The 57,671-nt window shown below is 59.6% G+C and carries 45 protein-coding genes (2 of these 45 only partly in view); 34 read left to right on the forward strand and 11 right to left on the reverse strand.

The genetic code is table 11. The features are described 5' to 3' along the window. Positions 1-337, reverse strand: the beginning of a protein-coding gene (gene purL, locus GYH29_RS12615) for a phosphoribosylformylglycinamidine synthase (RefSeq protein ID WP_161523848.1). The gene continues 3,623 nt to the left of window position 1, outside the view; 337 of the gene's 3,960 nt are visible here — the first part of the coding sequence; it begins with the start codon at positions 335-337; its stop codon lies beyond the left edge, outside the window. A gap of 148 nt (positions 338-485) precedes the next feature. On the opposite strand from purL, the gene GYH29_RS12620 reads away from it, so the two are divergent. Further along, positions 486-824 carry a P-II family nitrogen regulator gene (locus tag GYH29_RS12620; RefSeq protein WP_019100167.1) on the forward strand — a complete coding sequence of 113 codons (339 nt, stop codon included), beginning with the start codon at positions 486-488 and terminating at the stop codon, positions 822-824. 63 nt (positions 825-887) lie between these two features. On the opposite strand, the gene GYH29_RS12625 is transcribed toward GYH29_RS12620, so the two are convergent. The 3 genes from GYH29_RS12625 to GYH29_RS12635 form a co-directional block, all read right to left on the reverse strand. Continuing rightward, positions 888-1,388 (reverse strand): hypothetical protein, encoded by a 501-nt coding sequence (locus GYH29_RS12625; RefSeq protein WP_157221982.1) that lies wholly within the window; start codon positions 1,386-1,388, stop codon positions 888-890. Between the two features lie 478 nt (positions 1,389-1,866). Continuing rightward, positions 1,867-3,393 (reverse strand): hypothetical protein, encoded by a 1,527-nt coding sequence (locus tag GYH29_RS12630; protein WP_161523849.1) that lies wholly within the window; start codon positions 3,391-3,393, stop codon positions 1,867-1,869. Positions 3,394-3,535: 142 nt separating this feature from the next. Next, positions 3,536-4,327, reverse strand: a complete 792-nt coding sequence (locus tag GYH29_RS12635) for an outer membrane protein assembly factor BamD (RefSeq protein WP_039753413.1) — start codon at positions 4,325-4,327, stop codon at positions 3,536-3,538. On the opposite strand from GYH29_RS12635, the gene rluD reads away from it, so the two are divergent. Together rluD and pgeF are read left to right on the forward strand one after the other, a co-directional pair. Further along, positions 4,326-5,429, forward strand: coding sequence for a 23S rRNA pseudouridine(1911/1915/1917) synthase RluD (rluD, locus tag GYH29_RS12640; protein ID WP_019100171.1), 1,104 nt, complete (start codon positions 4,326-4,328; stop codon positions 5,427-5,429). The two genes, GYH29_RS12635 and rluD, sit on opposite strands and share 2 nt — an antisense overlap. Next, entirely contained in the window at positions 5,419-6,174 is a 756-nt protein-coding gene (gene pgeF / locus GYH29_RS12645) for a peptidoglycan editing factor PgeF (protein ID WP_161523850.1), read from the forward strand. The genes rluD and pgeF overlap by 11 nt, the downstream gene beginning before the upstream one ends. A gap of 156 nt (positions 6,175-6,330) precedes the next feature. On the opposite strand, the gene GYH29_RS12650 is transcribed toward pgeF, so the two are convergent. Then, positions 6,331-7,122, reverse strand: coding sequence for an IS5 family transposase (locus tag GYH29_RS12650; RefSeq protein WP_161523851.1), 792 nt, complete (start codon positions 7,120-7,122; stop codon positions 6,331-6,333). Between the two features lie 541 nt (positions 7,123-7,663). Between GYH29_RS12650 and GYH29_RS12655 the strand changes: the two genes are divergently transcribed. The 5 genes from GYH29_RS12655 (at position 7,664) to GYH29_RS12675 (ending at position 13,172) form a co-directional block, all read left to right on the forward strand. Next, positions 7,664-10,519 carry a ribonucleoside-diphosphate reductase subunit alpha gene (locus GYH29_RS12655; protein ID WP_161523852.1) on the forward strand — a complete coding sequence of 952 codons (2,856 nt, stop codon included), beginning with the start codon at positions 7,664-7,666 and terminating at the stop codon, positions 10,517-10,519. 248 nt (positions 10,520-10,767) lie between these two features. Further along, on the forward strand, positions 10,768-11,148 hold the full coding sequence (locus tag GYH29_RS12660) for a hypothetical protein (protein ID WP_161523853.1): 381 nt from the start codon (positions 10,768-10,770) through the stop codon (positions 11,146-11,148). Positions 11,149-11,448: 300 nt separating this feature from the next. Next, positions 11,449-11,835, forward strand: a complete 387-nt coding sequence (locus GYH29_RS12665; RefSeq protein ID WP_161523854.1) for a hypothetical protein — start codon at positions 11,449-11,451, stop codon at positions 11,833-11,835. A gap of 13 nt (positions 11,836-11,848) precedes the next feature. Further along, positions 11,849-12,073 (forward strand): hypothetical protein, encoded by a 225-nt coding sequence (locus GYH29_RS12670; protein WP_043590482.1) that lies wholly within the window; start codon positions 11,849-11,851, stop codon positions 12,071-12,073. 19 nt (positions 12,074-12,092) lie between these two features. Continuing rightward, entirely contained in the window at positions 12,093-13,172 is a 1,080-nt protein-coding gene (locus GYH29_RS12675) for a ribonucleotide-diphosphate reductase subunit beta (protein WP_161523855.1), read from the forward strand. 235 nt (positions 13,173-13,407) lie between these two features. Here the strand turns inward: GYH29_RS12675 and GYH29_RS12680 are convergent, their stop codons facing one another. Beyond that, the gene (locus tag GYH29_RS12680; RefSeq protein ID WP_161523856.1) at positions 13,408-16,236 is read right to left on the reverse strand and encodes a TIR domain-containing protein; all 2,829 of its coding nucleotides are present in this window, start codon (positions 16,234-16,236) and stop codon (positions 13,408-13,410) included. A 561-nt stretch (positions 16,237-16,797) separates the two neighbouring features. Between GYH29_RS12680 and GYH29_RS12685 the strand changes: the two genes are divergently transcribed. After that, positions 16,798-17,457, forward strand: a complete 660-nt coding sequence (locus GYH29_RS12685) for a BRO-N domain-containing protein (RefSeq protein ID WP_161523857.1) — start codon at positions 16,798-16,800, stop codon at positions 17,455-17,457. 186 nt (positions 17,458-17,643) lie between these two features. On the opposite strand, the gene GYH29_RS12690 is transcribed toward GYH29_RS12685, so the two are convergent. After that, on the reverse strand, positions 17,644-18,885 hold the full coding sequence (locus GYH29_RS12690; RefSeq protein WP_161523858.1) for a peroxidase, FMP-type: 1,242 nt from the start codon (positions 18,883-18,885) through the stop codon (positions 17,644-17,646). Positions 18,886-19,630: 745 nt separating this feature from the next. Here GYH29_RS12690 and GYH29_RS12695 point away from each other — a divergent pair. The 3 genes from GYH29_RS12695 to GYH29_RS12705 all read left to right on the forward strand — a co-directional run bounded on the left by GYH29_RS12695 (position 19,631) and on the right by GYH29_RS12705 (position 23,741). Then, positions 19,631-20,020 (forward strand): nucleotide pyrophosphohydrolase, encoded by a 390-nt coding sequence (locus GYH29_RS12695; protein WP_161523859.1) that lies wholly within the window; start codon positions 19,631-19,633, stop codon positions 20,018-20,020. After that, positions 20,021-21,901, forward strand: a complete 1,881-nt coding sequence (locus tag GYH29_RS12700; protein WP_161523860.1) for a DUF2075 domain-containing protein — start codon at positions 20,021-20,023, stop codon at positions 21,899-21,901. 64 nt (positions 21,902-21,965) lie between these two features. Further along, on the forward strand, positions 21,966-23,741 hold the full coding sequence (locus GYH29_RS12705) for a DNA/RNA helicase domain-containing protein (protein WP_161523861.1): 1,776 nt from the start codon (positions 21,966-21,968) through the stop codon (positions 23,739-23,741). A 126-nt stretch (positions 23,742-23,867) separates the two neighbouring features. On the opposite strand, the gene GYH29_RS12710 is transcribed toward GYH29_RS12705, so the two are convergent. Next, complete coding sequence (locus tag GYH29_RS12710; protein WP_161523862.1) at positions 23,868-24,197, reverse strand: helix-turn-helix domain-containing protein; 330 nt, start codon at positions 24,195-24,197, stop codon at positions 23,868-23,870. A 599-nt stretch (positions 24,198-24,796) separates the two neighbouring features. Between GYH29_RS12710 and licT the strand changes: the two genes are divergently transcribed. From licT to GYH29_RS12735, 6 genes are all read left to right on the forward strand, one after another. Then, positions 24,797-25,696: a BglG family transcription antiterminator LicT gene (gene licT, locus GYH29_RS12715; protein ID WP_198001575.1), complete on the forward strand. Its 900-nt coding sequence runs from the start codon at positions 24,797-24,799 to the stop codon at positions 25,694-25,696. A gap of 299 nt (positions 25,697-25,995) precedes the next feature. Beyond that, a complete protein-coding gene (gene bglF / locus GYH29_RS12720; RefSeq protein WP_161523863.1) occupies positions 25,996-27,864 on the forward strand; it encodes a PTS beta-glucoside transporter subunit IIABC in 1,869 nt (622 codons plus the stop codon). Between the two features lie 23 nt (positions 27,865-27,887). Then, positions 27,888-29,285 (forward strand): glycoside hydrolase family 1 protein, encoded by a 1,398-nt coding sequence (locus tag GYH29_RS12725; protein ID WP_161523864.1) that lies wholly within the window; start codon positions 27,888-27,890, stop codon positions 29,283-29,285. 122 nt (positions 29,286-29,407) lie between these two features. After that, a complete protein-coding gene (locus GYH29_RS24680) occupies positions 29,408-29,605 on the forward strand; it encodes a hypothetical protein (RefSeq protein WP_198001576.1) in 198 nt (65 codons plus the stop codon). A 24-nt stretch (positions 29,606-29,629) separates the two neighbouring features. Beyond that, a complete protein-coding gene (locus tag GYH29_RS12730) occupies positions 29,630-30,805 on the forward strand; it encodes a carbohydrate porin (RefSeq protein ID WP_198001577.1) in 1,176 nt (391 codons plus the stop codon). Between the two features lie 31 nt (positions 30,806-30,836). Next, a complete protein-coding gene (locus tag GYH29_RS12735; RefSeq protein WP_118267858.1) occupies positions 30,837-31,145 on the forward strand; it encodes a DUF1484 family protein in 309 nt (102 codons plus the stop codon). A gap of 76 nt (positions 31,146-31,221) precedes the next feature. On the opposite strand, the gene GYH29_RS12740 is transcribed toward GYH29_RS12735, so the two are convergent. Both GYH29_RS12740 and GYH29_RS12745 read right to left on the reverse strand, forming a co-directional pair. Then, complete coding sequence (locus GYH29_RS12740) at positions 31,222-31,368, reverse strand: hypothetical protein (protein ID WP_161523865.1); 147 nt, start codon at positions 31,366-31,368, stop codon at positions 31,222-31,224. Positions 31,369-31,430: 62 nt separating this feature from the next. Then, positions 31,431-32,066 (reverse strand): TetR/AcrR family transcriptional regulator, encoded by a 636-nt coding sequence (locus tag GYH29_RS12745; RefSeq protein WP_161523866.1) that lies wholly within the window; start codon positions 32,064-32,066, stop codon positions 31,431-31,433. Between the two features lie 120 nt (positions 32,067-32,186). Between GYH29_RS12745 and GYH29_RS12750 the strand changes: the two genes are divergently transcribed. From GYH29_RS12750 to groL, 13 genes are all read left to right on the forward strand, one after another. Then, entirely contained in the window at positions 32,187-33,464 is a 1,278-nt protein-coding gene (locus tag GYH29_RS12750; RefSeq protein ID WP_081555161.1) for an NAD(P)/FAD-dependent oxidoreductase, read from the forward strand. 2 nt (positions 33,465-33,466) lie between these two features. Further along, complete coding sequence (locus tag GYH29_RS12755) at positions 33,467-34,243, forward strand: DUF1365 domain-containing protein (RefSeq protein ID WP_081555162.1); 777 nt, start codon at positions 33,467-33,469, stop codon at positions 34,241-34,243. Continuing rightward, the gene (locus GYH29_RS12760; RefSeq protein ID WP_161523867.1) at positions 34,240-35,442 is read left to right on the forward strand and encodes an SAM-dependent methyltransferase; all 1,203 of its coding nucleotides are present in this window, start codon (positions 34,240-34,242) and stop codon (positions 35,440-35,442) included. Before GYH29_RS12755 ends, GYH29_RS12760 begins: the two co-directional genes overlap by 4 nt. A 2-nt stretch (positions 35,443-35,444) precedes the next feature. Then, positions 35,445-35,978: a DUF3833 domain-containing protein gene (locus GYH29_RS12765; protein ID WP_161523868.1), complete on the forward strand. Its 534-nt coding sequence runs from the start codon at positions 35,445-35,447 to the stop codon at positions 35,976-35,978. Next, positions 35,975-36,754 carry an SDR family NAD(P)-dependent oxidoreductase gene (locus GYH29_RS12770; RefSeq protein WP_161523869.1) on the forward strand — a complete coding sequence of 260 codons (780 nt, stop codon included), beginning with the start codon at positions 35,975-35,977 and terminating at the stop codon, positions 36,752-36,754. The genes GYH29_RS12765 and GYH29_RS12770 overlap by 4 nt, the downstream gene beginning before the upstream one ends. Next, positions 36,751-37,185: a nuclear transport factor 2 family protein gene (locus tag GYH29_RS12775; RefSeq protein ID WP_161523870.1), complete on the forward strand. Its 435-nt coding sequence runs from the start codon at positions 36,751-36,753 to the stop codon at positions 37,183-37,185. The genes GYH29_RS12770 and GYH29_RS12775 overlap by 4 nt, the downstream gene beginning before the upstream one ends. Before the next feature lie 68 nt (positions 37,186-37,253). Beyond that, positions 37,254-37,343, forward strand: a complete 90-nt coding sequence (locus GYH29_RS24860) for a DUF2256 domain-containing protein (protein WP_231138347.1) — start codon at positions 37,254-37,256, stop codon at positions 37,341-37,343. Beyond that, a complete protein-coding gene (locus GYH29_RS12785; protein WP_161523871.1) occupies positions 37,340-38,869 on the forward strand; it encodes a cryptochrome/photolyase family protein in 1,530 nt (509 codons plus the stop codon). The genes GYH29_RS24860 and GYH29_RS12785 overlap by 4 nt, the downstream gene beginning before the upstream one ends. 7 nt (positions 38,870-38,876) lie before the next feature. Next, on the forward strand, positions 38,877-39,413 hold the full coding sequence (locus GYH29_RS12790) for a lipocalin family protein (protein WP_161523872.1): 537 nt from the start codon (positions 38,877-38,879) through the stop codon (positions 39,411-39,413). Then, entirely contained in the window at positions 39,400-39,627 is a 228-nt protein-coding gene (locus tag GYH29_RS12795) for a TIGR02450 family Trp-rich protein (protein WP_039756788.1), read from the forward strand. Before GYH29_RS12790 ends, GYH29_RS12795 begins: the two co-directional genes overlap by 14 nt. Before the next feature lie 97 nt (positions 39,628-39,724). Then, the gene (locus GYH29_RS12800; RefSeq protein ID WP_019104383.1) at positions 39,725-40,351 is read left to right on the forward strand and encodes a hypothetical protein; all 627 of its coding nucleotides are present in this window, start codon (positions 39,725-39,727) and stop codon (positions 40,349-40,351) included. A 166-nt stretch (positions 40,352-40,517) separates the two neighbouring features. Then, positions 40,518-40,835, forward strand: coding sequence for a co-chaperone GroES (locus tag GYH29_RS12805; protein ID WP_019104382.1), 318 nt, complete (start codon positions 40,518-40,520; stop codon positions 40,833-40,835). A 29-nt stretch (positions 40,836-40,864) separates the two neighbouring features. Further along, positions 40,865-42,481, forward strand: coding sequence for a chaperonin GroEL (groL, locus tag GYH29_RS12810; RefSeq protein WP_161523873.1), 1,617 nt, complete (start codon positions 40,865-40,867; stop codon positions 42,479-42,481). 324 nt (positions 42,482-42,805) lie between these two features. On the opposite strand, the gene GYH29_RS12815 is transcribed toward groL, so the two are convergent. After that, complete coding sequence (locus GYH29_RS12815) at positions 42,806-46,171, reverse strand: EAL domain-containing protein (protein ID WP_161523874.1); 3,366 nt, start codon at positions 46,169-46,171, stop codon at positions 42,806-42,808. Positions 46,172-46,480: 309 nt separating this feature from the next. Here GYH29_RS12815 and GYH29_RS12820 point away from each other — a divergent pair, with 309 nt between their 5' ends. The 3 genes from GYH29_RS12820 to GYH29_RS12830 form a co-directional block, all read left to right on the forward strand. Further along, positions 46,481-49,198: an MHYT domain-containing protein gene (locus GYH29_RS12820; protein WP_161523875.1), complete on the forward strand. Its 2,718-nt coding sequence runs from the start codon at positions 46,481-46,483 to the stop codon at positions 49,196-49,198. 293 nt (positions 49,199-49,491) lie between these two features. Beyond that, on the forward strand, positions 49,492-49,716 hold the full coding sequence (locus tag GYH29_RS12825; protein ID WP_019104006.1) for an MbtH family protein: 225 nt from the start codon (positions 49,492-49,494) through the stop codon (positions 49,714-49,716). A 205-nt stretch (positions 49,717-49,921) separates the two neighbouring features. Then, positions 49,922-57,671, forward strand: the 5' portion of a protein-coding gene (locus GYH29_RS12830) for a non-ribosomal peptide synthetase (RefSeq protein WP_161523876.1). Its footprint extends 1,808 nt past the window's final position; only the first 7,750 of its 9,558 coding nucleotides appear in the window; its start codon is at positions 49,922-49,924; its stop codon lies beyond the right edge, outside the window.

Consider the following 57,671-nt stretch of genomic DNA (forward strand, 5'->3'; position numbering starts at 1 on the left):
CGGTGCCGCGTTCGATGCGGAGAATCCCTCCCAGCCCGCAGTGCTGGGCGATATCGGTGGCCTTGGAAGCCCAGGGCGACAAAGTGCCCAATCGCGGCGTCACCAGAAACAGTTCGCCATCCGGCTGGCCGGCCAACGGCGCTTCGCCGTAGCTCAGCAACTTGCCCAAGGTGGCCTGCTCTTCCAACGTCAGTTCGGTTTCGCTTTCGGCGAAATGCCAGAATTCGGCACTGATGCTGAGATCCGACAGCCCGGCTTCGGCGGCTGCGGCAAGCAGTTTTTCAAGACGGAACGGCGACAGCGCAACGCCGCCACGGAGCTTGGTAAGGTAAGACATTAGACACCCGCGACAAGTATCAGGAAAGCGCGTCATAATACAGCAATTCACTGTTTGTTTTAAGCGGCTAATTGCCCGGATGCCCGCCGCTTAATAAAATAATCCGCATTTAGACAGCATTTCATCTCATCAGCAAGGAGCTTCCAGCATGAAAAAGGTTGAAGCCGTGATCAAGCCGTTCAAACTGGACGAGGTGCGCGAGGCCCTGTCCGAGCTGGGCATCAACGGCCTGACCGTCACCGAGGTCAAGGGCTTTGGCCGCCAGAAGGGCCATACCGAGCTCTACCGCGGCGCCGAATACGTGGTGGACTTTTTACCCAAGGTGAAAGTGGAAGTGATTCTGCCGGACGACCTGGTGGAACGCGCCATCGAAACCATCGTCGCCACCGCCCGCACCGGCAAGATCGGCGACGGCAAGATCTTCGTCACCCCGGTGGAGCAAGTGGTGCGCATCCGCACCGGCGAAACCAACGAACAGGCGATCTGAGTCCAAACGACAAGCGCCTCGCAAACGCCCCGCTTTCGCGGGGCGTTGTCATTCCAGCCGGTGTCAGCGTTTGCGCTTGCGCTCCAACCACGCCAACACGCCCAGGCTACGGTGCAACTGATGCACCGCCTCCACGTGGCGGTACAGGTTCAACCGCCGCCCGGCCAGGCCCAGCAGCACTTCCAGATAATTGAAAAAGCCCAGTTGCAAGCCGCGGCGATGGCTGCGGTCGCTGTAATCGATGTCGCGCGCAATGCGGTGTAATAAACCGCGCCCGATGTGCAACTGGTTGTTTTTCAGCAGTTGAGCCAGATGCGCGGCGTACTGGCGGCCCAGGAAGCAGGCTTCCTCGTAATCCTGGGTCTCCTCCGGTTGCCAGTAATGCGGATGATTGCGCCCCGGAATGTAGCGGACAAAGGGCAGGCGGATTTCCTTGGTGACCAGCGCGATGAAGCGATAACGCGAGCGCGGCAAAGCCGGCTGTTGCGGGGAATCGATGGTCTGGCGCACGCCGGATGCCTTGGGTGCGAGGGGTTTGGCTTTATTGCGAGCAGACTTCGTCATTACAGCCTCCTGAGCAAGTAACGCCAAGCCGCGAAAGCGGCAAGGCGGGGACATGCAACGGTGCATGTCCACTGAATCCCTATTTCAGGAGGCCAGACCCGAGCGCCGCGATTGCTGCGGCGCGGGGCTATTGTGACATGAAGAATCCGGGAGTCAAGGCGGCGCGGACCCGGCAGCACACGCCCTGGCCAGTACCGCCAAGCAGCAAAAAACGGCAAGGCGGGCACATGACAAGGTTGGCCTACCGGGGAAGAAGCCCAAACACCGGCGCACCCGTGAAGGTGCCCTTGCCATCGCCCGCCCGGATCTGACGTAATAACGGCAATCGGACATGCGGCGAAGCACGTCCCTAACTCTTCTTATCGAGACGCCAATCCCGAGCGTCGCGATTGCTGCGACGCGAGGCGATTGTGGCATGACATATTCGGGAGTCAAGGCGGCGTGGGCCGCCGAAGCGTAGCAGCTCTTGAACAGGGTCTTAATCCAAAGGCCCGAACAGACAAGTATGCACCTTGCCGTGCTTCTCCTGGCCCGCCGCCACCACCTTGCCGTCGCCGGACATGACGATATGGCTGCTGCTCCTCGCCTCGCCCGGGCAGAACAGACGCTGCGTCTTCGGCGCGCCAAAACGCCAGCGCAAAGTGGCGTAGCCGCCCTGCTCCGGCTGGGTGGAGGTGCCCGCCAACACGCGGCCGTCCTGACTAAAAGCGGTCAACGTCAGATCGCCCATCACCGGCGAGAACGGCGCCAGCTTGCCGTTTTCCAAGCGCAGCGGGAACGTCCCGTCTGCCGTGAACGAGTTCAGCCATAAGTAGCGGCCATCCTCGGAGACCGAGCGCAAGAACATCTCCAGGCTCTCCTTGCGGGTTTCCGCACGCACCACCGCCTCCAGATCCACCTCGCCCTCCGGCGAGATTTGCACGAAGGCGCGGCTATGGTCGCTTTCCCGGTTAAAGGACACAAAAACCGTGCGCCCATCCGCGGACAAGCCTTCCAACACGGACTTGGCGCGGATCACGCTGACGCCCTCGCCCGCACGCCAACGCACGGCGTCGCTTTCCATGAAGATATTGCCATCCTCGTCGCTCATGCCGGCCCAGGCCAGCACTTGCGCGTCGCGTTGCGCGCCAGTCGCCTTGCCTTCCGTCTCGGTCAGCCACGGCAAGGGCTCGCGCCGGCTTGGCTTGCCCTCGTCCGGATTCCAGACAAAGCCGTACCAAACGCCGGTGTCGGCATGCTTGAAGGAGCCAGCCACATCCCCGCTCCCCGGATGGACGCCGGAAACTCGCAACTTGGTCACCTCGCCCTCGCTCATTAGCGGGCTTTCATTCATGAAATCTTGCATCCGCCGCATCCGACTCAGCATGTCCAGATTGCCGCGCAAGGCAAGACCGGCCGTTACCGCCCCATCCGCGCTCAGCGCCAGCGGCAGGCTCATGGGTTCCGGCAACAAGCTGAACCCCTTGCCCTCCACCCATTGGAAGCCGCGCAGCATGGCCTTTTCGTCGCTCAGCAGCCAGCCAATCACCGTGCGGCCGTCGGCGCTGATGCCGGTGACGCCGGACAACCAGGCTTGGCCCTCAGGCACCAGCGTCTCCAGCGCGCCGCCGCGCCGCCAGCGCACAGCCTCCAGTTTGCCGTCCCGGCCGGTTCCAAAAGCCAAGGTCAGGCCGTCTCGCGACATCGCCACATAGCTGGTGGTGAAATAACTGCCCTTGGGCAAAGGCAAGGCCGCCTCTGTTCGCCCCTGACGCAAGGTCAAGCCGTTGGCCGAACGCAACGCCCACAGCTCATGCCAAGGGAAACGCAGCTTGAGCGCATCAATCAAGCCCATGACGGAATCGTTCAGTTCGCCGTCGCCAGCGCTCAGTAGTTGCGCCGAGCCGTCGTAGGACAGCTTTTCCGGGTAACGCTCTTTCAGTAGGACGACGCCTGGCTTTGTGGCGGCGGCAACCGGCGCGCACAAGGCGGCCAACATCAACAGGGAAGCGAAGGTTTTGGACATGACTAATTATGATTATCAGCTTAAAGGATGAGATCTTACCATCCCAAAAGCATCACCCTCAAACCATGACCCCGCGCAACTTGCCCGGCATCAAACAAAAAGCCCCCGGATTCCGGGGGCTTTCAAATCATTCAAGGCCAGCTTACTTCCACAGCTTCCACCACGGCATGTCCTCAATGGACCAGCCTTCTTTCAGGTATTCGCTATTGGGGTAGTTCAGCGCCAGCACGCGCTTGGCGTCGTCGCGCAGTTGCGGCATGGACAGCTTGTCGTAAGCCGCCACCATGATGCCAAGCGCCTCTTCCGGATACTTGGTGTTGGCATAGCTCTTCACCACGCCCTGAGCGCGGTTGGCCGCGGCCAGGTAAGCGCCGCGCTTCATGTAATAGCGGGCCACGTGCATCTCGTTGCCGCCCAGCGCATCCAGCAGCCGCTCCATCTTCTTGGAGGCGTCTTCCTTGTAAATGCTGTTGGGGAAGCGCGTCACCAGCTCGCGGAAGGCGGTGAAGGCCTCGCGCGCGGCGCGCGGATCGCGCTCGCTCATGTCCTGGCCGGCCCATTTGGCCAGCAAGCCGGAATCATCGTTGTAAAACACCAAGCCTTTCAGATAATAGAGGTAGTCCAGGTTTGGATGGGTGGGATGAAGCTTGATGAAACGGTCCGCGGCGGCGATGGCCTGCTCCGGCTCGTTATCCTTGTAATGGGTATAAGCCAGGTCCATCTGCGCCTGCTGGGCGTAACGCCCGTAAGGGAAACGCGCTTCCAGCGTTTCGTAGAGCTTGACAGCGCGGGTATAATTGCCGCTGTTCAACTCATCATGCGCTTCCGAATACAGCTTTTCCACGGTCCAGCCGCGAGTCTCATCGTAGGTTTCCGTGGTTGCACAACCGGCAAGCCCCATCACCAACATTGCAGCGACAACGTATCTTTTCATGACTGATCCTTACTTTGACCCGGACGATTATAGCGACATCTCGGAAAACGAGATATCCGCTACACAACAACTTGATGTTCCGCTGTCGCTGGGCGGCGAACGGCTGGACGCCGCGCTGGCGAAATTGATGCCGGAATACTCGCGCAGCCGTCTTACGCAATGGATCAAAGATGGCCACGTGCTGCTGGACGGAAAAACCGCCGCGCCCAAGACCAAGGTGCTGGGGGGCGAGAAGCTGGACGTCACCCTGATGCGCAGCAACGAGGAGATGGCCTTCCAGCCGGAAGCCATGGACTTGCCCATCATTTTTGAAGACGACCACATCCTGGTGATCAACAAGCCGGCCGGCCTGGTAGTGCACCCCGCCTCCGGCAACTGGAGCGGCACCCTGCTCAACGGCCTGCTGCACCACTGCCCGGCGCTGGCCCAAGTGCCGCGCGCCGGCATTGTGCACCGGCTGGACAAGGACACGAGCGGCCTGATGGTGGTGGCCAAGACGCTGCCGGCCCAGACCGAACTGGTGCGCCAGTTGCAGGCGCGCACCGTCAAGCGCATCTACCGCGCCATCGCCGACGGCAACGTGCCGTTTGACGGCACCATCGAAACCCAGATGGGCCGCGACCCGCACAACCGCCTGAAAATGGCGGTGCTGAAATTTGGCGGCAAACAGGCCATCACCCATGTGCGGGTGCTGGAGCGCTTCGCCAGCCACTCCTATATCGAGTGCAAGCTGGAAACCGGCCGCACCCACCAGATCCGCGTGCATATGCGCGAAGCCAACCACCCGCTGGCCGGCGACCCCATCTACGGCAACCTGCGCCACAAGATGGACGAAGACATCGCCGCCGTGGTCAAGTCGCTGGGCCGCCAGGCGCTGCACGCTTACTCCCTGACCCTGGTGCACCCGGCCAGCGGCGAGGAGCGCAACTGGAAAGCGCCGCTGCCGGAAGACCTGCGCCACCTGCTGGACGTGCTGCGCGGCGACGGCGACGCCGCCGACGACGCGCCGCTGCCGCAGTTGCTGGACGAGGCGGAAGACGAGGACTGGGACGAAGAAGACGACGAAGACGACGGCGACGTGGAGGTGATCTATGTCCGCTGAGCTGTCCGCCGAGCAAGCGCCGGACTGGCTGGAGGCCGACTGGCCCGCGCCGCCCAATGTGCGCACCCTGATCACCACCCGCAACGGCGGCGTCAGCGCCGCGCCCTTTCACAGCCTGAACTTGGGCCTGCACGTGGGCGACGACCCGGCCGCCGTGGCCGCCAACCGCGCGCTGCTGCGCCAACAACTGCCGGCGGAACCGGCTTGGCTGAATCAGGTGCACGGCGTGACGGTGCTGAACGCGGCCGAGGTGGGCGCCCAGCCCCCGGACGCCGACGCCAGCTTCAGCCGCCAGCCCGGCACGGTGTGCGCAATCATGACCGCGGACTGCCTGCCGCTCTTGCTGTGCAATAGCGAAGGCACCGTAGTGGCCGCCGCCCACGCCGGCTGGCGCGGGCTGTGCGACGGCGTAATAGAAGCCGCCGTGGCCGCCTGCAACGAGCGCCCGGCGCGGCTGATGGCCTGGCTGGGCCCCGCCATCGGCCCAGACGCCTTTGAAGTGGGCGCGGAAGTGCGCGCCGCCTTCATGGAACGCAACCCGGCAGCCGCGGCCGCCTTCAGCGACATTGGCGACGACAAATACCTGGCCGACATCTACGCGCTGGCGCGCCAGCGCCTGAACGCCGCCGGCGTGGAACAGATCTACGGCGGCGAAGAATGCACGGTGATAGACCGCGCGCGCTTCTTCTCCTACCGCCGCGACGGCCAGACCGGCCGCATGGCCAGCCTGATCTGGCTGGAGTAAGAATCTGTTTACGATCTGCTGCGCGTCGGTAGAGCGATTGTGCGATGAGTGCCGGCTTCGAAATACTCATGTACCACACGTACATTCCGCTTTCTCAGCCGCAACGCCTTGTCTCGTCTTAGCTCGCGAGATTTTGAACAGGCTCTAAGAACCTGTTCAAAGTCTTTTGAGTAAGAGCCCCAAGAAGGCCAGATGGATGAACTGCAAGCTGGTATTGAGTTTCCGCTCGCAGTTCTTCCACAGCCTTCTGCTCTTTTCCAACCAAGCGAAGCTGCGCTCAACAACCCAGCGTTTGGGCATCACCTTGAAGGTGTGCAGCTCGCTCCGTTTGGCAATCTGCACCGTCACGTCCGCCCCCAGAATCTCGCTCACGCCTTGAGCAAAGGGTTTGCCAACATAGCCACTATCCGCCAGCAGGCTCTGAGCCCCAATCAATCTGGATTTACATTGCCGTAGCGCCTGTAGCGCCCCTTTGCGGTCTGTAACCTCCGCAGTGGTGACCGCCACCGCATGTGGCAGGCCCTGCGTGTCCACCACAATATGGCGCTTGATACCCGAGACCTTCTTACCTGCGTCGTAGCCTTTTAATCCTGCGGTATCAGTGTTCTTCACGCTCTGCGCGTCCACGATCAAGAACCTGCTGCAAGCGCTCCGCCCCAGTTTCTCTCGGGCCGCGCCAACCTGATTTTTTAGCGCCTGCTCCAGCAGGCTGCCCCCTTCACGCGGCTCACTCCACATGGTGAAGTACGAATGGACGGTACGCCATTTGGGAAACGCTTCAGGAAGCATTCGCCATTGGCAGCCGCTTCGGAGCAGGTACAGCACGGCACAAAATACTTCATACAAGTCCACTCGACGGGGGCTTGTTCTTTTACGCGCACTTTCCAGAAGTGGTCTGATCACTTCAAATTGTTCGCGACTGATATCACTTGGGTAGCTTTTTCTCACCTCTGGATTTTCTCACACTACGCTACTACTCAGAGACTTTGAACAGGTTCTAAGACATCCGCCCCAAGGCCCCGCCGCGCGCGGGGCTTTTGATTGACCGCGCGGTCGGACAGGCCAAAAACCCAACACACCAATCACGCACCACTTTCCCCCAACTCAGCACTGCCCGCGCCCTGATGCAAATCCACAACATCTAGTGGCCCGCACCGCCCACCCCGCTGCGGCTTGTTTCAGCAAGGTTTCCTGCCTACAGAATGAAATGTGTTGGCCGGCCAAAAAAAATCTCAGGCCCCGCAAAGCCAGCAACCACGGGCTTTCGCCCACAATCCCCTCCAAAACAGCCATTAAATCTTCCGCTGTCAAGACTTGTACTGCCCCATACTCAACACTAGAATTTGGGTGTTCCGCGAGCTACAAACAATACATATTGTGTTTACCCACAGCTCGCGCACAGCTTTTCAACAGATTTGTCCACAGCCGGCCTGCCCCTCGGGAAACGCAGTAACGGAAGGACGCAACCACCCACCTTATCGAGGGCTACATGCAATTGACCACCTTTGAAGGGCAGACCGCCGCAGAACTCGGCCGCGCAGCCGCGCCCAAGGCCGATTTCAGCCAGTACAAAACCATCCGTCGCAACGGTGCGGTGGTGCCGTTCGAACCCGTCAAGATCTCCATCGCCATGACCAAAGCCTTCCTGGCCGTCATGGGCCACCAGGGCGCCACCTCCGCCAGCCTGCGCGAAAAAGTCGCCCAACTGAGCGAACAAGTGGCCAGCGCCCTGATGCGCCGCAAGCCGGAAGGTGGAGCCATCCACATCGAAGACATCCAGGACCAGGTGGAACTGTCTCTGATGCGCTTTGGCGAGCATGATGTAGCCCGCGCCTACGTGCTGTACCGCGAACAGCGCTCCCAAGAGCGCGCCGCCCGCGGCGAAGCCCTGACCCAGGTGCAGATCAACGTGGTGCGCAAGGACGGCCGCAAGCTGCCGCTGGACGTGGCCCGCCTGCGCGCCACCATCGAATCCGCCAGCCAAAACCTGGCCGGCATCGACATCGACGCCATCCTCAGCGAAACCCTGAAGAATATTTACGACGGCGTCAGCGAAGACGAAGTCAACAAATCCGCCATCCTGGCCGCCCGCTCCATGATTGAGCAGGACCCGGCTTACGATTACGTGACCGCCCGCCTGCTGCTGAACAACATCCGCCTGGAAATCCTGGGCGAAGCCGTCAGCCAGGAAGAAATGGCCAAGCAGTACGCGCTGTACTTCCCCACCTTCATCAAGAAAGGCATCGACGCCGAACTGCTGGATGAAAAACTGGGCGAATACGACCTGAAAAAAATGGGCGCCGCGCTGGACGCCAACCGCGACCTGAAGTTTGGCTACCTGGGCCTGCAAACCCTGTTTGACCGCTACTTCCTGCACGTGGACGGCACCCGCATCGAAATGCCGCAGGCCTTCTACATGCGCGTGGCCATGGGCCTGGCGCTGAACGAAGTGAACCGCGAAGAGCGCGCCATCGAGTTCTACAACGTGCTCTCCAGCTTCGACTTCATGTCGTCCACCCCCACCCTGTTCAACTCCGGCACCCGTCGCAGCCAGCTGTCCAGCTGCTACCTCACCACCATTGCCGACGACCTGGACGGCATCTACGAAGGCATCAAGGAAAACGCCCTGCTGTCCAAGTTTGCCGGCGGCCTGGGCAATGACTGGACCTCCGTGCGCGCCATGGGCTCCCACATCAAGGGCACCAACGGCAAATCCCAGGGCGTGGTGCCGTTCCTGAAAGTGGTCAACGACACCGCCGTGGCGGTGAACCAGGGCGGCAAACGCAAAGGCGCCGTCTGCGCCTACCTGGAAACCTGGCACGCGGACATTGAAGAATTCCTGGAGCTGCGCAAGAACACCGGCGACGACCGCCGCCGCACCCACGACATGAACACCGCCAACTGGATTCCGGACTTGTTCATGAAGCGCGTGATGGAAGGCGCGGACTGGACCCTGCTGTCCCCGTCCGAAGCCCCGGACCTGCACGACCTGTACGGCGCGGCCTTCGAGAAGCGCTACAAGGAATACGAAGCCATGGGCGAGCGCGGCGAGCTCAAGGTGTACAAGCGCATCCCGGCGCTGTCCCTGTGGCGCAAAATGCTGACCATGCTGTTTGAAACCGGCCACCCTTGGATGACCTTCAAGGACCCGTGCAACATCCGCAGCCCGCAGCAGCACATGGGCGTGGTGCACAGCTCCAACCTTTGCACCGAGATCACCCTCAACACCAATGAGGACGAAATCGCGGTCTGCAACCTGGGTTCCGTCAACCTGTCCGCCCACCTGAAGGCAGACGGCAGCCTGGACTCCGAAAAACTGCAGCGCACCATCCGCATCGCCCTGCGCATGCTGGACAACGTGATCGACATCAACTTCTACCCGGTGAAGAAGGCGCGCAACTCCAACCTGAAACACCGTCCGGTGGGCATGGGCATCATGGGCTTCCAGGACTGCCTGCACCAGAAGCGCGTGCCCTACGGCTCCGACGCCGCGGTGGAATTTGCCGACGAATCCATGGAAATGGTGGCCTACTACGCTTACTGGGCCTCCACCGAACTGGCGGAAGAACGCGGCCGCTACCCGTCCTACAAGGGCAGCCTGTGGGACCGCGGCATCCTGCCGCACGACAGCATCAACCTGCTGGCGGCCGAACGAGGCGGCTTCCTGGAAGTGGACCGCAGCGAACGCATGGACTGGAACGCGCTGCGTGAACGCGTAAAAACCCACGGCATGCGCAACAGCAACTGCCTGGCCATCGCACCCACCGCCACCATCGCCAACATCATCGGCGTGTCGGCAAGCATCGAACCGACCTACCAGAACCTGTTCGTCAAATCCAACCTGTCCGGCGAATTCACCGTCACCAACGAATACCTGGTGCGCGACCTGAAAGCCGCCGGCCTGTGGGACGAAGTGATGGTGGCCGACCTCAAATACTTTGACGGCAGCCTGGGCCAGATCGACCGCGTGCCGGCCGAACTGAAAGCCATCTACGCCACCGCCTTCGAACTGGACCCGCGCTGGTTGGTGGAAGCGGCCTCCCGCCGTCAAAAGTGGATCGACCAGGCTCAGTCCCTGAACCTGTACATGGCGGGCGCTTCCGGCAAGAAACTGGACGAGCTGTACAAGCACGCCTGGTTGCGCGGCCTGAAAACCACCTACTACCTGCGCACCCTGGCCGCCACCAGCGCCGAGAAATCCACCGGCCGCGGCGGCGAACTGAACGCGGTGTCCAACAGCCACAGCCAACCGGCCGCGGCTCCGGAAGCCGTGGTGGACAACACCCCGGCCACCGACGCCAAGTTCTGCAGCATCGACAACCCGGATTGCGAGAGCTGCCAGTAAGGCGGAAGCAGCCATCCTGGCTTGAACGGCCGGCCCCTCGGGGCTGGTCTAGCCTGGCTCCGGCCAGGCTCCATCTCACAGCCCACTGCCCGCAGCAGGCTGTGACATGGCCCCACAATCCGGCCGCCCCACCCATTGGCCAGCCGCCTGCCCACCCAGACGGCTGGCCAATGGGGAACGCAGCAACAAACCGCGCCAGACCGTAACGGCAGCGGACGCAGCACACATGCAAAACCAGGGGAAACCGGATGAATATAGAAGAATTTTTCAACAGCTACGCAGTGGGCTACAGCCAGCTGGACGTGCCCCAAGTGACCGCGCACTTCACCGTGCCCTTCACCGCCATCCATCAGGGAGACCTGAGCAGCTGGGACGACATGACATCGCTGCGCGACACCACCACCGCCTTGCTGGAGTGGTACCGCAGCCAGGGCTTCATCAGCGCCAGTCACCAACTGGACAGCGTGCTGAATTTTGGCGAAGACGCCGCCAGCGCCCGCGTGCGCTGGATTGTGCAGCGCCAGGACCAGCCAGCCTGGGAATACTGCACCGGCTACCACCTGAAACGGGTGAACGGCCAGTGGAAGATTTACGGCCTGGTTCAGTACCAGGACGCGCCGCAGCAGTAAGAGCAGCTAACAAAAATCAGTTTCACGGCTGAGGCAAGGCGCGCCGACGCAGGCAGTACTTGAGTACGGCAAGTCGGCGCAACGCAGCATCAGGAATTTTGTTAGCCGCTCTAAATAGTGCCCAGCCTCAAGCCGCTTGCCCCCAGGCGGCTTCGGGATGGAAACGCCGGACGGCCCGCGATGCGGACGGACGGAAACAGCTCAAGACCAAGCAAGCAAGCGCGGCGGGTGTTGAGCGGGTTCCAGGAAGACGAGGCCCACGGCCCCGCCGCCACCAGCAAGGCTTCAGCAGGAGGTCAGATGCAAGCGTTTGAAAATATCCGGATCAGCGGGTTTTGCGAACAAAGAACCCACAACCCCGACAAGCAGTTTGTGCTGTTCAATATGTACCTGACGCTGAACCAGGCCCCGCCCTGCGAATGGAAGGACCTGTTCAACGAAGCCCGCCGCCTGCCGCGCCAGAAAGTGTGGCGCAAAGCCTGGGTGGAAGCGGACGCGCTGGTGGTGTACTGCCAGCCGGAAGAACTGCAGCAGCAAATAGAGCTGCTCAAGCAAGACATAGAACAAGCCAACCGGCAATACCGCCAGCTGCTGAAGCTGCGGCAGCCGCGCGGCAGCCAGGTGGAGCAGGAGGAAAGCAGCGAACGCCAGCTAATCCACCGCCTCAGCCAACAGCTGCGCTTCTGAAAGGACGCCGCTCATGAGCGCCACCGCATTCTGTATCGCCCGCCATGGCGAACATGGCAAAGACGCAGGCTACCGAAAACTAGGCAGCCTGCACGTGGACCTGGACCCGGTGCCGGCACTTGCCGCCGCGCCGCGCCAGATACAAATACTGCGCAAAAGCAGCCTGCCGCTCAGCCCCAGCCTGGCTGGCGACAAGCAGCCGCTGCCGCCCCAAATCACCGCGCCGGACGCGGAATAAATCCAAACAGGAGCCCTTAATGCTGAACTTTGACGACACCATCGAAACCAAACCGGCCGCCCCCTCCGCGGGCGCCAACGCCGCCGGCCGCGTCAACGTGGTGGACAAAAAAGTGATCAACGGCACCACCGACGTCAACCAGCTCGTGCCCTTCAAACACAAATGGGCGTGGGAAAAATACCTGGCCCAATGCGCCAACCACTGGATGCCGCAAGAAGTGAACATGCAGCGCGACATCGAACAGTGGAAAACCGGCCAGCTGACCGAAGACGAAATGCGCATCGTCAAGCGCAACCTCGGCTTCTTCGTGACCGCGGACTCCCTGGCCGCCAACAACATCGTGCTGGGCACCTACCGCCAGATCACCAGCCCGGAATGCCGCCAGTTCCTGCTGCGCCAGGCCTTTGACGAAGCCATCCACACCCACGCTTACCAATACATCGTGGAAAGCCTGGGCCTGGACGAAGGCGAAGTCTTCAACGCCTACAACGAAATCAAATCCATCCGCGACAAAGATGAATTCCTGATCCCCTTCATCGACGTACTGTGCGACCCGGCCTTCAAAACCGGCACGCTGGAAAACGACCAGAAGCTGCTCAAATCCCTGATCGTGTTTGCCTGCATCATGGAAGGCCTGTTCTTCTACGTGGGCTTTGTGCAAATCCTGGCGCTGGGCCGCCAGAACAAGATGACCGGCGCCGCGGAACAGTACCAGTACATCCTGCGCGACGAGTCCATGCACTGCAATTTCGGCATCGACCTGATCAACACCATCAAGCTGGAACAGCCGGAAATCTGGACCGAAAGCTTCAAGGCCGAAATCACCGAACTGTTCAAGCACGCGGTGGAACTGGAATACGCTTACGCCGAAGACACCATGCCGCGCGGCGTGCTGGGCCTGAACGCCAGCATGTTCAAGGAATACCTGCGCTTCATCGCCAACCGCCGCATGCAGCAGATTGGCCTGGACCAGCTCTTCCCCGGCGTGAACAACCCCTTCCCGTGGATGAGCGAGATGATCGACTTGAAGAAAGAGAAGAACTTCTTTGAGACTCGCGTCACCGAGTATCAGACTGGCGGGGCGTTGAGCTGGGATTGATTGTTTTCAGAAATCGGAAAGGTTGAAATTTTGTAGCCAAAGCATGAAACCTTGCCTTGTTCGAAAAAAAGGCCCTGCAATTGCAGGGCCTTTTTTCATATATATGAAAAAGTAGCTATCCATAAAACAGTTATGCGCAAGAAAGAGCTTAGCCTTTTTCGTGCAGGTGCTCTGTAGCCATTTATGAGGAAATTACATGCGCAGCATAGAAAATACTCACAGAGGCTCAGTCCAACTATTTTGAGACGAACTGGAAGAACCGTTCCATTTTCCCATCCCTAACACCATCATTCAATAATTTCCGCACACTATCTTCAAATGAGGAATTTACACAGTAAAAAGTGTCAACCTCCTTCTCTGAAAATACATCTATGTAGCCATTTGCAATCAACTTATGAAATGAGTCCTCTTTCAATCCCGGAAATTTGCTGCTAAACCTGATATATCTTTTAGGTTGATCCCTAAAGAAAAGTCCCCTTCTAAAACTCCCGAGAAAATTATCAACATGCCGCAACAAGGTTGCTTCATTACTAGAGTGCATGTCTTTTATTTCATCAAAAGCAAGAGACAAGTCCCCTAGCTTACACGTTGAGTCAAAATGAGCCTTTGCCATTTCCCCCCCTCTCACCGACCCACGGTAGCAGTTGTCAAACTCACAATATATGAAGCTCGCCCCATCAAATTTTGACTTAACGAAATTCTCATAATTCAAAAAAGTGCTATTGTGAATTTGTTTCTGAGAGAAATCCATTGGTGGCATATCACCAGAGAAATGTAAATTATCGATACTAATTCCAAATCCACCATTAAGACCGTACATGGAAAGGACATTCCTAGTAAACTCTTCTGACCTCCCCCCCCTCAATGAAACCAGGTAGAATATTCCTGAAATTGCGTTTTTGTATAGCTTTACCTCCCCCGCTGGCTGATTACTTGACTTTCTAACCTGTTCAACAATTTTAGAAAAAACACCTCTCGCACAATCCATGAATTCATTGTTTTTATTTTCAAAATACTTCATTAGTTCTTTTGCAAGAGAAGACTCTACGGAAATTTTGGAAAGCGCCTTCAGAAAGTCACCATCGATACTTTTGCTCAACAAACCACGCCTAATATAAATTGATTCAAAATATTCGACCAAAAACTCATACTTTATTTGCACAACATCCCCTTCATCCTGCACTAAGAGAGGGTTAATTTTAATTTGATCAAATATACGTTCAGCCTTACTATCATAAAATATTCTCAACTCTTGCAAGATACTATAAGACTGCCAATTCTCTCCAAATCTTGAACAAGCACTGGCGAAAATATCAACCATCTCACCAATAGATAGATCAATTCCATGCCGCTTCTTTTCTCTCGAAAATATTGAAAATATTAATTTATCTAACATCCCATCAACACATGGGTACCCATACTCCTCACTTCTTGCCATCAACTCTCCATCTGAGATGAGCTCATCCTTTTCTAGATTATTAGCCAAAACATCTACAAAAAATGGAATAATTCTCTCGCCATCATCTGACAAATTTATTCTATCTATATTCCTCAAAATTGTCTCAGTGATTTTTTCTTCGTCACTTCTGCTTTTAAATCTACCTTGCAAATATTGCTTACAACTTTCCCTAGTAAACCCAAGCAAATCATATCTCTTGATTCCAAAATCTTCAGCCCGAGCCCCTTCTATGATTGGAACAGATCGACTAGTTATCATCACCTGGCTACTACCAAGTTGCTTATGCATTTTTTGAAGCGATTCAAAAAACTCCTTACTAGAGATTGATAGCATACTTGCAATTTCATCAAGACCATCCAGGATTAATACAATCCCACCGGTCATGGATGCTATTTCGAATGTACTTCTTTCAAATCTCACACTTTCGTTTTCACAAGATGCTTGCAAATCATACAGATCATATATTGAATTAATTTTTATTGCCTCCGGGCTGCTTTTAATTCTCTTTCTAATAAGCTCAGCCTGAATCAACACAAGAGTTACATTTGACAACTTCCTATTATTTACCTGTTCTGCCACTGCAAGACATAATGATGTTTTCCCCATCCCCCCACTAGCAACAATTAAGTGTGCCGAATATTTACTCTCGTTCAAAACTTGATCTACAAGATATCTTGCTGCGCCAGAGTGTTTCTTACCATCCACTTGCACATCTTGATTAGTATAGTATTTAATTCTTTTTATGTTAGGTATAGACTTAAGCGACTCATCAATACCATACTCCCAAAGAAATTCCTTATAGGTAATATCGGTAACTCTGCGATTAAAAATGCCATCAAACATGCTCTTTACCAGAGATACATCTCTTGCAGGCCTAGTTCTTAATACCGTTAAGCTGTCCGGCCTGACTGGCATATTCATAAAAAAATCTCTAGCTGACTGCAGAGAGTCTTGTATATTAATATTGTGATGCAGGGCAAGGTACAAGCTTAAGTCAGGGCTTTTCGTTTGCCACACCTCATATTTAATTTTCTTCCCACCGGAATAGTCAGCAAAATTGCGTAACTGTTTTCTATTTCTAGCACATTCTGCAATGATCAAATCAACATTCGATAATTCAAGCGACTCACTATCCTCTGAGCTCTCTTTCTCGGGCCTAGCGATAAGCGGCTGTTCTAGCAATTCTCTTTTCAGCCTGTCAAGATTTTCCTGATATTTTATATCATCTCTGAAATCAATATAAAACTGACTACTCAAAAATACGGGAACATCACTCCCCTGCCTTAAAATAGGGATAAACTTTGTTGCACCATGTTCCTCCATCAGCGAATGATGCAGATCCATTGCAGACCTGACTTCAATCCCAACACCCCCATTACGATTATTAGCTTTCTTACAGTAATTTTCATCAATAACTGCAACAATAAGATCTGAATTAATGACAGCATTCTCCATATACAAATTTTTGTCATGGCGGTTTGTTAAGTCATACTTATCAAACATCACATGAAAACTTGGAGAAACCTCTAAATCATGCACTAGTTTTTCCACCCACCTCTCATGATCAGAGCTGCTATAAGCATAAGTAACAAATATTTTTTTCATAATATCCCCATATTGCACATTATTACCAATATTTAAACAGAACAATGCCTCCAACCATTAAGATAAGGATAGTATCCTCATACTTTAAAAATGATATTTGGCAAAATTTCATAGTACATATAACTATACGTATCGCATTGACATTTGTCATTTTTTTGCTATCACAGCGAACGGTGCTCAACACACCCTCCGCTAGCGGTTAGCCCGCGCCCGTAAGTCGTGGCTTTTTTGCGTCCATAGGTTCCTGTCGTGCCGCTCTCTTGGCACGTCCAAAGCTTATGGCCGGGTAGCGTGCAGCCATACAATACCCCGGCAACGGGGGAAATCTGCGGGCCGTCTAGCGGCGGTGTTGAAGTACCCGGCCGCCCCTCTCAACAGGGGGTGCTTTAGACAAAACCGCTAGGAGTCCATGACCATGGATGCCCGTCTTATCGTTTCTCTCTCCCCTCTTCTAGTTCGTCCTCCCCACCGCCTATCACATGCCTTGTTGCGCCTGCGCGCTGCGTATCGCCATGCGTTTTTGGCAGCGCGGTTTGCGCGTTTCATCAGGGAGGCCCGGCCATGAATGCTGCTATCGGTCTGGAAGTGAACACACCGCTGCGGCTGGATTTCGCCAAGGATTTGGCGATGCAGGTGCTGCGGCGGCCAGAGGGGTTCTGGTTTGTCGCGGCGGAGGTGGCTGCGTCCATGAAGCTGGAGGAGAAGGATTTGCAGCAGGCCTTGGGCGGGCCGCTGGGACAAGCCTTCTGCCTGACGGATGAGGTAGAGCCGGTGTTGTGCCTGTCCGAGGCCGAGCTGGACGAGGTGTTCCGCCGCATCAAGAAACCAGGCGCGCGGCGGCTGCGGCGCTGGTGGCAGGAGGAAACCCGCCCGGCCTTGCTGCATCAGGCCAGCGCGGCCAGCACCGCAGAAACCCTGCACCTGGCGCTCGCCCTCGCAGCGGAGGCGGCGCAACAGGTCAGCCGTGCGGTGTTGGACATCGTGCTGCGCGAACCCGGCCCGTGGCTGCATTCACGCTGGGTGCTGACGCTAGATTACGCGCCCAACAACCAGCAGCGCTGGCCGCACGGCAGGCTGATCGGCCTGAACAGCAGCGTCTCCACGCTCAGCGGCATGGCGGAGCTGATTGCCCCGCCCTGCAAAATACCGGCCACCAAGGCGGAACTGGTGCAGCTGGCCACCGCCTGCCAGTTGCGTTTGGCGGAGCGAATAGACAGTTAGAGCGACTGACAAAACCCTTGATGCTGCGTTGCGCCGACTTGCCGTACTCAATGTACTGTCTGCGTCGGCGCACCTTGCCTCAGCCGTAAAACTGAGTTTTGTTAGCCACTTTTAGCCCGCTAATCGCGCAGCGTAATAAGAAACACCGCTTCAATGTTGCGAAGCGGTGTTTTCGTCAAAAGAGTCCTAGTAGTTTAAATGCGACCTACCCGTCGGCTTCTTTCTCAAAGTATTGACTTGGATATGCGGCCAGCGCGTCACTTGTCCATTGGAACCGAACATGAATTCAAAAAACAGCACTTGTTCATATTGAAGCTGTAATACTTCACAGCCATCGCTGTCTATCACTGTTTGTATCCACAAGTTCAGATTCATCTCCGTAACATTAGCAAAGGTGCTCACAAAGGGCGTATTTAAAATCCCGCCTTGCGGCCCACCATTGTGTTTGCTGCTGAGCTGAATCAACGTGTATTTTTTGATGCGCTGGTCTTTGATCACATCACGCAGTCGCAAATCCGGGCGCACGGAATACGGGTAGTTTGGGTCAGCAACAATCCGCTGGAAATAAGTCAGATTGCTGTCCGGCTGGGTGGCTGGCAATGACTTGTCAAACGCCCAAGCCGGCGCGGGTTCATCCAGATTGAGCGGCGCGGGCGGCGTGCCCTCCTGAACCGACAGCAATGCGGAAGCACCCATGCTGGGTGAAATGGCGAGCGGAGAACCAGCCAGCGGCACGGGGTTTGCCGCAACGGCAGCCGGCACCGTATCGTCTTGCGGCGGCGGAGTCGTTGGCCACGAGTTGGTAAAAGGTTGAGTCCAACAGTCCGTGCCGGTGGGATATTCCGGTTTGCCGGGAATGTCCGCCTGAAATCCGCCGGTGATCATCATCGCACTGCCATGGGGTATGGTCCCGCTACGCGCAATGGAATAAGGCGGCACATAATTTGGCCCGTTGGCGCCGGCGCCAATGGCAATCCCTGGGAAACCGTTATCTGAAATAACGGATTCTTCTGTAGCCGCATGGTTGTACATCGGGTTCATCCACAAATACATGCCATCTTCTTCGTGAATGCCAACGCCGTCACTGACCCGTTGTATGCTTTGATTGTATTTCACCGCGCCCGCGAACTGCTCGTTGGTGCCGCCCCGATTCCGCACCCCGCCATCTACCAGGGAGAACGTGAGTTCTTCGGTATAGTTTTCACAGAGAAAGTGGAATATGCCGAAAATGGTTTCAGAATTTGTCCCCGGAGACGGCATACAGGTGGTATGCAAGCCCCACCCCAGATTCGTCTTGTCCGGATTGTAATTAACCCATGTGCCTTCCAGCTGCTTCAGCACACCATAATCAGCCGGCTGATCCAGTACCGCATCCGAGTATTCCGGATAGGGCGGAGCCGGCGTTTGAACCACATTATTTTCAGGCATACACACCTCGCATGATCATTCATTGTGACAAAGGGCGGTGCAGCGAAAAACGATAAAATCAAAATAAGCCGTGTCAGCTTTACGGGGCTTGCTGTATAAATAAAAGCACGTCAATGAAAAGCTGGGTTTTTAGCAAAATTTGTATTTGCATGGCTGAAATATTCTGCAAATCTTCAGCCATGAAATTAAGTAAATTCCGCCATACAAAAATCCTAGCACTAGACATGACAATGTCAAGACAAATTCTATTGATTATTTTATTATGAATAGAGAACATCTAAGTTAGGCGAAACTTTCTGAGAAACCATCTTTGGAGAGAATGCGGTCATGGGGACGGTAGAACCGAAAGCCAAACACAGTGGAGGTGATATCGCCCTCCCGGGCGATTATGTACAGCCTCCCTCCCACCCACACTTAACGTTCACTTACGCAGCGCAACCCGCGAAGCCACCCTCTTGCCTTTGACGGACGCTTCTAGAACCAGAAATGGAAATCATGCAACTGGTGCCGCCAGACGAACCTATGCTGGAGCCAGCGCGCATCGGCATGTTTGGAAACGCGGCGCATCACAGCCCGACTCTCAAGCTCATGAGTCCCCCGCCGCCAGAAACCCTAATTTTTCTACAGCGCCCAGATCGCTTCAGGATTGCCCACAAGTGCCGCGTCAGTCCACAATAGAGAAAATTACGCGCAATCCCGGATACATATCTCTGCAAGCGCAGCTATCCTCGCAGGAAGTAACACAATGACGAACCAAACCCTCCACAACGACAACACGCCTCTGGTTGAAACCTCCAGGCTGGCCTCTGCACTCGAAACCTTTGCTACCGAACGCGACTGGCATCAGTTCCACTCCCCCAAGAATCTGGTTATGGCTCTCTCTGGGGAGGTTGGGGAACTGACTGAAATCTTTCAGTGGATGAGCGAAGACGCCTCAAAGAACGCAGGCAGTCAACCGGCCACAGCCGACAAGGTGCGTGAGGAGTTGGCAGACGTGTTGCTCTACCTTGTCCGCCTGGCTGATGTCTTGGGCGTTGACCTCAATGATGCGGCCAGCAAAAAACTGCAGTTGAACACCCAGAAATACCCGGCCGACAAAGTTCGCGGGTCCAGCAAGAAATACAACGAGATCTGAATGCAAGCGTCCAGTTCAACCCATACCCTCATTTACCAGGCCGATAAGCAGAAATTCCTTCAGGATGCAGACCGCTATATCGAAGACCTGATCGAGATACAGTATCAAGCGAAGACCGGCAAGAAAGTAAGTCCTAAAGAGAAGCAATCCTGGCAGCACTCGCTTCAGGAAATGGCCAAGATCTTGCGCGATGACAGCATCCCGGCCAGTGCGGGAGTGGGTATCGAACTATTCGCCCCTCAGTCGATGAGCCGCATAGACTTTACTCTCACCGGCTATGACGAACACGGGCACAAGAAGGCAGTCATCATTGAGCTCAAGCAATGGGCTAGCATTGAGCAGACCGGCAAGGATGCCATCGTTCGCACCTTGCTGGGAGGCGGATTGAATGAGGCCATTCACCCCTCGTACCAGGCCTGGTCCTACGCCATGCTGTTTGAAAGCTTCAATGAGTCGGTTTCATCCGGCGACATCAAGGTGATACCGTGCGCTTTCCTTCACAATTACCCCGAAAACGACAACGCCATCCTGGATGCCCGGTTCAAGGAGTACACCGAACAAGCGCCATTATTCCGTAAAGGGCTGGCCGAACGGGACAAGCTGCTTGCCTTTCTGCGTCAACACATCCAAAAGGGAGACCAACAGGCTGTGTTGCAGCAACTCATCAGCAGCCGGATTGGGGCATCCAAGGCGTTTGCCGACTCCCTGGCTCAACTGATGAAAGGGAACACCGAGTTTGCCCTGATCAATGACCAAAAACTGGTTTATGAAAGCATCAAGGAAATTGCGCAGGCGGCAGCTCCGGGCAAACACAAAGTCATCATCGTTGAGGGCGGCCCTGGCACCGGCAAAACCCTCATCGCCATCAATCTGCTGGTCAAGCTGCTGCAGACCGGCATAGCAATCAAGTATGTTTCCAAGAATGCCGCTCCTCGGCATGTCTACAAAGCCAAGCTAACCGGTACGGTTAAACAGACCCACTTTAACGGCTTGTTCACTGGCTCAGATAGCTTTCACGCCATGGAGCCGGATAGTTTTGATGTGTTGCTCGTTGACGAGTCCCATCGGCTGACAGAAAAAAGCGGCATGTTCAATAATCTGGGCGAGAACCAGATGAAGGAGTTGATCAACGCCGCCAAGTGTACGGTCTTCTTTATTGATGAAGACCAACGCGTTACCTTCCGCGACATTGGCTCCAGGGAGCAGATTCGTCACTGGGCTGCCATCAAGAAAGCGGAGATACACGAGTTCACCCTCAGCTCGCAGTTCCGTTGCAGCGGGTCAGATGGCTACATGGCATGGCTGGACAATGTTCTCGACATCCGCGAAACCGCCAATAATCTGCTGAACACCCAAAGTTACCACTTTAAGGTTTTTGATACGCCGGAAGCCATGCATGCGGCTATCGAGAAAAAGAATGGAAAAAACAGGGCACGCGTTGTAGCAGGTTACTGTTGGCCTTGGAACAGCAAAACGGATACCAGCCAGATGGACATCGTCATTGGCTCTCACTACCAACGCCAATGGAACCTGGCCAGCAACAGCATGGTGTGGATTATTGCCCCAGACTCCATTGACCAAGTGGGCTGTATCCATACCTGCCAGGGTCTTGAGGTCGACTACATCGGCGTGATCATTGGTCCCGACCTCATCGTCCGCGATGGTCAAGTCATCACCGACGCCAGTCAGCGCTCCTCCATGGATCAAACGATCAAAGGCTACAAAACCCGCATCAAGAAAGATCCTGCAGGTACCAAGGCGCTGGCAGACCGCATCATCAAGAACACCTACCGCACCTTGATGACGCGCGGCCTGAAGGGTTGCTATCTGTACTGCTCAGATCCAGAAACTGCCGACTACTTCAGAAGCCAGTTACAGTAAGCCAACCCTTGCATACAAAACAGCGCACAAAAACGCAAGCGACAGAAACCGCCGCCAACAGCATATGACCGCACTCGCCACACTAACCATTCAAGAATTCTGTGAAAAAGCCAAAAGCCCAAGCTTTCCAGATGAGCTTGAACAGCGTTATGCAGAAGTCTTTGAGCAGAGCCAGCTCAGCCCGCAAGAAAAATCATCATGGACTCATTCCTTACCGGCCCTGGCAGCCTTGCTGGAGCCGCAGCGGATCAAAGGGCACATTTTGCTCGAATACCCCATGCCGCTAGGCACTAGACGTGCAGATTGCGTGCTGATTGGCGCTGACGCGGATGGCAACACGCATATCGTCATCATTGAGCTGAAGCAATGGTCTCAAGGCAGTATCAGCCTTAGCAAAAGCGATGAGCCACGCAGACTGACGGTTCATGCTCAACCGCCCTACTCAACGGAGCACCCTTGTGATCAAGCGGAAGTTTACATGGCCGCGCTCGAGCACATGCTTGACTTCGGCCCCCACAAGCCAGTCATGCATGCTATAGCTTATCTGCACAATTACAGGGAAATTGAAGATGATCTGCTAAGGTCAAACCCCTTTGCCTCCCATCTGCAAAATACGTTGCTACTTACTCTTAGCCAGGAACAAGAAGCTGCCGCGAGCATGCTTGGAAAACTGCAGCAGCCAAGCCCTCTTCTCACCTCTCTGAGCAATCCAGTACTTCACTACTCCGATGCCTTCATCGCCAACTTCAGCGACAAACTCAATTGCAGCGCCCTATTTGACCCCAGTGCCGAACAAGAACAGACATTCCGAAAAATTCTCAGCGTGTTGGATGATACAGAGCATCGAAACTGCGTCGTCATTAAAGGGATAGTTGGCACCGGCAAAACGGTTCTGGCCATGATGCTTATTCGGCATCTCATGCAGCAGCGGAAAAACCCTAAATACTATGTTATCTCTGCAGCCATCAAAGACTGCCTGCGCGCTCTGGATTTTAGCGCAGGCGGGCCTGCAAGCACCAAGTATCTAATCGTCGACGAGGCACATCGTCTTAACTGCAAGTTTCTAACCCAGCTCTTTAAAAACAAGCAACTCATCGTTTTTTTCATCGATGACAACCAATGGCTACAGCCCAACGAAAACTGCCGCAGCGCCGACATCTTTGCTGCAGCAAAAAAAGAAGGCATGCAGCTCATCCAGCATACCCTCTCCGTACAATTACGTTGCCGAGGCGCCGATAACTATATCGCTTGGGTTGATCGCTTTCTCAATCATGGCAGGCTCGACACCCTCAAGCCAGACACAGACTTTGAAGTTCAATTGGTAGACAATCCACAGCAAATGGAAAACCTGCTGCGCCAACGCGCACAGGGCAACACAAGTTGCCGCATGGTTGCCGGATACTGTTGGGATTGGAGCACAATACATAGCCCTCCTGGCGAGGGCCACGATATTGAGATCGAAGATTGGACTGCGCGCTGGAATCAGTACTCGGCCTATGCCGACTGGAATCAGAGGCCCGGCTTTCACACTGAAGTTGGCGCAATCTATACTGTACAGGGTTTTGAATATGACTATGTTGGGGTGATTATTGGACCAGATTTAGTCCATACATCCAATGGCCTTAGAGTTCGCCCTAGCTATCAGAAATATAAACCATTGCAAGATTCGCTGGACAGGCCAGAAATTTCAATACCGCAGAAGAAGCAAGAATTTGCCAAGGCTGTACGCAATATCTACTACGTCTTGCTTACCCGCGCCAAGAAAGGCGTATTCATTTACGCAACCAACCCGGAATTAAGGAATGCTCTGCAAAAATTAAAAATACTAGGGCCAGCCTAACTCAAAAATACAGCACGCTGCATGAGGCAGACAGCGTGCTGTAGTGATCAAAAACTGTAGAGATAACTGATGGTCGACAGGGCAACAAGCCTATCTGACATACAGCCTAGGAACTCAAAACCACAATTACTTGTCACCTGAGGAGAAAATTGAGTGCAACGCAGCAGCCATACGTGCCACCTCATCAGCATCGGCAGCTTGCGCGCTACGCATAATCCGACTTCGCATCTCCTCCACGGAGGGGCGACCGTCGAAATCGAAGAAATCCTTCAGTTCCAGCTTCATAGCGTTAGCCAAACGCTCTAGCGTCTCAATGGCGGGGTAATGCGCGCCACGCTCTATGCGGCTCAGCGACTTAGCGTCAATGCCCACCATCTCAGCCAAAGCATCTTGGGACAGACCTTTGCGCTTGCGCAAAATCTGAACTTGCCTGCCAATCTTGATTTTCGTGTCCACTTTTCTACTCTGCGTGTACTTTCTCCTCATTTAATCAACGCACACTGTTTACAATAACTACGTACAGAGTAGAATTCATGAAAAAGTAAACTCTAAACTCACAAAGAGGCATGCAATGACTCCCTTCCGCAGTCCTGCACCCCAGCCCCCACCACCCTCAACCCTGGCCGCCTGCGCCCTGGCCTTGAATTGTCTCGTCACCCTGCGTCACGCGCTTGACGCCTTTCAGTCCCACGCCACACAAACACAACAGCCCCGTTTGCAGCATCTGGCTTGCGCCGCCACCGCGGTGCTGGACGATTGTGCCAGCCAGTTACACAGCCTTTGCCCCGACGCCGCTCCCTGCCCGCCAAACGGCAGGTTTCCAACGCTGACGTGGAGACCGCAATGACGCCCTCCCACATTTTCGCCACTGCCGCAAAGCCGCCTCCAGCGGCCGGTCCTGCCGGATGTCTGCCCCCGCCTGTTTCGAAGCGATATATTTTTAACAAATTAAGTTGTATGTTTTATCACTCTATGGTTTCATCCGCTGACGACGCATCGGGTCAAAGCCGTGGCTTTGCTCCCGCGTCGTCAAAGCAGATGTTTGTGCTCAAGGATTGTTACTGCGCAAGCAGGCAAAACCTGATGACTTGGCTGAGGCCAAGCCGTCAGGTTTTTTTGTTTTCAGGGTGCGCGCTATGAGAATCAGCAAAGTCTTGAACAACAATGCCGCCCTCGTGTTGGATGAACGCCAGCATGAGCTGGTGGCCATGGGCTGCGGCCTGGGGTTTCAAAAGCGGCCGGGCGACGCGCTGGACCCGGCGCTGGTAGAAAAACTCTTCGCCTTGCGAAACCATGAGCTGATGTCCCGTTTGAGCGAAGTCTTGAGCGCCATCCCCACCGAGGTGATGGCGGTTTGCACCGACATCCTCAACCTGGCGAAAAATCAATTGGGCAGGCTGCCCGAGGAAGTTTATCTGGCTTTGCTGGATCACTGCCATTTCGCGCTTGAACGCCATCGTCAGGGCATTGCCCTCCACAACGCGCTGCAATGGGAAATGCGCAGGTTTTACCCGAAAGAATTCGCCATTGGCCTGCAAGCGCTGGCGCTGATAGAGCAGCGATTGGGGCTTACCCTGCCGGAAGATGAGGCCGGTTTCATCGCCTGGCATTTGGCCAATGCCCAAATGAATAGCGAGGTTCCGGAGATGCAAGCCATTACCCAGCTGATGCAGCAGGTGCTGCGGATCGTCACCTACCAGCAAGGGCATGAGCTTGACCAGCAAACGCTGAGCTACCACCGCTTCATTGCCCACCTGAAGTTTTTTGCGCAACGCGTGTTGTCCCAGCAGTCATTGCCAGTTGGAGACACCTCCTTGCATGCGACGGTGAAGGCAAGCTACCCGCAGGCATGGCGCAGCGCGGAGAGCGTTGGTGCTTATGTTTGGGAGCAGTTCCGGAAGGAGCTTGAGTTGGACGAGATGATGTTCCTCGCCATTCACATTAGCCGTCTATAAGAGCCTGTTCAATGTCTCGCGAGCAAGGGCGAGACAAGGCGAAAACGAGCGAAAAAGCGGAATGTACAAGTGGTAAATGAGCATTTTGAGCTTGTACTCACCGTGCAAGGCTTCACGAAGCGCAGCAGATTTTGAACAGGTTCTAAGCCTGATCTTTACTCACCGGCTGGTTTGACCAGTCGAGACATCAACAGGGTTGTTACTGTCTAGAACAGGCAAAACCTGGCCACGCCTCCCCCATTGCGGGTGGGCGCGGCCGGGTTTTTTTTGAGCGTTTGCTCGCCATAGGGAGGAGAACCATGGACACACTCGCCAAGCAAATCGTCGCGGGAGTGGGCGGCAAGGACAATATTCTGAGCCTGGTGCATTGCGCCACCCGGCTGCGCTTCAAATTGCGCGATTCCGGGCAGGCCCATGCGGAAACCTTGAACCGTCTGCCCGATATTCTGATGGTACTGGAGAGCGGCGGGCAATTCCAGGTGGTGATTGGCAACCGGGTGGCTGAGGCCTATCAGGCCATTTGCCAAGTCATTGAACTGGACGATGAGGCTCCGCCAGCGGGCGAGACCAAGAGAGAGGGGCTGCTAAGCCGTTTCATTGACGTGGTCTCCGCTATTTTTACGCCCACCCTCGGCATCCTGGCCGCCTCCGGCATCTTGAAAGGATTGTTGTCGCTGGCTCTGGTGAATGAATGGATGAGCGAGACCAGCGGCACCTATTTACTGTTGTTTGTGGCCAGCGATGCTTTGTTTTATTTCTTCCCCTTGGCCTTGGGGTATACCGCCGGCAAAAAGTTTGGCGGCAACCCTTTCACGGCAATGGCCATGGGCGGCGCGCTCACTCACCCGCTGTCCATCGCGGCGTTTAATGCCGCTCAGCAGACTGGCGCGGCGTCCTTGGACTTTGCCGGCATTCCCATTGTGTTCATCAATTACAGTTCCTCGGTGATCCCCATCATTCTTGCCGCTTGGGCCAGCAGCCATCTTGAAGCCCGCTGCAACCGGATACTGCCCGCTTCCATCAAAAACTTTCTGACCCCGCTGCTGTGCTTGAGTCTGATCGTGCCCATGACCTTCCTGCTGATCGGACCAGCCGCCACCTGGCTAGGCCGCTTGCTGGCCAATGGTTTTCAAATCCTCTATGACTTGGCTCCGATGTTGGCCGGCGCGGCGCTGGGCGGCTTGTGGCAGGTGTTGGTGATCTTTGGCCTGCATTGGGGCCTGGTGCCGCTGATGTACAACAATTTGAGCCTGCTGGGCTATGACACCATGGGCGCGCTGTTGCTGCCGGCGGTAATGGGGCAAGTGGGCGCTACGCTGGGGGTTTTCTTGCGCACCCGCGATGCGCGCCTGAAATCATTGGCAGGCACCGCGGTGAGTTCTGGGCTATTCGGCATTACCGAACCCGCCATCTATGGGGTGACGCTGCCGGCAAAACGTCCCTTCCTCTTTGGCTGCATCAGCGGCGCATTGGGAGGCTTGATCCTGGGCTACGCGCGCAGCAGCGTCTACTCGCCAAACCTGCCCAGCATTTTTACCTTCCCCCAAGTCATCCCTCCCAGTGGCGTCGATTTCTCCGTCTGGGGCGCGATTGCCGGCAGCCTGCTGGCGGCCGGCCTCGCCGCCCTGCTCACCTTCTTTTTTGGCCTGTCCAAAACCGAGCCAGCCACAGCCGCCACGGCGGCGGATGAAAAACCGGCCACATCTGAAGACTCCTCGTCTTATCAAATCCCTTCACCCATCCACGGTCAGGTCCAGCCGCTCAACACGGTGTCGGACCCCGCCTTTGCCAGCGGCATTCTGGGCCAAGGCGTGGCCATCCTGCCGCACAGCGGCCGGGTGGTGGCGCCGTTTGGTGGCCAGGTCAAATCCTTGTTCCACTCTTGCCACGCGCTGGCGCTCGTCGCCAACGACGGCACTGAAATGCTGATCCATGTCGGCATCAATACCGTCAAGCTCGATGGCCGCCACTTCCGCGCCCATGTGCGGACAGGCGACTCAATCGCGGCCGGCGATCTGCTGTTGGAGTTTGACCGCGCCGCGATTACCGAGGCCGGCTTCGATATGACCAGCCTGGTGCTGATCTGCAACCCCGGCTGCACGCAAGTGCGGCCCATTCCCACGGCCGAGGTGGAGGAGTTGGCTCCCCTGCTGGCCGTCAGCCGTTAACCACCGCAATCAGGAGATGAGAGATGACATTATTTCCCGCTGATTTTCTATGGGGCGGCGCCCTGGCCGCCAATCAGGCGGAAGGCGCTTACCTGGCCGATGGCAAAGGACTGTCCACCTCGGATGTGCTGCCGCAAGGCGTTTTTGGCCCCATCGTCGAGCGCGTGGCCGGCGACAGCGGCCTCAAGGACCAGGCCATCGATTTTTACCACCGCTATCCGGAGGACATCGCCCTGTTCGCTGAGATGGGTTTTCGCTGCCTGCGCGTGTCCATCGCCTGGAGCCGCATCTTCCCGCAAGGCGACGAGGACGAGCCCAACGAGGCCGGGCTGGCGTTTTATGATCGCCTGTTCGACGAGATGACCAAGCACGGCATTCAGCCGCTGGTCACGCTGTCGCATTATGAAATGCCCTATGCACTGACCCAGCGTTACGGCGGCTGGAGCAGCCGCAAGACCATCGGCTTTTTCGAGCTATATGCTCGCACGGTGTTCGCCCGCTATCGCGACAAGGTCAAATACTGGCTGACCTTCAACGAAATCAATATGGCGCTGCACGCGCCGTTTACCGGCGTCGGCCTGCCGCCGGACAGCGACAAGCAAGCGGTTTACCAAGCCATTCACCACCAACTGGTGGCCAGCGCGCGAGCGGTCAAAGCCTGCCGCAAGCTGATCCCGGATGGCCGGATCGGCAATATGCTGCTGGGCGATATCGTCTACCCGCTCAGTTGCCGGCCGGAGGACCTGCTGGCTTGCCAGCAACGCAATCGCGACTGGCTGTTTTTTGGCGATGTGCAGGCGCGAGGCGCTTACCCGGCCTATATGCGGCGCTTCTTCCGCGAGGAGGGCATCGAGCTAAGCATTCACCCCTCAGACCTGGCGGACCTGCGCAACACCGTGGATTTCATTTCCTTCAGCTACTACATGTCCGGCTGCGCCAGCGCCGACCCTAGCCTGGCGGAACAAGCCGGCGGCACGCTGGGCATGGTGCCCAACCCGCACCTGCCCAGTTCCGACTGGGGCTGGCAGATCGACCCGCAAGGCCTGCGCTACCTGCTCAATCTGCTCTACGACCGTTACCAGAAACCGCTGTTCATCGTGGAGAACGGCCTGGGCGCGCGCGACGAGGTGACGCCGGACGGCCGCATCCATGACCCCTACCGCATCCAATACCTCAACGATCACCTGATCCAAGTGGCCGAGGCCCTGGACGATGGCGTCGAAATCCTCGGCTACACCAGCTGGGGGCCGATTGATCTGGTCAGCGCCTCCAAGGCGGAGATGTCCAAACGCTACGGCTTCATCCACGTCGATCTGGACGATCAGGGCCATGGCAGCCTGGAACGACGGCGCAAGGACAGCTTTTACTGGTATCGCGACGTGATCCGCAGCCGGGGGCAAACGCTGAAGCCGGCCGGTTAAACCCCCACAGCGAAAATACCGAGGCCTGCCAGCGGCAGGCCACACCCACAGCAGGCGCTGCCATAGGCCAGGGGCTGGCTTTGCCTGCGCCTATGCAGCCACCGGAAGTTCAGGAGACCAGCATGCCTACCCTGTTTTCTACCAAACCGCGTCGCCTCCCCCTGACCTTGAGTTTGGTTTTTGGGGTTTTGCTCAACCCAGCTATCGCACAAGCCGACAGCGGCCGCGATGACATCCCCGCCTGGAATGGCACGGTGCTAGGCTTCGAGCCGCCAGCAGGCGATTTGCTCAGCCACCGCCTTGGACTGCGTCAGGCCTAGCAGGCCTTTGGCTTTGAGTATCAGTTGTCCCATCTCAGCCAAACCGCCTACAACGTCAAAGGCGGTTACAACACGGACAAGAAAGCCGAATACATCGACCAGTTTTCGCTGACCTTCACCCAAAGCCTGGAAGCGCAGACCGGCATTCCCAATGCCGCGATCGAGGGCAATATCGTCAACCGCAACCATGACAACAACCTGACTAGCACGCGGCTGCAAGATAGCCGTGTCGGCTTCAACGACCTGGCGCAGGAAAGCTGGGGCGGCCAATCCATTACCCGGCTGGGCTGGCTGAATTTCAGGAGAAGCTTTCTCGACGGCAAGTTGCACTGGCGGATAGGACTAATGAACAAGGTGCAGGACTTCGACCAGATCATTCCCTGCGACTTCCAGATGCTCAGCCTGTGCGGCGGCAAATCGGCGGACTCCGGCACCTGGTACAACTGGAACGTTCATTACTGGGGCAGCACCTTGCAGTACCGACTCACTCCGGAACTGACCCTCTTGACCGGCTTGCTGGAGCAAAACCCGCAAGCGCCATCGCGCAGCCACGCCTGGAGCGTGTCCACCGACGGCAGCCGGGGCATTCTGCTGCCGCTGGAAGCCGAATGGCGCACTCGGCGCTTCGGACTGCCGGGCATTTACAGCCTGGGTCTGCTGTACACCAATGCCAAGCAAACCGACCTCTATCTTGGCCAGTCCGGCGGCCCCGGCGCCGTTGATCCAGCGGGCTATCGCCAGTACCGCAACACTTGGTTCCTGTATACCGGCTTCAACCAGCAACTGACTCGCCACGCCGATAACGCCAACCGGGGCTTGAGCCTGGCCTGGAGCCTGGGTTTGGCGGACCAGCGCAGCAATAAGTCGCGTTACTCCACTGCTCTGGCCCTGCGTTATCGTGGCCCTTTCGACACTCGGCCAAACGACTGGCTGGCGCTAGGCGTAGCCAAAATGCAAGGCAGCTCCAATTTTCGCCATAGCCAGAACTTCCTGAACCAGCAAAGCGGAGTTGAAGACTATAGCGATCCGCGTTATGCGCCGTTGCCGGAGTCTTCCGTGAATGCCGAGCTGTACTACCGTTTCAAGGTGACCCCATGGCTGGAGTTACAACCCTTGATCCAGTATTGGGGACGCCCTGGCGGCATTGCCCAAACTTCCGACGCCTGGGTAGTGGGCCTAAAAACCGCTATCAACTTCTAATTCAAGTTGGTCAAGCCAAGGGAATACCGCGATGAATACTGCCTTGCCCGCCATGGAGCAATTAAAGCTGTTGAACCAGAAGCTGTTCGACACCCAGGATCAGACCACCTTGCCACACTTGGGCCAGCAATTGGCCCAACAATGCGAAGAGATGGACGCCCGCCTGATGCAAGGCTTGATCGACATCCGCGCCGCCCATATCAGCCTGCAAGCCATCCTGACCTTGCTGCAACGCCGCGACGAACCCTTGCTGTTGAGCAGCGAGGAAGCCGCGGCGCTGTTGGAGCCGGTGCAGCAACGCCTGTGTCAGGGCTTAAGCTGCATTAACCGCTTGGTGTAGGCGGAGGCCCCAAGAAGCGCCCGTGCTCCTTGGGGCGCTGTACGTCAAGAACCGGCGCTGCGCAAACGCGGCCGCCTTAACGACTGCCGGCCTTTTTAAGCCCTTCGGCAATCATTCCCGGTTCATAAATGGACTTCACCGCTTTCATGAAGGGCATGCCCCACGCATTGGCATGCGCGGCGCCATCGAATGGCTGCGCAAACACATGCTCCTCTTGCATCATTACATTCCACACAATCCCGCCAAACCATGCGCAGTTATGAATCGGCGTATAGACACCATGCTTCAAGAGTTCGATTGAGCCGCCCCGGCTCCAGCGGACATCCCTTCAAAACACACCAGCAGCATGTGCTTGATGATGTCTTCATCCTGGTATTTCCCGTACACGCGCAGGTACTCCACCGCTGGGTCACAGGTTCGAGAGTAGTAGCTGAAAAGGATGACATCCGTTGGCATCTCCGCCTTCAATTCACCTTGTTTCTTGGCCTGCTCAACGATGCCTTGCAAGGTCTTGTGCAATTTAATGACCCGACCAACGTAAGTCATGCTGCGCGTCAACATGCTGCGCACTTGCGGGCTGGCTGACGGCAAGAAGGGCAATCCGCCAGCCAGCCGCACCCTTAGCGCCCAGTCCAAGAGGTCTCGCAGGCGGGCCAGTGGGCTCAACCTTGAGTCTTGTCGCGCCAAATAGCGCAGGGCATCGTCCAGCAAACGGATCATCACCTCGGTGGCCAGCTCATCTTTGGATTTGAAATGCTTGTACAGGCTGGGTTTGGAAATACCCGCTTCGTTCGCCACATCGTCCATGGTCATGAGATCGAAGCCCTTGCTCGCCAGCATGCGCGTCGTCGCGTCCAACACCGCCTGTTCACGCAGCTTGAAAGCCTGATCTTTAAAGCTGAGCCTGCCCAAAATACCCATTGGTAACACCTTTTACTGATTGGTAGCATTTTTTCCAAACCGGTTATATCCTGAATATAAAGCACCGCCCAGCGGCTGCCAAGTTATCCCGCTCAACCCATACGCCCACAGGACGCATCGGTGAATACTCAGCAGCGACAACACATCGCCGTCATTGGCGCCGGCATCTCCGGTTTGGCCTGCGCGCACTTTTTGGCCCGCGGTCACAACATTACCCTATTCGAAGACGCCGATTACCTGGGCGGCCACGCCCACACCGTCGACATCACGATTGACGGCGTCCGCTTTGCCGTGGACACGGGCTTTCTGGTGTACAACGATCGCACCTACCCTAACCTGATCGCGCTATTTGCCGAGCTGGGCATCGTCAGCCACCCCAGCGACATGTCATTCAGCGTTTCACTGGACCAGGGCCAGCTGGAATGGGCGGGCAGTAATCTGGACACCGTGTTCGCCCAACGCCGCAATCTGTTGTCGCCGGGATTTTGGGGCATGCTGACCGACATTATCCGTTTCAACCGCGCGGCGCCCCGCAACCTGAAACGGGCCGTCGAATCACCGCTCACGCTGGGCCAGTTGCTTGAAGCGGACCGCTATGGCGCACGCTTCCGCGATCACTATCTGCTGCCGATGGCCGCGGCCATCTGGTCCAGCCCCTGCCGCGATATCCTGTCCTTCCCCGCGGAAACCTTTCTGCGTTTCAGCCTCAACCACGGCCTCTTGCAGTTGAGCAACCGGCCGCAGTGGCGAACGGTGCGGGATGGCGCGCGCCAGTATGTGGAAAAAATAGCGGACGGGCTGGATGATATAAGGCTGTCCACCCCGGTACTGCGCGTCTGTCGTGAGGATGGCCAAGTGCGCGTGCAGACCGCGCATGGCGAGGAATGCTTCGACAGCGTGGTATTCGCCACCCACGCCCCTCAAACGCTGGCGCTGCTGGCCGATGCCGACGAGCGCGAACGGTCGCTGCTATCCGCGGTGCGCTACCAAGCCAATGAGGCCGTGCTGCACTCCGATGTCTCCTTGCTGCCGCGCAGCCCTCGCGCCTGGGCGGCCTGGAACTTCTTGGCCGAAGGGAAAGACGATGGACGCGCCGTGGGCGTGAGCTATCTGTTGAACCGATTACAGCCGCTACCGGTGGAAACCCCGGTGATGGTCACGCTTAATCCAACACAAGAGCCGGATCCGGCCAAGGTGCTGGGCCGCTACCATTACGAACACCCGCTGTTGGACAACGCCGCCATCGCCGCGCAAAAAGCGCTATCCAAAATCCAGGGGCGACGCGGCTGCTGGTTCACTGGCGCCTGGACGGGCTACGGCTTCCATGAGGATGGCCTGAAATCGGCTTTGCGCGTGGCACAGGATTTTGGCCTGGCACCCGCCTGGGCGAGGCTGTAAACATGAGCACAGCCTATCTGTTGACCGGACACGTGATGCACCATCGCCTACGCCCGGCCGCCAATCGCTTCGTCTACCCTGTGTTTTGCTTGCGGCTCAAGCTATCCGCGCTGGAAAACATGCGCGGGCCATGGTTTGGCGTGGACTGCCGCCGGCCGCTGTCGCTGCGCACGCGCGACTACGGCCCGCGCGACGGCTCGCCGCTATTGCCCTGGATACGCGCGCGCCTGGACGAAGCCGGCCTTCCCTGCGACGGCGAGGTCTGGCTGCAAACCTTCCCGCGCGTATTCGGCTACGTTTTCAACCCGGTTAATTTCTGGCACTGCCACAACGCCTCTGGCCAGTTGATCGCCGTGCTGGCCGAGGTGAACAACACCTTTGGCGAAAGACATAGCTATCTGCTCAGCCAAACCGACGGGGGGCCGATTAGCGCCTCCAGCCAGTTGGTCTGCCGCAAACTGCTGCATGTCTCCCCGTTTTGCCAAGTGGAAGGCCATTATCGATTCCGCTTCGTGGAACAAGCGGGCCGCGCGCTGACACGGATCGATTATCACGACGCCAACGGCGCTCTGCTTCACACCTCGATATCCGGCCGCTTGCGCGCCTTGAGCTCGGCCACAGCGGCGGCCGCCTTGCTGCGCCAGCCTCTGCTCACCCTGGGCGTCATCGCCCGCATTCACTGGCAGGCGCTGAAGCTTTGGCTAAAACGCGTACCCTTTTCCCGCAAACCCCATCCCCCCGCCACGGCTCTCAGCCGTGGCCAGGAGCTGAAACCATGAGCGCGAGCCAACCCCTCTCCTTGTCCCACCCCAAGTTTCCGGCGGCGGGGCGCGCGCTGCTCGCCATACTGGCTCAATTGCGCCACGGCAGCCTTAAAGTGGTCACGCCAGATGGCGAGACCTTATGGTTTGGCGCGGCCCAAACGCACGTCAGCGCGGAGTTGACGCTGCGGGACTGGCGCGCCTGCGCCCGCATCCTGTCCGGCGGCGACATCGGCTTTGCCGAGGCCTACCGCGACGGCTGGTTGGACTGCCCGGACCTGACAGGGCTGCTGCAACTGATGCTGCGCAATGAGGACGCCTTGCAATTGGGGGCGCTGGGCCGTTGGGCCGCGCGTTTGTGGCACAGGCTGCGCCATCTCCTGCGCGTCAACAGCCGCCGCGGCAGCCGCCGCAACATCCATGCCCATTACGATATCGGCAACGATTTTTACAAACTGTGGCTGGACCCCAGCTGGACTTACTCCAGCGCATGGTTCGACGGCGACTACAGCCAGCCCTTGACCCAAGCGCAGGCGCGCAAGTACCAACGCATCTGCGAGCAGTTGCAGCTACGCCCCGGCATGCGGGTGCTGGAAATCGGCTGCGGCTGGGGAGGGTTCGCCGAACACGCCGCCGGTCTCGGCGTCTCCGTGCACGGCATCACCATTTCGGATGCGCAACTGAGCTTCGCCCGCCGCCGCCTGGCCAAGGAGCCGCTGGTCACACTGGAACACCGCGACTACCGCGACCTGAGCGGCCAATACGACGCCATCGTGTCGATCGAAATGTTCGAGGCGGTGGGCGAGCGTTACTGGCGCGGCTATTTCGACACCCTGCGCCGCTGCCTCAAGCCGGGCGGCCAAGCGCTGGCGCAAAGCATCACCATTGATGAATCCCGTTTCGAGGCCTACCGCGCCAGCACCGATTTCATCCAGGCCTTTATCTTCCCCGGCGGCATGCTTCCCAGCCGCGAGCGTTTTGAACGCGCGGCGCATCAAAGCGGACTGACTTGCCGCAAGCGCCTGGATTTCGGCGCGGACTACGCGGAAACGCTGCGCCGCTGGCGCGAGGCTTTCGAGACCCAACTGGACGCCGTTCGCGGCCAAGGTTTCGACGAGGCCTTCATTCGGCTGTGGCGGCTTTACCTGTGCTACTGCGAAGCGGGTTTCGATGCGGGACGCATCGGCGTGTCGCAGTTTCTGCTGCAAAGGGCGTAACCATGCGCGCCCCCCTCTGGCTCGCCGCCATGCTCCTGCTGGCTGGCTGCGCCGCTCCAACGGTTGGAGATTACGCCGCCAACCGCCCGCTGCTAGACCCCGGCCGGTTTTTCCTTGGCCAAACCAAGGCCTGGGGCATATACCAGGACCGGCAAGGCCGCCTGCTCAAGCGCTTCACCGTCGACATGGACGGCGAACGCCACGGCGACGAGTTGGTGTTGACCGAGCGCTTTCTTTACAGCGACGGCAGCCGACAACAACGCGTCTGGCGGCTCAAGCCCCTCGGCCAGGGCCGCTGGCGCGGCCTGGCCGACGACGTGGAGGGAGAAGCCATTGGCGAGACGGCCGGCAACGCGCTGCGCTGGCGCTACACGCTGAAGTTGCCGGTGGAGGGCGAGGAATACCTGGTCCAGTTCGATGACTGGATGTTCCTGCAAGACGAGCGCAGCCTGCTCAACCGCGCGGTCATGAGCAAGTTTGGTTTCCGCTTGGGCGAGGTCACGCTGTTTTTCCACAAACCGGAGTCAGGATCATGACACTCCGCCTTAACCCTCGCATCGCCGATTGGCGCGCGCGCCGGGTATGGGTGATAGGCGCGTCCAGCGGCATCGGCGCGGCATTGGCCGACGAGCTGCTATCGGCCGGCGCCCAAGTCATCCTCTCCGCCCGACGCGCCGAGCCGATGCGCATGCTGGCGGCAGAGCGCCCGGGCGCGCAAGTGGAAACGCTGGACGTGACCGATCCGGCCGCCTGGCGGGCCGCTTGGTCGCGCCTGGAAGCCGCCGGCGCGCAGCCCGACCTCGTGGTGTTCTGCGCGGCGGACTACCGTCCGCAAACCTGCCTGGATCTGCACGCCGATGAAACCCGCGGCCTGCTCGACACCAACCTGCTGGGCGTCTACCACGGCCTGGAAGTGGTGTTGCCGGCGCTGGCGGGGCAAGGCCGCGGCGGCGTGGCGCTGATCGCCAGCGTGGCGGGTTATGTCGGCCTGCCGGGCGCCGCGGTGTACGGCCCCGGCAAGGCGGCGCTGATCAATCTGGCGGAAATCCTCTACGCGGAACTCAAGCCGCATGGCGTGGCGGTTTATCTGATCAATCCCGGCTTCGTGGCCACACCGCTCACCGCCAAGAACGATTTTTCCATGCCGGCCCTGCTCACGCCGCGTCAGGCGGCTCGCGACATCATGCGCGGGCTGGCCCGCGGCGCGTTTGAAATTCACTTTCCGTGGCGCTTCACCTTATGGCTCAAACTACTGCGGCTGCTGCCTTACCGGCTGCGGCTGCCTTTGCTCGCGAGGTTGGCTCGACCATGAAACGCATCCCCACTCAAGCCGATTGGCAAGCTTTGCTCGACTGGTATCAAACGCTGACACCGCAAACCTTGCCGGACATCGCTCGCTTTTACACTGAAAACGCGCGCTTCAAAGACCCCTTCAACGACGTGCGCGGCGTGGCCAAAATCCAGGCGGTGTTTCACCACATGTTCAAGACGCTGGAACAGCCCCGCTTCACTATCATCCACGCGCTACGGGATGGCGACCAGGCATTCATCACCTGGGATTTCGATTTTGCCTATGCCGGACGCAAGGTCAGCATTCACGGCGGCAGCCATTTCCAGTTCGATGCCGACGGCAAAATCACGCTGCACCGCGATTACTGGGACGCCGCCGAAGAATTGTTCGAGAAAATCCCCCTGCTTGGACTGCCGGTGGCCTGGCTACGCAAAAAACTGAAGGTAGCGTGATGGCGCGGATATTCAAGGGCAATAAGGCGGCACTGCCATCCAAGCGCTGCGCCGCCTGCGGCCACCCCATGAGCTGGCGCAAAAAATGGCGCAATAATTGGGATGCCGTCCAATACTGCTCAGAACGCTGCCGCCGTCAGAAGGACATGGCCCAATGACCCTCTTGCGGCTGATTCTGGGCGACCAGCTCAACCCCAACCATAGTTGGTTCACCGTCCCCGACCCCGAGGTGGTGCATGTGATGATGGAAATTCGCCAGGAGACGGATTACGTACGCCACCACGCGCAGAAAACCCTGGCCATCTTCGCCGCGATGCGTGATTTTGCAAGCCAACTGAAGGCCTTGGGGCATCGAGTGCGCTACATCGCCATCGACGACGGAAGCAACCGCCAATCGTTAATCGGCAATTTGGATGCGCTGATCCGCCACTACGGCGCGACGAGGGTGGAATACCAGGCTCCGGACGAATGGCGGCTGGACCATCAACTCGCCCGCTGGGGCGCGGGTTTATCCATTCCATGCCACATGGCGGACAGCGAGCACTTCTACACCGCTCGCGGCGATGCCGCCGCGTTCTTCGGCGCGCGGCGGCAATGGAGGCAGGAGACCCTATATCGTCACCTGCGGCGCAAGCACGGCATTTTGGTGGACGAGAACGGCGAACCCGCCGACGGGCGCTGGAATTTCGATGCCGAGAACCGTCAGCGCTGGTCCGGCAGCCCGCCGGAACCCAATGACCCTCGCCCTGAGCATGACCACCGCGGGCTGTGGCAAACCATAAACGACGCCGGGGTGAACAGTTTCGGTCAGCCTCAGGCCGAAGCGCTGCGCTGGCCGCTCAAGCGCGCCGAGGCGCAGGCCCTGCTGTGCGACTTCATCGAGCGGACGCTGCCGCACTTTGGCGCTTATCAGGACGCAATGAGCCGGCATGCGCGGCGCTTGTTTCACTCCCAGCTTTCCTTCGCTCTCAATGTAAAAATGCTCAATCCGCGCGAGGTGGTGGACGCCGCCATCGCCGCCTGGCGCGCAGGCCGCGCGCCACTGGCCGCGGTAGAGGGCTTTGTGCGGCAGATACTGGGCTGGCGCGAATACGTGCGAGGCGTCTATTGGGCCAAGATGCCCGGCTACCGCGACAATAACGCTCTGTCGCACAATCTGCCGCTGCCGCGCTGGTTTTGGGACGGCGAAACGGGCATGCGGTGTCTTGCTCACGCCATCGGCCAATCGCTGGAAGACGCCTACGCCCACCACATCCAGCGGCTGATGGTGATCGGTAATTTCGGACTGATAGCCGGACTGTCGCCGCAGGCGCTGCATGAATGGTATTTGGGCGTCTACATCGACGCCTTCGAATGGGTGGAGTTGCCCAACACTCTGGGCATGAGCCAGTTCGCCGACGGCGGGCTGCTCGGCAGCAAGCCCTACGCCGGCAGCGCCGCTTATATCGGCCGCATGAGCGATTACTGCGCCGGCTGCCGCTACCAGCCCAAACTGCGCATTGGCCGGGACGCCTGTCCCTTCAATGCCCTGTACTGGAATTTTTTCCAGCGCCACCGCGCGCGGCTGGCGGCCAATCCGCGACTCAGCCTGGTCTATCGCCAGTTGGACAAGCTGCCGGATGCCGAACAAGCCGCTATCGCCGCTCACGCGGCGACGCTGCAAACCAATCTCGACACACTGTGAGCCTGATATGTTGAAAAAACCTTTGGTCCTGTTGGCTATTACCCTATTGCCGCTCACCGGCTGCAACACTCTGCCGCCGCCGGACGTCACCCCAGTACAAGGCTTCCAACTGGAACGCTATCAGGGGCGATGGTATGAAATCGCCCGTCTGGACCACCGTTTCGAACGGGGCCTGCAAGCGGTGAGCGCCGACTATAGCCGCAATACCGACGGCAGCATCCGCGTGGTCAACCGCGGCTTTGACACCGCCGCCGCCAGCTGGCGCGAAGCCGTGGGCAAGGCCTGGTTCAACGGCCCCGCCGACGTCGCCTCGCTGAAAGTGTCCTTCTTTGGCCCGTTCTACGGCGGCTACCACGTGGCGGAGCTGGACCCCGACTATCGCTGGGCGGTGGTGGTGGGACCCGACAAGAACTACTTGTGGCTGCTGTCGCGCGACAAGCAGCCCGCCCCGGATGCCAAGACCGCTCTGCTGGCGGTGGCGGCCAAGTTGGGCATACCCGCGGAGAAGTTGATTTGGGTGAGTCAGGACCGTGGCGACAACTAGGCGGCTCAACCCGGAAAAATTGCTGCTGAGCAAGTGGACCGCCGCCGTGCCGCGCGACAAGGAAAAACACTTCCTGGTGGTGGCGCTGGGACGGCCCGCGCCCGACAGCCCGGTAGACACGGTGACGCTGGAGGCGGTGTACACCCGACGCCAGCAAACCGTGCCGTGGGAGGTTCTGCGCGACGACAAGCAATGGCGGCAAGGATGGAAATAAACGCCTAGTCGTAATCACCAGGTTGGCGCTTGCCTCATGCCGGCAATCTTTTTATCGTTAATACATGTCTTCGCATCCATTGTCATGGAGTGTTGCCGTGGAGTTATTCGATACCTTGTCCGCTCAAATCCGCCATATGCGCCTGCCGCTATTCGCGGTCAGTCTCAGCGCGGTGCCCTTTCCCGATACCCCCTTGCTGTTGATGCTGCATTGGCATGGTTTCCGCCGCCCTGAGCCCGACCGCGGCCAAAATGGCGAACCCTTGCTTCGGCAAGTGCCGGCATCGGCCTTGCAACTGACGCGCAGATGGGACGCTCTCTCCCTGATAGAAGAAGACATTCTGGACGCGGCCTGGCAGCTGGGCGCCTGGAACCTGCTGCGCGACGAGCGGCGCGGCTGCAACACCATAGGCGCGGCCGCAGGGGAAGAGCTGGCCTGCCGCCAGGCTTTCGGCGATCTGCCACCTATCGCTGGAGAGGAAAGTGTCTTGATGGAAGCGCCCGACGGCCCGGACCTGATGCGGCTGGCCTCCCGTCGAGGCTATGTTTCCTGGCAGTTCCGCCCCGTACACGGCGGACTATGGCGCGACCTGGCCGAAGACGACACCCTGGGCGAGGAAGGCCTGCGCAAACCACCCTGCCCCCTTAGGCCGCGCGTCTGCCATGGAGGCAAGGCAAGCAGAACGGAGTACCGTTTTGGCCGTGTCGAGCGCATCATTTTGTAGTCTCGTTTTTTCTGCAAAAAACCTCTTGAAAAGTTTTTGGCCCGCCCTTACTTCGTCTTTGGTCAGCCGTACCGGCTGACTTTGACCGGTAAGCGTGGGCCATTTCGCGCCTGCCGCTCGGTCTTACCAACCGTTTCCAATGATCTGAATCGCACAGGAGATTGATATGCAAATCCGTCCTCTGCACGACCGGATTATCGTCAAGCGGATCGAGAAAGTCCGCCAGACTGCTTCCGGCATCGTCATTCCCGATAGCGCCGCTGAAAAACCGGAACAAGGCGAAGTTCTCGCCGTGGGCCCTGGCAAGCGTCTGCAAGACGGCACATTGTTGCCGATGCAGGTGCAAGTGGGCGACCTGGTTCTGTTCGGCAAATACGGCGGCCAGACCGTCAAGCTAAACGACCAGGAATACTTGGTGCTACGCGAAGAAGATGTCTTCGGGGTTGTTGAAGACGCCCCCCAATCCGGCCGCAAGGCTGCCTGATTTCCTACAATCATCACAGGAGTTAAACCATGGCTGCGAAAGAAGTCCGCTTCCACGACAACGCCCGTGAGCGCATCGTCAACGGCGTCAATGTGCTGGCTAATGCCGTCAAAGTCACCCTGGGCCCGAAAGGCCGCAACGTATTGTTGGCGCGCAGTTTCGGCGCGCCGCACATCACCAAGGATGGCGTGTCGGTTGCCAAGGAAATCGAACTGAAGGACCCATTCGAGAACATGGGCGCCCAGATGGTAAAAGAAGTGGCGTCCAAGACCGCCGACGTGGCGGGCGACGGCACCACCACCGCCACTGTGCTGGCCCAAGCCATCGTGCAGGAAGGCATGAAGTATGTCGCTTCCGGCATGAATCCGATGGACCTGAAGCGCGGCATTGATAAAGCCGTCCAGGCCGTAGTGAAAGAGCTGCAAACCCTGTCCAAGCCGGTGACCAACAGCAAGGAAACCGCCCAAGTCGCCGCGCTGTCCGCCAACTCCGACGAGTCCATCGGCAAGATCATCGCGGATGCCATGGAGAAAGTGGGCAAGGAAGGCGTGATCACTGTGGAGGACGGCAAATCCTTGGACAACGAGTTGGCCGTCGTCGAGGGCATGCAGTTCGACCGCGGCTATCTGTCGCCCTACTTCATCACCAACCCGGAAAAACAGACCGCCGTGCTGGAAGATCCGCTGGTGCTGCTCTACGACAAGAAGATCAGCAATATCCGCGATCTGCTGCCGGTGCTGGAGCAAGTGGCCAAGGCCGGCAAACCGCTGCTGATTGTAGCCGAAGACGTGGAAGGCGAAGCGCTGGCCACCTTGGTGGTGAACAGCATGCGCGGCATCCTGAAGGTGGCCGCCGTGAAGGCGCCTGGCTTTGGCGATCGCCGCAAGGCCATGCTGGAAGACATCGCCATCCTCACCGGCGGCACTGTCATTTCCGAGGAAACCGGGCTCACGCTGGAAAAAGCCGGCCTGCCGGAGTTGGGCAGCGCCAAACGCGTGGAAATCGGCAAGGAGAACACCACCATCATCGACGGCGCGGGAGACAAGGCCAAGATCGATGCTCGCGTTCAGACCATACGTGCCCAGATCGATACGGCCACTAGCGACTATGACCGCGAGAAACTGCAAGAGCGCGTGGCCAAGCTATCTGGCGGCGTGGCGGTCATCCGCATTGGCGCGGCTACCGAAGTGGAAATGAAAGAGAAGAAAGACCGCGTGGACGACGCACTGCACGCTACCCGCGCCGCAGTGGAAGAAGGCATCGTTGCCGGCGGCGGCGTCTCCCTACTGCGCGCGCGAGCCCACATCAGCGGCTTGAAGGGCGACAACGCCGACCAGGATGCAGGCATCCAGATCGTGCTGCGCGCGCTGGAAGCGCCTCTGCGCGCTATTGCCGCCAATGCCGGCGACGAGCCTTCGGTGATCGTCAACAAGGTTCTGGAGGGCAAGGGCAGCCACGGCTACAACGCTGCCAGCGGCCAGTTTGGCGACTTGGTGGAAATGGGCGTGATCGACCCGACCAAGGTGACGCGCACCGCGTTACAAAACGCCGCTTCCATCGCCAGCCTGATCCTGACCACGGACGCCACCGTGGCCGAAGCGCCGAAGGACAGCAAGGAGCAAGTGCCGACAGAGTTGGATTATTGATCCGCTGACCTGGTCCTCTTCCATCATTTGCCCGCGCTTACGCGCGGGCTTTTTTATTCCCAAAATCTTAGTGCTATCGTGACCACAGCGATGTCGGCCCTCTTGTAGTTTTACCTTAGAACCAGTTTACGATCTGCTGCGCGTCGGCGATACGGCGTTAAAAACAAGCTCAAAATGCTCATGTACCACTCGACCATTCCGCTTTTTAGATCGTTTTCGCCTTGTCTCGCCCTTGCTCGCGAGACTTTGAACAGGCTCTTAGCCGCTAACAAACCCCTGTTATAGACTCGAAGCGCCGGGCTCCAAACAGGAAGCCTCCCGACACTATGGCGCCCGGAAAGAGCTAGTCCAGGCGACAAACTCCTCTGCCGGCATTGGCGAGGCGATGAAGAATCCCTGCGCAAAATCACAACCCATTTCGCGCAGGCTCTGCCAATCCTCGGCGGACTCTACGCCCTCCGCTACCACTAGCCGTCCCAGGTCGTGCACAAGTTCGATGGTGGATTTCACGATCATGGCCGAGTCTTTGTCCTGCGACATGTTCATTACGAAAGACTGATCAATCTTTATGTAATCCACCGGCAATTTCTGTAAATAGCTCAGCGACGAGTAACCTGTGCCAAAATCGTCCACATACAGTGCGGCACCGGCGCATCGCAGCTCTTGCAGCAAGGCCAGCGCCAACTCCGGATCCAGCATCATGGAGCTTTCCGTGATTTCCAGCTCCAACAAACCGGTGCGAATCGAACGCTGCTCCTGCCAAAGCCGCAGCTTGTCCGGCAAGGTGTCATCCTGCAGATTGCGCACCGATAGGTTCACCGCGATGGGCAGCATTAGCCGCTGTCGCTGCCAGACTTGGAGTAAATCCAGCGCTGCAGTCACGACCCACTCGGTCAACGGGTGGATTAAACCGGACCGTTCCGCGATATCGATGAAGGCGCTGGGCGCCAACAAGCCGTGCCGCGGATGCTGCCAGCGCACCAGCGCCTCGGCGCCGCAGACCTGGCCGTCGGCCAAGCTGACCTTGGGCTGCAGATAGAGTCGCAGTTCGCCCTGCACTATGGCGTGGCGTAGCTCTCTGGCCAGCACCAGCCGCTCGGCTTGCGTCTCGGCTTTGCCCGGCTCGTACAAGTAATACGCCACCCCTCGCTGCTTGGCCTGCTGTGTAGCCTTGTCCAAGTGGCGCAACAAATCGTGTACGTTCCTTCCATGTTGAGGGAACAGCACCATCCCCACTCGTACAGCAACATCCAACGTCAGCCCCGCCACTTCAAAAGCTGTAGTCATCGCCCAATTGACCGCAGTGACCAAGACCAGTGCCTCCTGTCCGTCCGCACCGGGAAGCAATACCGCAAATTCGTCGCCTCGCACGCGTGCGGCTAACGCGGCAGCCGGCAGACAGGCCGTCAGGCGCGCACCAAACTCACGCAATACTTGATCTCCCTGCGCAAAGCCAAGTACCTCGTTGATTTCTCCCAGACGCTCGATATTGAATTGCAGCACGGCCAGCGTGCGGTCCTCCTGGCTTGCGTGCACTAGCTCCAACGTCAGCGCCTCTTCAAACTGCAACATATTGGGCAGGCCAGTCAGTTGATCATGGCGCAGCATTTGCTGCATGGCGACGCGGGCCTGCTCTCGTTCCCTCTGTGCCCGCAAGGAGCCGATGCCGAATGCCAGGTCGGCACTGGCCTCGATCAGCAAATCAATCTCATCATCGTCAAAGGTATCCGCCTGCCTGTCGTAAATGGTCAATGCGCCGATAACGCGGCCATCCACCTGCAACGGGCAGGCCAAGCCGGATGCCGCCCCATGCAGCATGGCCCGCAGCGCCTCATACCGGTTGTCGCTTTGCATGTCGCGCGCCAGTTGCACCTTACCGGTGCGCACTGCGGTGGGCGTGATGCTGATGCCGCCGACGGCGTCGGCCCTGCCCAGAACGATACCCGCCAGCTCAGTCAGCTCGCCGGCAAAACCGCATTGAGCCATCGGCTGTATGCCTTGCGCATCCGCGTCGCCATACCAGATCACCGCCGTGCTATAACCGCCGGCCTCAACGATGGCCCTGCAACTACTATCCAGCAATTGCTGCTCATCCTTGGCCCTCAACATGGCGCGATTCCCCGCGCTCAGGGTACGCAGGGCGCGGGAGACATGCTCTAGCTCGCGTACTTGTTGTGATAGCTCGCTGTTAAGCAACTGGATATGCTCCTCTGCCGCCTTGCGCTCGGTGACGTCGATGCCCAGCACGTAATAACCGATCACCTCCTCCTGCTCATTGTGCTTGGGCACATAGCGTATGTTTTGCCAAACCCCCGGGAAAGGCTGCCAGTCATAGTTCAGCGGCTCGCCCGCCAGCGCTTTGTCAATGTACGGGCAGGCTATGGCATAACGCTCTTTCCCCAGAATGTCCTTCACCGCGCAACCGGTGATGCTCACGCGCTCAGGCGCAAAGCGCTGCCGGTACTGTTCGTTGACATACACATAGACGCGATCGGCATTGACATAGGCGATCAGCACCGGCACCGCGCTGAGGATGGCGTCCAGATGCGCTTCGCTTTCCACCAAGCGCAAGGACCGGTCCTGAACCCGCTCGGTAAGTAGTGCATTCTGCGCAAGTATGGTCCGCCGGGCATCCCGTTCCGCAGTGGAATCGCGGAAGACAACCACCACGCCATTCAGCAAGTCGCTACCGGCGATAATCGGCGCTACGGTGTAGCTGATCGGACATTGTTGGCCATCCCGCGCCACCAGTTCCCCATGCAAGGACTCCGGCATGTACTGGGTCTGCGCTACCATCCTTGTACCGCAGGCGAACAAATCGATGGGCCGTTCGTCTTTATCCCGCCGCACGGTCAATACCTGTGACAACGGCAATCCAGCGGCCTCGGCGGCAGGCCAACCTGTGAGGGTCTCGGCTACTCGGTTACAACGGATAACCAACCCACAGGCGTTGACGGAGACTACCGCATCCCCAATCGAATGCAGCGTGGCGGCCAGATTTTCCTCACTGGATGCAAGCGCTCTTCGGCTGATGTTGAGCGCCCGCCATTGCCGACGCACCATGAAATAAGTCCCGCCCAGCAGCAAGAAAAGCGTGATGCCGCTCACGGTGTTCCACCATATTTGCCACTGCTGCGAATGCTCGTAATCGGCCAGCCGCCCCTCTAGCACGCGGTGCTCTTCATGGTCCATTTCGTCCAGTAAGCTATAGACCTGCGTGCGGGTGGAGCGTAGCGGCGCGCTCGTGGCGTAGGCGCTGGCCGCGGCTCTACCATAGTGACGGTACAAACGCTCCACCTCGCGAGAGATTGCCACCCGTTGAGTGACGACCCGGCGCAGAGCCATCCAGCGATCAAGCTGCCTGGGATTGTCGCCGATTCGTGCGCGAATCTGCGTCAGTAACCGCTCGCGCTCCTCAATTGCCCTATCGCGCTCTTTTAGATTGGATTCATCACCTGTCAGGCGAAAGTTCTGGGTGCTGATTTCCGCATGCACGGTAAAGCCGCGGATATGAGCCAACTGGTCCGCGACCATCACGCTGTTCGTCAGCCAGCGCGCTGCTTGCTTAGCGCTGTCCACAACTTTCCAAATAGAAAACGACAGCACAGCTACAAACAACATGGAAACGGTAATGACTACTCGCAGCTTGGCTTCAAATCGGTCTGGCAAGATCTCCACTCCGGCATACATACACCTATCGATATCTTCTATAGATAGTAAAGTTCACCCCGGTAAAACAAGACTTTGGGTAGAGGTTTGGACTTCCCCGGCTCCCGCATACGCCCCAGAATCATGTCTTTGACATGCCAATCCTCCATGTATAAAACCTAGTCGCTGTAGTTGCCAAAGCAGCGCTAGATTCCCGCATTGCGCGGGGTGGCGGATGGAATAACCTTCCTGCACAACGCTGGTGCGACAATGTCTCCATTGTCTATACCGGAGGAAAGCCCCTGCGGCTAATTGGCATAGCGTGAAGAAGCTATTGAAAATGGGGAGGTCATGCTCGGCTCGTTTTTCATTGACGCTTACCAGTCCTATTTGTTTTTGCCAACCAGATACAACTTGTGGCTGGTGGCGCTCTCCTTACTGGTGGCCATATTTACCTCTTGCTTGGCGCTGCAGATAGCCGGCTTGGCTCGCGAAGCCAGCGAGCGCTGGCTGCGCTGGGTCGCTCTTGCCACCGGCTCTTGCGCAATGGGCGGCGGCATATGGGCGATGCATTTTGTCGGCATGCTGGCCTTCAGCATTTGCAGCACAATCCAGTACGCGCTGCTTCCCACTCTCTTGTCCATGCTGCCCGCCGTCGCCGCGTCGCTCATTGCCCTTCACTTACTGTCTCAGCCCAAAATCGACGGGAAACAGCTATTGATCAGCGGGGTGCTGGTGGGAAGCGGCATCGGCACCATGCACTACTCCGGCATGGCGGCCATACGCATGACGCCGCTGCTCCGTTACGACCCCTCGTGGTTCGCCATTTCAATCTTGCTCGCCGTGCTGCTAAGCACCTTGTCGCTATGGATACGCTTTGGTCTGGACAGTAAGAAAATCGGCAAGGGAGGGATGACGCTGCTCAGCGGCGTGGTCATGGGGGTTGCCATTGCGGGTATGCATTATTTCGGTATGGAGGCCGCCCGCTTCATCGGCACGCCGGACCCGGCTTTCCACAGCCCCTTTGAAGACAATGCGGGCTTGGCCGTCGCCATCGCCATCACGGTGCTCCTGCTTGGCAATATCGTCTTCGCGTGCAATGTGTTGTTGCGGTACCGCCCCTTGTATCAAAGAACACTAAGCAACGAGCTGAAGCTGCAAGCCACGTTCAACACCTCGTTGGACGGCATCATCACCATTGACGAGAAGGGCTGCATCTTGAGCGCCAACCCCGCGGTGGAAAGACTGTTTGGATGGCAGGTGGAAGAGTTGCTGGGCAAGAGCATCAATCTGTTGGTGCCGGAACCGCACCGCGCCAAACATGATCGCTCTCTTGCCGATTATATGGAAACCCAGATCACGAAATTGATTGGCCGGGAACGCGAGGAGATGGCGCTCAAAAAGGACGGCAGTCAGTTTCCCATCCGCTTATCGATAGGCAAGGTGCTGCTGCCCGAGCAAGTTATTTACGTCGGCTTCATCGGCGACATCAGCGCGCGCCACCGCATCCAAAAGGAGCTGGAAGAGCGTGAAAGCCAGTTTCGCACCTTGATCGACAACATCCCCGGCGTCGCCTTTCGCAGCCATTCCCAGGAGCCGTGGAAATCCATATTCATCAGCGAAGACATAGAAAAACTATGCGGCTGGCCGGCCAAATCCTTTCTGGACGGCCGTATTCAGCTACTGGATATCGTTCACCCGGAAGACAAGGAAAGGGTTTGTGAAACCATCCGCTACGCTTTGGAGCAGCATCAGCTTTATATCGTCGAATACCGCCTGCTCGGCCTGAATCAAGAGGAATGCTGGGTATTGGAAAGCGCCCGCGGCGTATACGACGACAACGGCGCGCTGCTGTTGATTGACGGGGTGATCCTGGATATTTCGGAGAAAAAAGCAGCGGAGTTCGCTTTGATTGAAGCCAAAAACCGCGCGCTTTCCGCCGTTAAATCCAAAAGCGCCTTTTTGGCCAATATGAGTCATGAAATCAGGACGCCGATGAACGCCATCATCGGCTACACCGATTTATTGCAAGACACGGAGTTGGACGACAAGCAGAAAAGCATGCTCAAAACCGTCAACCACTCCGCCAAGAGCTTGCTGGGCCTGCTTAACGATGTTCTCGACACGGCAAAGCTGGAGCAAAACGCGCTGGAGTTGGAAGAGGCGCCCTTCTCTTTGCGCGAAGTAGCGGAGCACGTGATCGATATCCTGCAGCTGAGCGCCAGCAAGAAGGGCATCTCCCTGCATCTGAAATATCCGGCCATTATCCAGCAGGTCTTTATTGGCGACGCTTTCCGGGTGCGGCAGATCTTGATGAACCTGGTGGGCAACGCCATCAAGTTCACCGCTCAGGGCGGGGTCTGGCTGACGGTGCTGTCCGCGGAAGAAAACGTGGTCGTCATCATCCGGGACAGCGGCATTGGCATGAGCCAGGACACCCTGGCCAAGCTGTTCGAACCCTTTTCCCAAGCGGACGCCTCGACCACCCGCCGCTTTGGCGGCACCGGCCTGGGCACCACCATCGCCTTGCAGCTGGCGCAGAAAATGGGCGGCCGGATAGAGGTGCAAAGCGCCCTCAACAAAGGCTCCGTCTTTCAGGTTTACCTTCCCTTGCGCCCGGCGCCGCTTGACGCCTTACCCTGCCAGGATCCACCCGATACGGAGTTCAGCTCCGCCCCCCTGCCTCCCTTGAGCATCCTGGTGGCCGATGACGACTTAATCAATTTGGACATCGTCACCGTCCTGCTCGAAAAATACGGGCACCGGATCTACACCGCATCCAACGGGAAAGAAGTAATCAACGCGTGGCAGCACCATGATATAGACCTCATCCTGATGGACATTCAAATGCCGGTGATGGACGGCATCACCGCCTGCAAGTTCATCCGCCAGGTGCATCCCGACAGCGACAAACGCGCCACGCCCATCATCGCTTTGACGGCCGGAGCGTTTCAGGAGGATCGCGAAGCGGCCATGTCTGCCGGCATGGACGGGTTCATGACCAAACCCATAGACATCGGCCGGCTGCAGGATGAAATCGAACGCGTGATGAAGCGCATGGCGGGCTAGGCGCCGGCATTGCACGATGAGCGCCCCTTCAAAACGCTCATGTTCCGTATGCGCCTTCCGCTCCGCCAGGGCTTTGCATCCGGTCTCGCACCAGCTCGCCGGACTTTGAATAGCCTACAGGTTAGAGCCGTCGGCCCCTTTCGTTTTTGCTGGTTCCGCCTCGCCATAGTTCATTTATTGCGATAAAACCATATTTATTTAATGACATTTTCATTTTGTGTTGATATGCTGTTCGGATATTTCTGCAAATTGATGCAGACAAACCTCATGAGAGAGTCACAGGGAGAAGTGTCATGGCGAACCCGTTCGACAATAAGGAAGGCGTTTTTTTCGCCCTGATCAACGATGAGGGCCAGTACTCGCTCTGGCCCGAGTTCGCTCCTGTTCCGGAGGGTTGGCAAGCCTGTTTCGGCCCCTCGGACCGCCAGTCCTGTCTTGACCATATCGAACAAAACTGGATAGACATGCGGCCCGCCAGTCTGGCACGCGCTCAGGACGCCTTGCTCTCCACCGGCTGATTCCCGCCCCGGCTCAAGGGGGCCATGCCGAGACGCACCCGCTTTCAAGACAAAGCGCGGCGTTTCTCTATCCGTATTGCGGCGGCGCGCTCGCCGCGGCCCCTCGACAGCCATCCCGCTCCACACCGAAAAAATCGCCGGCCGGCCGCGCATGCGCGGAAGGTTGCGGCCTCACGCCTGTACCGCAAGCCATCCAAGGTGCGATATGAACGACAACGCCGTTTTCCCCTCCCGCAATCCGCACACCGCGGCCGCTTCCGCCGAAACCTTCGCCGCCCTGTTCGCCCGAAGCGCGGCGGACCATCCCGACGCCATCGCGCTGCAACACGGCGCACGCACGCTTAGCTACCGCGAACTGGACGACCAGGCCAATCGTCTGGCCCATTATCTGCGGGAACTGGGCATAGACCGCGAAACGCCGGTGGGGCTGTGCCTGGACCGCTCGCCCGAGCAGATCATCGCCATGCTGGCTATTTTCAAGGCCGGCGGCGCGTATTTGCCGCTGGACCCCGACTACCCGCGGGAAAGGCTGGCCTACATTCTCAACGACGCCATGCCGGCCGCATTGCTGACGCGGGCCGCGCTGACCGAGCAACTGCCGGTTCACTGGGCTCGGGTGGTGGAACTGGATACCGAACAGCCCATGTGGCAGGCGCAGCCGGAACAGGCGCTTCCTCTTCTCGATTCCCCGGACCAGTTGGCTTATCTGATCTACACCTCCGGCTCCACCGGTCAGCCCAAGGGCGTGGCGGTGACTCACCGCGGCATAGGCGCTCTGGCGCGCGCCCAGAGCCGGCGCTTCGACATAAGCCCCGGCGCCCGCGTGCTGCAATTCGCGTCTTCCAGTTTCGACGCGGCCTTCTCCGAAGTCGCCATGACCCTGCTTTCCGGCGCCTGCCTAGTCACCGCGCCGGCGGCGGAACTGACGCCGGGCGCCGCGCTGGCCGACTTGCTGGCCCGTCAGAAAATCAGCCATCTGACGATGCCGCCCAGCGCGTTGGCCCTCATGCCGGACGGCGGCATCCCGCCCCATTGCGGCCTGATCGTCGCCGGCGAGGCCTGCCCGGCGGCCCAGGTGCGGCGCTGGTCAGCCGGCCGGACCATGCTGAACGCCTACGGCCCCACCGAGGCCACCGTGTGCGCGACGATGAGCGGCCAGATGCGGGACGATGAGCCCGCCGATATCGGCGCGCCGCTGCCCGGCGTCCAGGTCTACGTGCTGGACGACGCCCTGCGACCGCTGCCGCCGGGCGTCGAGGGCGAGCTGTATCTCGCTGGCGGCGGGCTGGCCCGCGGCTATCTGGGCCGGCCGGCGCTGAGCGCCGAGCGTTTCGTAGCCAATCCCTTTGGCCCCGCCGGCAGCCGCCTGTACCGCAGCGGCGACCTGGCGCGGCTGCGCGCCGACGGCTCTCTGGACTACCTGGGACGGACGGACGAGCAGCTCAAGCTGCGCGGCTACCGCATCGAGCCCGGCGAGATCGAACATCTGCTGACGCAACAAGCCGGCGTGAGCCAGGCCGTGGTCCGCCTGCGCGAAGACTTGCCCGGCATCAAACAACTGGTCGCCTATGTCGTTTCCCGCGCCGGCCTGCAAGCCGACGGCGCGGCCTTGCGCGCGGCGCTGGCCGAGCTATTGCCCGACTACATGGTGCCGGCGGCGGTGGTGCCGCTGGAGCGCCTGCCGCTAACGCCCAACGGCAAGGTGGACAAACAGGCGCTGCCCGCGCCGGATTTCGACGACGCCGACGCCGGCGAGGCGCGGAACTGGCTGGAGAAAACGCTGGCCAAGCTATACGTGGAAGTGCTGGGAGTGTCCAGGGCGGGTCTGGGCCAAGGCTTCTTCGACCTGGGCGGCGACAGCATCAGCGCCATTCTGCTGGTCAGCCGCGCCCGCGCCCACGGCCTGCAATTCAGCCCGCAGGATGTTTTCGACCATCCCAGCATCGAGCGTCTGGCGCTCCGGGTCCGCCCGGTGGAGCCCGACGCGGCGGCGGGCGAATTGCCGCCGGTCAGCGCCGCGGACCTGGAAAGCATCCGCGCCCGCTATCCGGCGGTCAGCGCGGTGCTGCCGTTGTCGCCGCTGCAGCGAGGCCTGCTGTTCCATCTGTTGTACGACGAGGGTCAAAGCGACGTCTACCTGATACAGATGGGCTTCCAACTGGACGGCCCGCTGGAAGCGGACAAGCTGCGGGCGGCCGCCGAAGGCTTGCTTCAACGCCATCACCATCTGCGCGCCGCCTTCTCCGCGGATGGCCTGGAGCAGCCGGCGCAAATCGTACTGGAGCGCGTGGAGACGCCTTGGCGCGAGCTGGACCTGTCCGCGTACCAGGCCGATGAACAGTTGCGCGTCCTGGAGCGGCTGCGCGCGGACGACTACGCCGCCGGCGTGGACCCGGCGCAAGCGCCGCTGCTGCGTTTTACCCTGACCAAGCTGGACGCGGAGCGCCATCAACTGCTGTGGAGCTTCCACCACCTGCTGTTCGACGGCTGGTCAGTGCCGGTACTGCTGCGCGAACTGTTCGCCCTCTACCGCGGCGACGAGCTGCCGCCCGCCATTCCCTACCGCGACTACCTGGCCTGGCTGCATGTACGGGGCCGCGACGCCGCCAAGCGCCAATGGATTAACCATCTGGCGGAACTGGAGCAGCCGACGCGTCTGGCGCCGAGCGCGCAAAAAAGCCGACAGCTGCCGCGCAACCACAATGTGACGGCGGACCCGGCGGTCTACGCCATGCTGGAGCGGCTGGCCCGCCGGCAGGGCCTCACCCTCAACACCTTGCTGCAAGCGGCCTGGGCCATTCTGCTCGCCCGCCTAACCTCCGCCGACGACGTCGTCTTCGGCGTCACCGTCTCCGGACGCCCGCCGGAACTGCCCGGCGTCGAACGCATGGTCGGCCTGCTGATCAACACCGTCCCGCTGCGCCTGCGGCTGCAGCCCGAGGAAACTCTGACCGCCCTGCTGCAGCGCCTGCAAGCCCAGCAGGCCGCGCTGATCGAGCATCAACACCTCAGCCTCGCCGAGATCCAGCAGGCGGCCGGCCTTGGCGATTTGTTCGACACACTGCTGGTCTTTGAAAACTATCCGATCGCCGACGACGACCGCCGCGTGGACGACGCGCTGTCCATCGGCTATCTGGGCGGCCAGGGCGTGGACACCTCGCACTACCCGCTCAGCCTGTGCGCCGTCCCCGGACCCGCACTCGAGCTGCGCTTCGGCTACCGGCCCGACCTCTTCTCCGCCGATGCCGTCGACAGCATCGCCCGGCAACTGCTGGAACTGCTGCGCCTGATCGCCGAACAGCCCGAGCTGCCCCTCTCACGCCTCCAGCCGGCCACGCCGGCCCAACAAGACGCGCTGGCCGCCTGGAACCGCACCGACGCCCCGCTGCCCGCCGCCACCCTGACCCAGTTGCTGGAACGCCAGGCGGAACTCAGCCCCGACGCCGAGGCGCTGCGCTTCGACGACATCGCCCTCAGCTACCGCCAGCTGCATCAGCGCGCCAACCGCCTCGCCCGCCGCCTGCGCGCCGACGGCGTCGGACCCGAAACCCTGGTCGCCGTCGCGCTGCCCCGTTCCGTCGATCTGGTGGTGGCCCTGCTCGCCGTGCTCAAGGCCGGCGGCGCTTATCTGCCGCTCGATCTCGACTATCCGGCCGAGCGTCTCGCCTTCATGCTGGCCGACGCCCAGCCCGCCGTGGTCCTGTCCCGCTCCGAGCTGCTGGCCGGCCTGCCGGTCGAACGCGCGCTGTGCCTGGATCTGATCGACGACGCGCTCGAGACGCTGTCCGACGCGCCGCTGGACCTCCACGACGATGACAGACATCCGGCCTATGTCATCTACACCTCCGGCTCCACCGGCCGCCCCAAGGGCGCCGTCAACAGCCATCGCGCCATCGTCAACCGCCTGCTGTGGATGCAGCACGCCTACCCGCTGGCCGACGACGACGTGGTGCTGCAGAAGACGCCGTCCAGCTTCGATGTCTCGGTCTGGGAATTCTTCTGGCCGCTGCTCGCCGGCGCCTCGCTGCTGCTGGCCCGGCCCGACGGCCATCGCGACCCCGCCTATCTGGCCGAGCTGATCCGCCGCCGCGGCGTCACCACCCTGCATTTCGTGCCGTCCATGCTGGACGCCTTCCTGCTGGAGCCCGCCAGCGCCGGCTGCGCCAGCCTGCGCCGCGTGCTGTGCAGCGGCGAAGCCTTACCCGCGCCGCTGCTGGCCCGCGCCGCCCAAACGCTGCCCTGTCCGCTGCACAATCTCTACGGCCCCACCGAGGCCGCCGTCGACGTCACCGCCTGGACTTGCGACCCGGCGCGCGACAGCCGATCGGTGCCGATCGGCCGCCCGATCTGGAACACCCAGCTCTTCGTGCTCGATTCCATGCTGCGGCCGCTGCCGCCCGGCATCCCCGGCGAGCTGTACCTCGGCGGCGTCGGCCTGGCGCGCGGCTATCTGCGCCGTCCGGCTCTGACTGCCGAGCGCTTCGTCGCCCATCCCTTCGCCGTCGGCCAGCAGCTGTACCGCACCGGCGACCGCGTCGTCCGCCGCGAGGACGGCGCGCTGGAATACCTGGGCCGCCTCGACCACCAGGTCAAGCTGCGCGGCCTGCGCATCGAGCTGGGCGAGATCGAAGCCGCGCTGCTGGACCAGCCCGGCGTCGCCCAGGCCGTGGCGCTGATCCGCGAGGACGCGCCCGGACAGCGCCGGCTGGTCGCCTATGTGGTGCCTGCCGCCGGCATCGAATCCGACGTCGCCCGCTGGCGCGACGCGATGGCCGCCCGCCTGCCCGACTACATGGTGCCCGCCGCCTGGGTGGCGCTGGACGCGCTGCCGCTCACGCCCAACGGCAAGCTGGACCGCCGCGCCTTGCCGGCGCCGGAACTGACGCTGGCCGAGCACCGCGAGCCGGTCACCGAGAAGGAAAAACTGCTGGCCGAGGCCTTCGCCCAGACCCTGGGCCTGGAGCGCGTCGGCCTCGACGACAGCTTCTTCAACCTCGGCGGCGACAGCATCAGCTCCATCCAGCTGGTGAGCCTGGCCCGCAAACGGGGGCTGAGCCTGACGCCGCGCCAGGTGTTCGAACAGCGCAGCGTCCGCGGCCTCGCCCTGGTCGCGACCGAGGCATCGGCCCCGGCCGCCGAAGCGCGCGCCGACGCGCCCTTGCTGCGGCTGGAGCCGGCCGAAATCGAGCGCCTGAGCCGCCGCCACCCCGGACTCGCCGAACTGCTGCCGCTGACGCCGCTGCAGCAAGGCCTGCTGTTCCACGCGCTCTACGACCACTCCGCCGCCAACCCCTATGTGGTGCAGATGCGCATCGAGCTGGACGGCGCGCTGGACGCCGCCGCCTTGCGCCGCGCCGGCGAAGGCCTGCTGCGCCGCCACCCGCACCTGCTGGCCTCCTTCATTCACCACGACACCTTGCAGCCGATGCAGGCGCTGAGCCTGGACGGCGCCGCGCCGTGGCGGGAAGCCGATTTGTCGGCGCTGAGCCGAGACGACGCGCGCGCGCGGCTGGAAGACATACAGACAGCCGATCATGGAGAGAGCATGCCGCCGGACCGCGGGCCGCTGCTGCGCTTCACCCTGATCCGGCTGGCGCCGGAGCGCCACCTGCTGCTCTGGACTTTCCACCACCTGCTGCTAGACGGCTGGTCCCTTCCCGTGCTGCTGGAAGAGCTGTTCGCGCTCTACCGCCAGGGGGAGGCGGCCGCGCTGCCGCCGGCGCCGGCCTACCGCGATTATCTGCGCTGGCTATCCGGCCGCGACCGGGACGCCGCCCGCCAGGCCTGGAGCGAATACCTGCGCGGCGTGGACGAGCCCACCCTGGTGGCGCCGGGCCTCCCCGCCGCCGAGCGGCGGCCGGATCTGCACACCGCCGCGCTGTCGACAGAGCTCAGCGCCGCGCTGGCCGCCCAGGCGCGGCGTCGCGGGCTGACCCTCAACACCCTGGCCCAAGCCGCCTGGGGCCTGCTGTTGGCGCGCCTGACCGGCCGCGACGATCTGCTGTTCGGCATCACCGTGTCCGGGCGAACCGCGCCCTTGGAAGACATCGAGAGGCTGCCGGGCCTGCTGATCAACACCGTGCCGCTGCGTCTGAAACTGGAGCCGTCGACCACGCTGGCCGGCTTCTTGGACGATCTGCAATCGCGCCAGGCCGCGATGATGGAGCATCAGCACCTCGGACTCGGAGACATCCGGCAGCTGACGGACATGGAAGAATTGTTCGACACGCTGATGGTGTTCGAAAACTACCCGCAGCTCGACGCGCTGCGCCAAAGCCGCGCCGGCGACGGCCTGAGCGTGCGTCCCGTCGAAGGCTTGGGCGGCGACGTGTCGCATTACCCGCTGGGCCTCTGCGTGGTGCCGGGGGAAAGGCTGGAACTCCGGCTGGGCTGCCGCGCCGACGCCTTCCCGCCGACGGCGGCCGAACGCCTCCTCGCCAGCCTGTCGCGCCTGTTCCAGGCGCTGGCGGGCGATCTTGAGCTGCCACTGGCCAGCTTGCGCTGGCTGGACGAAACCGAAAGCCGCCAGCAGGACGGCTGGAACGCCACCGCGCGCGCCACGCCATCGGCGACGCTGCCCGAGTTGTTCCGCCGACAGGCCGAGCTAACGCCGGACGCCGTCGCGGTCTGCGCCGGCGACCTTCGCCTGAGCTACCGGCAGCTGGACCGGCAATCCAACGCGCTGGCCCACCGCTTGCGCGCGGCCGGCGTGACCGTGGAAACGCCGGTGGCGCTGTGGCTGCAACGCGGTCCTCTGTTGCCGGTGGCCATCCTGGGCGTGCTCAAGGCCGGCGGCTGCTATATACCTCTGCACACCGCCCAGCCGGAAGAACGGCGGGCCTGGACCCTGACCCAGTCGCGCGCCGCGCTGCTGCTGGCCGACGAGGCCCCGGCGCCGGCCATGCTGCCGCCGGGCCTGCCGGTGCTGCGGATAGACGGTCCGTCCGACAGCGCCGAGCGCCCGCCCCGCCTGGAGCTGACCCCCGACGCGCTGGCCTATGTGATGTACACCTCCGGCTCCACCGGCGTGCCCAAGGGCATTGCCATCAGCCACGCCAACGTCAGGGATCTGGCGCTGGACCGCCGCTGGGAGGGCGCGTCCCAGAGCAAGGTGTTGCTGCACTCTCCGCATGCCTTCGACGCCGCCACCTACGAGCTGTGGGCGCCCTTGCTGCACGGCGGCCAAGCAACGCTGGCGCCGCCTTGGGACAACGACATCGACTCGCTGGCGGACGTGCTGCAGCGGGAAAGCGTCAGCGCGGCCTTCCTGACCACCGCGCTGTTCAACCTGCTGGCCGAGGAGCGGCCGGACTGCTTCGCCAGCCTGCGCACGCTGTGGACCGGCGGCGAGTCCGCCTCGCTCCGCGCCTTCCAGCGAGTGCGGGAGCGCTATCCGCAACTGGAGCTGGTCCATGTCTACGGCCCCACTGAGACCACCACCTTCGCCACCTGCTACCCGCTGCCGCGCGATCAGACTCTGGCTGCGTCGCTGCCGATAGGCGCGCCGATGGACAATACCCGCGCCTATGTGCTGGATTCCGCGCTGCGCCCGCTGCCAGCAGGCGCGCCCGGCGAACTCTACTTGGCCGGCAGCGGCCTGGCGCGCGGCTATCTGAATCAGCCGGCGCTCAGCGCGGAGCGCTTCGTGGCCAACCCCTTCGGCCCCGCCGGCAGCCGCTTGTACCGCAGCGGCGACCGGGCGCGCTGGCGCGCCGACGGCCAGCTGGAGTTCCTCGGCCGCGCCGATCAACAAATCAAGCTGCGCGGCTTCCGCATCGAACTCGGCGAAATCGAAGCCAGGCTGCGCGAACACCCGGCAGTATCCCAGGCGCGGGCGGTGCTGCGCGAGACGGACGGCGCGCCGCGCCAGCTGCTCGCCTATGTCGCCCTCCACCCCGGCGCCGACATCGACCCGTCCACGCTCAGACAAGCCCTGGCGGCGCAGCTGCCGGACT

The sequence above is a fragment of the Chromobacterium haemolyticum genome, assembly GCF_009936155.1.
GTDB classification, from domain to species: domain Bacteria; phylum Pseudomonadota; class Gammaproteobacteria; order Burkholderiales; family Chromobacteriaceae; genus Chromobacterium; species Chromobacterium haemolyticum.

Coding starts and splice junctions, on each gene's coding strand:
- GYH29_RS12760 (WP_161523867.1), top strand. CDS start 34,240: ATGAGCGCGAGCCAACCCCTCTCCTTGTCCCACCCCAAGTTTCCGGCG.
- GYH29_RS12820 (WP_161523875.1), top strand. CDS start 46,481: ATGCTCGGCTCGTTTTTCATTGACGCTTACCAGTCCTATTTGTTTTTG.
- GYH29_RS24860 (WP_231138347.1), top strand. CDS start 37,254: ATGAGCTGGCGCAAAAAATGGCGCAATAATTGGGATGCCGTCCAATAC.
- bglF (WP_161523863.1), top strand. CDS start 25,996: ATGGACACACTCGCCAAGCAAATCGTCGCGGGAGTGGGCGGCAAGGAC.
- GYH29_RS12785 (WP_161523871.1), top strand. CDS start 37,340: ATGACCCTCTTGCGGCTGATTCTGGGCGACCAGCTCAACCCCAACCAT.
- groL (WP_161523873.1), top strand. CDS start 40,865: ATGGCTGCGAAAGAAGTCCGCTTCCACGACAACGCCCGTGAGCGCATC.
- GYH29_RS12770 (WP_161523869.1), top strand. CDS start 35,975: ATGACACTCCGCCTTAACCCTCGCATCGCCGATTGGCGCGCGCGCCGG.
- GYH29_RS12675 (WP_161523855.1), top strand. CDS start 12,093: ATGCTGAACTTTGACGACACCATCGAAACCAAACCGGCCGCCCCCTCC.
- GYH29_RS12745 (WP_161523866.1), bottom strand. CDS start 32,066: ATGGGTATTTTGGGCAGGCTCAGCTTTAAAGATCAGGCTTTCAAGCTG.
- GYH29_RS12755 (WP_081555162.1), top strand. CDS start 33,467: ATGAGCACAGCCTATCTGTTGACCGGACACGTGATGCACCATCGCCTA.
- GYH29_RS12775 (WP_161523870.1), top strand. CDS start 36,751: ATGAAACGCATCCCCACTCAAGCCGATTGGCAAGCTTTGCTCGACTGG.
- GYH29_RS12825 (WP_019104006.1), top strand. CDS start 49,492: ATGGCGAACCCGTTCGACAATAAGGAAGGCGTTTTTTTCGCCCTGATC.
- GYH29_RS24680 (WP_198001576.1), top strand. CDS start 29,408: ATGCCTACCCTGTTTTCTACCAAACCGCGTCGCCTCCCCCTGACCTTG.
- GYH29_RS12630 (WP_161523849.1), bottom strand. CDS start 3,393: ATGTCCAAAACCTTCGCTTCCCTGTTGATGTTGGCCGCCTTGTGCGCG.
- GYH29_RS12700 (WP_161523860.1), top strand. CDS start 20,021: ATGCAAGCGTCCAGTTCAACCCATACCCTCATTTACCAGGCCGATAAG.
- GYH29_RS12790 (WP_161523872.1), top strand. CDS start 38,877: ATGTTGAAAAAACCTTTGGTCCTGTTGGCTATTACCCTATTGCCGCTC.
- GYH29_RS12690 (WP_161523858.1), bottom strand. CDS start 18,885: ATGCCTGAAAATAATGTGGTTCAAACGCCGGCTCCGCCCTATCCGGAA.
- GYH29_RS12655 (WP_161523852.1), top strand. CDS start 7,664: ATGCAATTGACCACCTTTGAAGGGCAGACCGCCGCAGAACTCGGCCGC.
- GYH29_RS12625 (WP_157221982.1), bottom strand. CDS start 1,388: ATGACGAAGTCTGCTCGCAATAAAGCCAAACCCCTCGCACCCAAGGCA.
- GYH29_RS12705 (WP_161523861.1), top strand. CDS start 21,966: ATGACCGCACTCGCCACACTAACCATTCAAGAATTCTGTGAAAAAGCC.
- GYH29_RS12665 (WP_161523854.1), top strand. CDS start 11,449: ATGCAAGCGTTTGAAAATATCCGGATCAGCGGGTTTTGCGAACAAAGA.
- GYH29_RS12695 (WP_161523859.1), top strand. CDS start 19,631: ATGACGAACCAAACCCTCCACAACGACAACACGCCTCTGGTTGAAACC.
- GYH29_RS12725 (WP_161523864.1), top strand. CDS start 27,888: ATGACATTATTTCCCGCTGATTTTCTATGGGGCGGCGCCCTGGCCGCC.
- GYH29_RS12685 (WP_161523857.1), top strand. CDS start 16,798: ATGAATGCTGCTATCGGTCTGGAAGTGAACACACCGCTGCGGCTGGAT.
- GYH29_RS12815 (WP_161523874.1), bottom strand. CDS start 46,171: ATGTATGCCGGAGTGGAGATCTTGCCAGACCGATTTGAAGCCAAGCTG.
- GYH29_RS12735 (WP_118267858.1), top strand. CDS start 30,837: ATGAATACTGCCTTGCCCGCCATGGAGCAATTAAAGCTGTTGAACCAG.
- GYH29_RS12670 (WP_043590482.1), top strand. CDS start 11,849: ATGAGCGCCACCGCATTCTGTATCGCCCGCCATGGCGAACATGGCAAA.
- GYH29_RS12660 (WP_161523853.1), top strand. CDS start 10,768: ATGAATATAGAAGAATTTTTCAACAGCTACGCAGTGGGCTACAGCCAG.
- GYH29_RS12765 (WP_161523868.1), top strand. CDS start 35,445: ATGCGCGCCCCCCTCTGGCTCGCCGCCATGCTCCTGCTGGCTGGCTGC.
- GYH29_RS12740 (WP_161523865.1), bottom strand. CDS start 31,368: ATGATGCAAGAGGAGCATGTGTTTGCGCAGCCATTCGATGGCGCCGCG.
- pgeF (WP_161523850.1), top strand. CDS start 5,419: ATGTCCGCTGAGCTGTCCGCCGAGCAAGCGCCGGACTGGCTGGAGGCC.
- rluD (WP_019100171.1), top strand. CDS start 4,326: ATGACTGATCCTTACTTTGACCCGGACGATTATAGCGACATCTCGGAA.
- GYH29_RS12620 (WP_019100167.1), top strand. CDS start 486: ATGAAAAAGGTTGAAGCCGTGATCAAGCCGTTCAAACTGGACGAGGTG.
- GYH29_RS12805 (WP_019104382.1), top strand. CDS start 40,518: ATGCAAATCCGTCCTCTGCACGACCGGATTATCGTCAAGCGGATCGAG.
- GYH29_RS12635 (WP_039753413.1), bottom strand. CDS start 4,327: ATGAAAAGATACGTTGTCGCTGCAATGTTGGTGATGGGGCTTGCCGGT.
- GYH29_RS12680 (WP_161523856.1), bottom strand. CDS start 16,236: ATGAAAAAAATATTTGTTACTTATGCTTATAGCAGCTCTGATCATGAG.